This window comes from Bradyrhizobium sp. MI1.4, from assembly GCF_055811315.1.
Genome location: NZ_JBVVPP010000032.1, coordinates 1 through 56,618, shown reverse-complemented (window position 1 = coordinate 56,618; position 56,618 = coordinate 1). Strand labels below are relative to the sequence as shown.

The following is a 56,618-nucleotide window of genomic DNA, read 5'->3' as shown; positions in this document are numbered from 1 at the left end:
TGGCGATGGTACCACCGGCGCCAGGCGCGTTCTCGACGACGACCTGTTGGCCAAGCGATTTCGCCATGCCGGCCGCGGTCAGGCGAGCAATCGTGTCCGTAGGTCCGCCGGCGGCGAACGGCACCAGCATGGTGACGGGCCTGATCGGATAGTCCTGGGCGAGCGCCGCGCCAAACGGCAGGACCAGAGCCGATACGAGGGCAATGAGCCGCATGCTTTCCTCCAAATTTTTTGCTTGCTCCTATGTACGCATTCCGGGCTGCGGGGCCACACCAAAATGACTTCATCAGGAGTGGCGCGCCCGCGGCATGGTGTAGCTGCCGAAAAGCCCGATTGGTTCTCAGCGCGTCTCGCGAAGCTTCGTCGGCATCATGCGGGAACTAGCGCTCGCGCATGATCTCGTGCCGGTAGCGCTGCAGCGGCGATAGCAGGTAGCTCAGGATGGTGCGCGAACCGGTCCTGATCTCGACGGTCACCGCCATTCCCGGCGACAGGCTGACGAGGCGGTCGTCCACCTGCATCTGGGTGCGATCGAGCGAGATGCGGGCGCTGTAGCTCAACTCCTGCCCGCTGGGCTCGCTGCTGTCGCGTTGTGTCGCGAGCGGACGGTCGCTCCCGCGCTCCTGCGGCCAGTCGCGGATGATGGCGTCCTGCGAGACGCTCACGACCTGGCCTGCGAGAAGCCCGTAGCGGGTGAAATTGAAAGTGTCGATTTTGATGGCAGCACCCTGCCCGGCCTCGACAAATCCGATATCGCGATTGGAGATCATCGCCTCGATCTCGAGCCGCGTATCGGTCGGCACGATTACCAGCAGCGACTGCGCGGGCGTGACCACGCCGCCCACGGTGTGGACCGCAAGCTGCTGCACGACGCCGTCGACCGGCGACGTCAGTTGCTGAAGCCTCGTCCTCTGCTGCGCCTTGATCAGATCGCGTGCGACGCCATTGGCTTTCTGTTCGCTCTTAGCCAGCTCGTCGGAGAGACTCTTCCTGTACTCGGCCAGGGCTTGGATGCGGGTCTCCCGGATCGCGGCGACGGCCGCCTCGGCCTCCTTCAAGCGGCTGCTCTGGACGCGAAGCTCCTCCTGCTGCTCGATCTGGAGCTGGAGGGTCTCATAGTAGGTCAGCTTCGAGCCGATCTCCTTCTCCATCAGCGTCTTGCGGATCTCGACACGCTGCTGGGTGATCGGCAGCAACGCATCAAGCTTGTGAATCGTCGCCGCAATCGTCTGATGTTCGGCCTCCTTCTGCGCTTCCTGACGTGCCAGCGCCGCGAGCTTGGCCCTGTTCTCGCTGACCTGATTGGCGAGGAGCTGCCGTTGCGTCGCAACCAGCATGGGATCGGCATCCTCTGGTACGACGAGATCAGCGGATACCCCTTCGCCGCCCGCCAATGCGGCGCGGAGGCGCGCGACGTTGAGCCGCTCGGCCATGAGATCGTCATGCAGACGATCGCGCTCTGCGGCGTTCACCGTCGGATCGAGCTCGATCAGCAGGTCGCCCGCCTTGACCGATTGCCCGTCCTGCACGTGAATGGCGCGCACCACGCCGGTCTCGAACGGCTGGATCACCTTGCTTCGCCCGCTCGACACGACCTTGCCGGTTGCGGAGGTCACGATGTCGATCGTGCCCCAAGCCGACCAGGCCAGCGCCGCGCAGACAAGCAGCATGAGGGCCAGGGCGATGGCGCGGCCGATCGGCGATGGCGGTGTTTCCGTGATTTCCAGCGCCGCCGGCAGGAAGGCGACTTCCTCGGCGCGCCGGCCCTTTCCATTCCGGAACGGGATCACGGTCTGCTCCGGACGAGCGGCCGGCACAGTGTTAGCCGACCTCATAAATGCCTCCCTGGAGACGATGCAGGGCGGCATAGCGGCCGCCGGTCTTGATCAGCGCATCATGCGTGCCGTCCTCGACCAGACGGCCGCGTTCCAGGGTGAAGATGCGATCGGCGCCGCGGACGGTGGACAGACGGTGCGCGATGATCAGGACGGTGCGGCCTTTCGCGATCTCCTTCATGTTGTCATGGATGATCCGCTCGCTTTCATAGTCGAGCGCGCTGGTGGCTTCGTCGAAGATCAGGATCCGGGGATTGCCCACCAGTGCGCGGGCAATCGCGATGCGCTGGCGCTGCCCGCCCGAGAGCGTCGAGCCGCGCTCGCCGACCACCGTATCGTAGCCCTCGGGGAGCTCCAGAATGAAATCATGCGCGCCCGCCAGCTTCGCCGCATCGATGATGCGATCCATCGGCAGGCTTGGATCGGCCAGCGCGATGTTGTCGCGCACCGACCGGTTGAACAGCATGTTGTCCTGGAGCACGATTCCGATCTGCCGACGGAGTCCGGCCGGGTCGGTCGTCATCAGATCCATTCCGTCGACCAGCACGCGGCCGCCTTGCGGTACATAGAGCCGCTGCACCAGCTTGGCGAAGGTGCTTTTGCCCGAACCGGACGATCCGACGATGCCGACGGTTTGTCCGGCTGGAATGTCGAATGAGACATCGTGCAGGATCTCCGGCCCATCGGGCCGGTAGCGGAAAGAGACGTGCTCGAAGCGGATGTTGCCCCGGATCGGCGGCAGCCCCGCGCGGGCCGCGGAGTAAGCAGGCTCCGCCGCGCTGTTGAGGATGTCGCCGAGCCGGGCGATCGACAGTCGCGCCTGATGAAAATCCTGCCAGACCTGCGCGAGCCGCAGCACCGGGGCCGACACCCGCCCTGCGAAGATGTTGAAGGCAACGAGCTCGCCGACGGTCAATGCGTCACCGATCACCAGTCTGGCGCCGACATAGAGAATGGCGGCGGTGACGACCTTGCTGACGAGCTGCACCAGCTGGCTAGCCGTGTTGCCGAGGCTGGTGACACCGAAGCTCGCGGAGACATAGCCTGCGAGCTGCTCTTCCCAGCGGCGCTGCATCTGCGGCTCGACCGCCATCGCCTTCAGCGTTTCGATGCCGCTGACGCTCTCGACCAGGAAGGCCTGGTTCTCGGCGCCGCGGCGGAATTTCTCGTCCAGCCTGCGGCGAAACAGCGGCGTCGCCACGGCCGAGATCGCGATGTAGAACGGGAACGATGCCAGCACGATGAAGCTCATCTGCGCCGAATAGGCGAACATCACCGCCAGGAACACCGAGGTGAAGACCAGGTCGATGAGAAGCGTCAGCGACGAGCTGGTGATGAAATTGCGGATGTTCTCGAGCTCACGGACCCGGGCCACGGAATCTCCGACGCGCCTGGCCTGAAACCACGCCATCGGCAGCGCCAGCAGGTGGTGGAACAGGCGTGCCCCGAGCTCGACGTCAATGCGGTTGGTGGTGTGCGCAAACAGGTAATTGCGCAGGATCCCGAGCACGGTGTCGAACAGGGAGACGACGACGAGGCCAATGACGAGGACGTCGAGCGTGGACCGCGAGCGGTGCACCAGCACCTTGTCGATCACGACCTGGAAGAACAACGGCGAGACCAGCGCAAAAAGCTGGAGGAAGAACGAAGCCGCCAGCACCTCGCCCAGCAGCCGCCGGTATTTGCCGATCGCGCCGATGAACCAGGTGATATCGAAGTGCCGCCCGAGGTCGGACAGGCCGGCGCGCCGAACCATCAGGATCAAACCGCCGTCCCAGATCGCGCACAGCTCGTCGCGATCCATCAGTACCGGACGCTGCGCCTCCGGGGACTGCACCAGCACCTTATCGGCGGAGGCCTTTGCGATGACCATGAAGCCGCCGTCCCGCAGCATTGCGATCGCAGGCAGCGGGGTGTCCGACAGACGGCTCCACTGCGTTCGATAGGTTCGCGCTTTAAGTCCGAGAGACCTGGCGCAGCGGACGATATCCGCTGCGCCGAAGCTTGCCGCGCCCAGCCGGTGCCTGAGCTGCTCGCGATCGGCCGCAACACCTTGCAGATGCAGCAGTGTCAGCAATGCATCGAGCCCCGTATCGGTGGAGACCGCGTTCGTCGTCATGAGCGTTCTCCGGGCCGATGCAGTTGGCTTCAGGCGTGCTGCGGCGGTGCGAGCACCTGGTTCTGCATCGCGTGCGGATCGGGCAGCGGCATCTCGCCGTTCCCCTCACCTGCCGGGACGAAGCTGGCCGCCATGGCCTGGTTGAGCAGCATCGCGGCCGCGAACGCACCGCCCTGGATGACGACGTTGTTGCCGGTGCCGCCGTCGAGGACGTCGAGGCCCCCGCCGCCGATCAGCACGTCATCACCGGCACCACCTGCCAGCGTGTCGTTGCCGGGGCTGCCGATCAGCACGTCGTCGCCGTTGCCGCCATTGGCAACGAGCTGGATGCCGCCGTGCAGACCGGAGGCCGTGATGACGTCGTCGCCATCGAGACCGTTGATGACGATCCTGTCGCCCGCGCCGGCGTCGGTAATGTTGATGTCCTGGCCAAGCCCCGACACCGTGATGATGCCGTCGTGCTCGGTCACCGTGATGACGTCGTTGCCGTCGGTTGCGTTGATGGTCACGGTATCCGCGGCGCCGTCATTGGCGCCGAGATCGAGGTCGACCTGGCTGACGCCGGTGCCGGAGAGGTCACCGACCGTAATGTTGTCGGCACCGCCGAGAGCGTTGAAGTCGACATGTTCGACCCCGTTCAGGTCCACCGCAATGGCGGCAACATCTCGCGTGAACAGCACCCGGCCGCCATTGGCCGAGATGTTGATGTTCTCGCTGATATTGGCGCCGTTGAATGCCAGAGTGTCGGTGCCCTTCCCGCCTTCGACGGTATCGCTGCCGTCGCCGGGGTTCCAGACGAAGGTGTCGTCGCCCGCACCGAGATTGGCGAAATCGTTGCCGCGTCCGCCGTTCACAATGTCATTGCCGGCACTGCCTGTGATGGTGTCGTTGCCGTCGCCGCCATTGATGTTGAGGCTGAACAACTGTCCCGCCTTGATGGAAGACGCATCGATGACATCATTGCCTTGGCCGCCGTTGATGCCGAGCACATCACCGGCGTCCGCATGCGCAATCGTCACCTGCGCAGCGAGGCCGTTGACCACGATCGATCCGCCGGCGGTCACGACCGATATGTTGTCGTCACCGGTCGTGCCGTTCGCGGTCACGCGGTCCGCCGCGGCATCGCCGCTCTGGCTGCCGGGGCCGGCACTGAGGTCGATGGCAACCTGCGTGATTCCTGTCCCGGTCAGATCGTTGACGGTGATGTTGTCGGCGCCGCCTGCCGCCGCGATCTGCACGTGCTCGACGCCGGCGAGGTCCATGACGATAGCACCGACGTCACGGGTGAGTAGCGCACGGCTTCCGTTCGCCGAGATCGACATGGTCTCGGCCACATTGGCGCCGTTGAACACCAGCGTATCGGTTCCCGTGCCGCCTTCGACAGTGTCGCTGCCGTCACCGGGATTCCACGTGAAGATGTCGTCGCCTGCGCCGAGAAGCGCGACGTCATTGCCGCGGCCGCCGATGACCTTGTCGTTGCCGTCGCCGCCGATCAGGGTGTCGGCTCCCTGGCTGCCGGTGATGGTGTCGTTGCCCGCACCGCCGTCGATGGTCAGCCCGATCGCCGCGCCGAGCGTGGATGCATCGATCACGTCGTTACCGCCGAGCGCCTGCACGACCAGCCGGTCGTTGCCGGCCTCTGCATTTGCGATCGTCACGACCTCCGGCAGCCCCGTGACCGTGACCGTTGTGCCCGCGGCTGTGACCTCGATGTGCTGATTGCCGTTGCTGCCGTTGACGGTCACCGTATCAGCAGCGCCGTCGCCTTGCGTCCCTCCCGGAACGGCTCCGAGATCAACCAGCACCTGCTTGACGCCGGTCCGGGTGAGGTCGCCGACGGTGATGTTGTCGGCGCCGCCACGCGCATCGAATTCGATCTGCTCGACGCTGTTGAGATCCATCGTGATGTTGGCGACATCGCGGGTGAAGCGCACCCGGCCGCCATTGGCCGAGATGTTGATGGTCTCGTTGATGTTAGCGCCATTGAAAAGCAGCTTGTCGCTGCCCGAGCCGCCCTCGACCGTGTCGCTGCCGTCACCGGGATTCCAGATGAAAGTGTCGTCGCCACTCCCGAGCTGGGCGACGTCGTTGCCGCGTCCGCCATTGACGATGTCGTCGCCGCTGCCGCCGATGATGAGGTCGTTGCCGTCGCCGCCGATGATCCGGTCGTTGCCGGCGCCGCAATCGAGCGTCAGCGAGATCAGGCTGCCGAGCCCATTGCCCGCGGTGATGACATCGTCGCCGCCGCCGCTGTGCAAGACGAGATTTTCAGTCGTGCCGATGTCGAGCGAAAACGGCGCCGCGCCCGTCCCGTCGAGCCGCACGCGGGTGCCGTTCGCCGTGATTGTGAACGTCTCGGCGGCGTTGTTTCCGTTGACCTGAGCCGTATCGTTGCCCTCACCACCTTCGAACAGGTTGGTGCCGCCGCCGGGATTCCAGGTCATGACGTCGTCGCCGGCCTCGCCGAACAGCTGGTTGTCGCCGCTGCCGCCGTCCAGGACGTCGTTACCCGCTCCGCCGAACAGCAGATCGTTGCCGCCGCCGCCCTTGATCAAATCGTTGCCGGCCTGACCAAACAGGAGGTCGGCTCCCGAGCCGCCCGTGATCCTGTCATTGCCGTCGCCGCCGAAGATGTGCACCGCCGGCATCGGTCCGTGGCATTCGTCGACGGTGATCGTGTCGTCACCGCCTTGACCGAAGATGTCGATCGCGGTGGTGTTGTCGACCGTGGGTTCGCCACCAACCGTTTTCACGTGCCCGTTATCAACCAGGATGCGGCCGGACTTGTCGCGACTTATCACGAGGCCGTTATTCGCGCTGTCGCCGAAAATGATGAGTTGCCCCGTAACCGGGGAAAACACAGAGGTAATGGACATCCAAATGATCCTTCCGACCTAGCCCCTCCCTTCGACGCGTAGCATTCGCGCACATGACATTCTTGAACCGTTGCTTGAGACGCGCGTGATTATTCTGGAGATTTCCTCCAGTTTTGCTTCGGGGCAGTTTCCGACAGCGGATGCGAAGGCTTGCTCATCACGAACCGCCTGATCACGGATCACGCGTAACGCCCCCGTGATTTTCAACGCGCGCGGAAGAACGCAGCTCGAGGCAATGAAGGCACTTTGGGCGAAGGTCGGCATCCGCGATGTCGAAACTCGCGAACAAGATCGCCGGCGAGCGCGAACGGGAGAGATCACGGTTCACGCCTCGGCCACCGCGATCAAGGAATGCAAAGCCGCTTGATGATGGGGATAGGAGTGCGCGGCTGATCGCATCGACAGCCGCAACCAGCTTCAGGCCAAAAGGTCGACCCGTGTTACGCCGACTTCTTCTTCGGCTTCGGCTTGGTCGCCTTCGGCATGACCGGCGCCTCCGGCGTGCCCTCGATCGAGGACAGGCGACCGGCCGTGAAGGTATAGATGCCAGCGCGCGGACCGGTCGTCCAGGTCACGACCGCAACGCGCCTGCCGGCGGCATCACCGGAGAGGTTGACGCTCGAGGGCGCGCCGATGCCGCGCACCACATCGCATTCGGTGTGGCCGAGCGCGACGGTGCCGCCCATGGGAGCCGGCGCGGTCGTCGACGCATTCGCATCAGCCGGCCCGGGCGGCGGCGCCATGCCGGCACAAGCCCCGTCGGCGCTGACCAGATCCTCGGCCCCAACCGGCTTGTCGGGGGTCAGCGGCGGCGACTCAATCGAGATGCTTTTGATGAACAGGCGGCTGGGCGTGTTGAACCACTGGGCATCCCTGGACAACAGATCGGTCCCGCCCGAACAGCCCGCAACCAGCGGGGCTACGGCCGCCAACGCAATTATGAGCGAGCTGGGAAGCTTTTGATGTCGCACGATAAACTAAAATCCCCGAGTGAAGGATCGGCCCTAAGCAATTGTAGCAACATCACTTTGCGGCACGAAGGTGACAAAAGCCATCATCACCCGAAAAGTGCAAATTATCATTAATTTGCGAGCGACCGCTAATTCCGCTTCTGCCACCGGCCCCGCTCGTCAGCCTGCCAATAAGTGACATCAAATCCCCGCGCCTTGCAATCCGTCCAGGCGCTGCGGGCGAACGCAAGCGCGTCCGGATCGTCGCCGTCGAACAGCAGCACCATGCGCTCATAGGCCTGCGCGTCCTGCGGCACCGCGGCGTTGTCGACGAGGAAGCGGACATTGGCACCGTTCGGATTGTCCTCCTCGACCGCCAGCACGATCGGCTGATCGGCGGCGTCGCTCACCCGCCATGTCGCGTGCGGCAGGAAGGAATCGTCGCGATAGGTCCACAAATGAGCGTCGAGCGCATCGGCGCGCTCCGGCGAATTCGACTGCACCACGACGCGCCAGCCGCGCTCGAGCGATTTCTCGAGAAGCGGCGGCAACACGTTCTCCACCGTCATGTTTTGCAGATGGTAGAAAAGGACTTCAGTCATCTCGGGTCATTTGCGCTCGTAATGGTCGGCGACCAGACGGTCGAGCAAGCGAACTCCGTAACCGCTTCCCCAGCTCTGATTGATGTCGGTCTTCGGCGCGCCCATGGCGGTCCCAGCGATGTCTAGATGCGCCCAGGGCGTGCCGTCCACGAAGCGCTGGAGGAACTGTGCCGCGGTGATCGAGCCGCCATGGCGGCCGCCGGTGTTCTTCATGTCGGCGAACTGGGAATCGATCAGCTTGTCGTATTCGGGGCCAAGCGGCAGGCGCCAGACCTTCTCGCCGCTCTCGATGCCGGCCGCCAGCAGCCGCTCGGCAAGCTCGTCATTGTTGGAGAACATGCCGGCATGCTCGGTGCCGAGCGCGACCACGATGGCGCCGGTCAACGTCGCCAGATCCACCATGAATTTCGGCTTGGTTTTCTTGGCGACGTACCAGAGCACATCGGCAAGCACCAGGCGGCCTTCCGCGTCGGTGTTGATGATCTCGATGGTCTGGCCCGACATCGAGGTGACGATGTCGCCTGGGCGCTGCGCGTTGCCGTCCGGCATGTTCTCGACGAGGCCGATGGCGCCGACGACGTTGACCTTGGCCTTGCGTGCCGCGAGCGCATGCATCAGGCCGACGACGCAGGCAGCCCCTCCCATGTCGCCCTTCATGTCCTCCATGCTGCCGGCCGGCTTGATCGAAATGCCGCCGGTGTCGAAGCAGACGCCCTTGCCGACGAAGGCAACCGGCGCCTCACCTTTCTTGCCGCCGTCCCAACGCATGATCACGGTGCGGCTCGGCCGCGCCGAGCCCTGGCCGACGCCGAGCAGAGCGCCCATGCCGAGCTTGTCCATGGCCTTGACGTCGAGGACCTCGATCTTGACGCCGAGCTTGCGGAGCAGGCCTGCGCGGCGCGCGAACTCCTCGGGAAAAAGCACGTTCGGCGGCTCGTTGACGAGGTCGCGCGCAATGATCACGCCGTCCACGATCGCAGCCGCCGATGTAAACGCCTTCTTCGCGGCGACCACGTCGCCGACCGCAAACGAGACGTCGGCGCGCGTGCCGCCCTCCTCGCCATCCTTCTTCCTGGTCTTGTAACGGTCGAACTTGTAGGTGCGCAGCCGCAGGCCCGAGGCGATCGCGACCGCCTGCTCGCTGGTCATGGCGCCGTTTGGAAGTTCCGCCATGATAGTCATGGCCGCCGCCCCGGCCGGAAGCTTGCTCGCCGCCACGCCGCCGAATTTGAGGAAGTCGTTCGCCTTCAGACCGGTCGCCTTGCCGGCGCCGATCACGATCAGGCGGGTGGCCTTCACGCCTTCGGGCGCAAGGATGTCGAGCGCCGCGCCGCTTTTGCCCTTGAAGGCGGCGGCGGTGGCCGCCCGCTTCACGAGTTCGGTGGCCCCGCCGAGCGCCTTGGCGGTCGCCGGGCCGAGCTTCAGGCTGTCGTCGCAGAACACGACCATGATGCCACGGGCGGCGGCAGACAATGGAACGAAGCCGACCTTAATGGCATCGGACATGAGTAACTCCTCAAAAACATTGCGCTTTTTAACGATCGGCGGTCCCGGCCACGGGCCGGAGCTGAACGGCGATTCACTGAGCGTCCCGCACTATGGGCCACCGGCCCGGCAGATGCCAAGCACCCCCCGTGGCCGAGGGGCCACAACGAGGGAAATATTAACCATATATTGAGGGTGCCACGGGGCAGCCATTTTGTTGACGGATCAAAGGGATGGTACTGAGAGAGTAAGCCGGCGGATGAGATGGTTGGCCGACCTTGGGGATGCCCTTGCGGGGATTGGTTGGACAGCCGGAATTCCGGCCGGCATTGGGGACTTGGTGGGATTCGTGCGGTAGCGCATGGGGTCAATCGATAGGTATATCTTCCGCACGACGCTCGCGTCGTTTGCGCTGGTCCTGGTCAGCCTCACGGGCGTGATCTGGATTACGCAAGCGTTGCGCGGCATCGACCTGATGACGAGCCAGGGTCAGACCATCCTGACCTTCCTCGGGATCACCAGCCTCGTCGTGCCCGCGCTGGTCCTGATCATCTCGCCGATCGCGCTGATGATCGCGATCTCGCATACGCTGAACAAGCTCGCGACCGATTCCGAGATCATCGTGATGAATGCCGCCGGCTTCTCGCCATTCCGGCTGTTCTATCCGTTCTTCTACGCCACCTGCGTGGTGGCGCTGCTGGTCGCCTTCATCGCGGCCTATCTCGCTCCCGACGGCATGCGGCGGATCAAGCAGTGGGACGCCGAGATCACCGCCGACGTGCTCACCAACATCCTGCAGCCCGGCCGCTTCGCCCAGCTCGACAAGAACCTGACGATCCGGATTCGCGAACGCCAGCCCGGCGGCATCCTCGCCGGCATCTTCATCGACGACCGCCGCGATCCGAACGAGCGGGTCTCGATCGTCGCCGAGCACGGCGAAGTCGTGAAGAACGAGACCGGATCGTTCCTGGTGCTGGAGACTGGCAATCTCCAGCGTTTCGAGGCCGGCAAGCGCGATCCCGCGCTGGTGGCGTTCGGCCGCTACGGCTTCGACATGTCCAAGTTCTCGGGCCAGGGCCGCGACGTCACCCTCGGCATCCGCGAGCGTTATCTCTGGGAGTTGCTCTCGCCGTCCGAGGACGATCCCGTCTACAAGCAGATTCCCGGCCAGTTCCGCTCGGCCCTGCATGACAGCCTGCTGGCGCCGATCTATCCCTTCGCCTTTGCCGTGCTGACCTTTGCGTTTCTGGGTGCGCCTCGCACCACGCGCCAGAGCCGCAATTTCTCGATCGGCTCCTCGATCCTTGCCGTGTTCGGCCTGCGCATGGCCGGCTTCGCCTGCTCGGTGATGGCGGTGAAATCGCCGGGCGCGGTGCTGGTCCAATATGCCATGGTCATTGGTGCCATCGGCGTCGGGCTGGCGATCATCATTGGCGGCCTTGTGGTCGAACCGCCGCCGCGCCTCATGGAGGCCATCAACAGGTCGAACGCGCGCATCGCGCGGCTGTTCGGACGGCCGGCCACCGCATGAGCATGCTCACCAACACACTCGGGCGCTATTTCGCCGGCCGTTTCGTGGTCGCGGCGCTCGGCGTGTTCGCCGGCATTTTCCTGCTGCTGGTGCTGGTCGATTACATCGAGATGGTGCGCAAGACCTCAGGGCTCGCATCCGCCTCCGCAGTCATGGTGGCCGAGACCTCGCTGTTCCGCGTGCCGCAGCTTTTGGAGAAGCTGACGCCGTTCTGCATGCTGATCGGCGCCATGACCTGCTATCTCGCCCTCTCCCGCCGGCTCGAGCTCGTCGTCGCGCGCGCCGCCGGCGTCTCCGCATGGCAATTCATCTCGCCGGCGCTCGGCAGCGCGCTCCTGATCGGCGTGATCGCCACCGTCGCCTACAATCCGATGTCGGCCAATCTGCGCGAGCTGTCCAAGCGCATGGAAGCCGAGCTGTTCGGCTCGGCGCCCGGCGGCGGCATTCAGGACGCCTCCGGCTTCTGGCTCAACCAGAAGACCAGCGACGGCGAGACGATCATCAATGCGGCGCGCAGCGAGCAGCAGGGTATCCGGCTCACCGGACTCACGCTGTTCCGGTTTGACACAGAGCAGCACTTCAAGGAACGGGTCGAGGCGCGCGAGGCGACGCTCGAGGCCGGCCGTTGGCTGTTCAAGGGCGTCCGCCGCTTCTCGCTGGATTCGCCGCCGGTCGATCAGGCCAGCCTGGAGATTCCGACCACGCTGACCGAGGCCCAGGTCCGCAACAGCTTTTCCACACCCGAGACTGTGTCCTTTTGGCAACTACCGAGCTACATCCGCTCATCCGAAAGCTCGGGCTTCGCGACAGCCGGATACCGACTCCAGTATCAGAAGCTTCTGGCACAGCCGTTTTTGCTTGCAGCCATGGTGATGCTCGCGGCCTCCGTGTCGTTGCGCTTCTTCCGGATGGGCGGCGTGCAGAAGATGGTTTTGAGTGGCGTGGGCGCAGGCTTTCTGCTCTACGTTCTGTCGAAAGTGACTGAAGATTTGAGCAAGGCTGAGTTGATGCATCCGATCGCTGCGGCGTGGTTGCCCGTGGTGGTGGGCGGCCTCACCGGCTTTTTGGCCTTGCTGTATCAGGAGGACGGATAGTGACGGCCGTCCACCGAGGGCCCGTGTCTCGTTTGACGCGGCGCACATTGGTGCGCGCGAACGGGTGTGGCTTGTCCATTCGCAGATTCCTGCTTGCTGTCGCCGCCGTGGCATCGCTCGGTGGCGTGATGGACGTTGCCGCCGTGACGCCGGCATCCGCCCAGAGCTTCACCTACAATCCGCTGCCGCCGCGTGCGAAGCCGCCGAAGGCCGTCAACGACAACCAGATGCTGGTTCAGGCGACCGAGGTCGATTACGACTACAACAATTCGCGCGTCTCCGCGGTCGGTAACGTCCAGCTGTTCTACAACGGCACCAGCGTCGAGGCCGACAAGGTCATCTACGACCAGAAGACCAAGCGGCTCCATGCCGAAGGCAACATCCGTATGACGGATGCCGACGGCAAGATCACCTATGCCGAGATCCTGGACCTGTCCGACGACTACCGTGACGGCTTCGTCGATTCGCTGCGCGTTGATACGGCCGACCAGACCCGCATGGCGGCGAGCCGCTCCGATCGCTCCAGCGGCAACTACACGGTGTTCGAGAACGGCGTCTACACGGCTTGCGCGCCGTGCAAGGACGATCCGAAGAAGCCGCCGCTCTGGCAGGTCAAGGGTGCGCGCATCATCCACGACCAGCAGGAGAAGATGCTGTATTTCGAGACGGCGCAGCTCGAATTCTTCGGCGTGCCGATCGCCTATATGCCCTATTTCTCGACGCCCGACCCGACCGTGAAGCGCAAGACCGGCTTCCTGATGCCGGGCTTCACGTCGAATACGCCGTTCGGCTACGGCGTCGAGGTTCCGTTCTACTGGGCGATCGCGCCCGACATGGACGCCACCTTCAACCCGCGCATCACGTCCAGGCAGGGCGTGCTGTTCCAGGCCGAATTTCGCCAGCGCCTGATGGACGGCGCCTATCAGATCCGCGTCTACGGCATCGACCAGCTCGATCGGAGCGCGCTCGCTGGCCAGCCCGGCGACAAGCAGTTCCGCGGCGCCGTCGACACCAAGGGTCAGTTCGCGCTGAACGACAAATGGGTCTGGGGTTGGGACGGTGTCCTGATGTCCGACTATTATTTCTTCTCGGACTATCGGTTGTCGCAATATCGCGATCCGCTGGGCTCGTTCCTGTATCTGCCGACGGATGCACTCTCGCAGCTTTACCTGACCGGTGTCGGCAATCGCAGCTTCTTCGACGCGCGCACGATGTACTGGCTGAGTTACTCGGGCAACCAGAACCAGGTGCCGGTCGTCTACCCCGTGATCGACTACTCGAACGTGCTGAACTATCCAGTCTTCGGCGGCGAGTTCAGCTACAAGACCAATTTCGTGAACCTGTCGCGTGACACCGCGGTGTTCGATCCGATCACGACGCTCGCCAACACCAACAGCCTGTGCACGACGGTGTCGGCCGATCCGCTCGCGCGTACGCCGTCGCAGTGCCTGCTGCGCGGCTTCCCGGGTACCTACACCCGCCTGACGGCGGAAGCGCAGTGGCGCAAGTCCTTCACCGATCCGTTCGGTGAAATCTGGACGCCGTTCGCCATTCTCCGCGCCGACGCGATCAACTCCTCGGTCTCCAACCAGCCGGGCGTGTCGAACTATTTGCCCGTCGGCGATACCCAGGCGCTCCGCCTGATGCCGACCGTGGGCCTCGAATACCGCTACCCCTTCATCAATGTTCAGCCCTGGGGTTCGACCACCATCGAGCCGATCGCGCAGATCATCATCCGGCCGAACGAGACCTATGCCGGCAAGCTCCCCAACGAGGACGCGCAGAGCATGGTGTTCGACGCCTCGAACCTGTTCAGCGTCGACAAGTTCTCCGGCTACGACCGTGTCGAGGGCGGCGGCCGCGCCAATGTCGGCGTGCAGTCCACCACGCAGTTCGACAGGGGCGGAGCCATCAAGACGCTGTTCGGCCAGTCCTACCAGCTGTTCGGCATGAACTCCTTCGCGGTCCAGGACTCCATCAATACCGGCGTGGATTCCGGCCTGCAAAGGCCGCGCTCCGACTATGTGGCGAGCGCCGCCTATTCGCCCAACAGCACCTATACGTTCAGCGTTCGCTCGCGCATGGACGAGCAGACCTGGAACGTGCAGCGCTTCGAGGCGGAAGGCCGCGCCAACTTCAACCGCTGGTCAGTCAGCATGCTGTACGGCAATTACGCGGCGCAGCCGGAACTCGGCTATCTAACCCGCCGCGAGGGCATCCTGACGTCAGGCTCGATCAAGCTCGCGGCCAATTGGGTGGTCACGGGCTCGGCGCGCTGGGACCTTGAGGCCAACAAGATCAACCAGTATGTGCTCGGTGCCGGCTACGTCGACGATTGTTTTGTGCTCGGCTTGAACTATGTAACTGCGTATAGCTATTCCGCAGGCTCGACCCCGCCCGTGCTGAACCACGCGATCATGTTCCAGATCGGCCTGCGCACGCTGGCGAACACAGCGACCACCAGCAGTTCCGGCGGCGGACTCCAGTGAACGGTTTGAAGGTGCCGGCCGCGTGTTCCCGATCGCAGGTTCACCTCGGCTGACATGCGAGCGACAAATATGACGATCCCATTGCCTGTCTTCCGCCTCTTCCTCATCCTCGCCGCCCTGCTGCTGGCCGGCGCGCCGTTGCGTGCGCAGAACATCGTCTTGATGGTCAACGGCGATCCCATCACCGACTTCGACATCGAGCAGCGCTCCAAGCTCGACCAGCTGACGACGCAGAAGACACCGGCCCGCCAGGACGTCATCAACGAGCTGATCGACGACCGGGTGAAGATGAAGGAAGGCAAGAAATATGGTGTCGACCCCGGCGTCTCCGACATCAACCAGTCCTACGAGGGCATGGCGCAGCGCATGCGCATCTCGCCGGACCAGCTCACCAAGTCGCTCGAGGTCAAGGGCGTCCGCCCCGAAACCCTGAAGAGCCGCATGAAGGCCGAGATGGTCTGGACCAGCCTCGTGCGCGGCCGCTTCAAGGAGAAGCTGCTGGTCGGCGAGAAGGACGTCGCGCAGGCCGTGCAGGCCCAGACCGGCGACAAGCTGCAGATCGAGGGCACCGAATACAAGATGCAGCCGATCGTGCTGATCGTGCCACGGGGCTCGTCGCCGGCGTTCCTGGAGACACGGCATAAGGAAGCCGAGCAGTATCGCTCGCGCGTCGGAAGCTGCGAAGAAGCCAATTCGCTGTTCCGCTCCACGCCGAACGCCACCATCCGCGACGTCGTCACCAAGACCACCGCTGAATTACCCGAGGCGCTGCGTAAGGTGCTCGACGACACGCCGATCGGCCACCTGACCGCGCCCGAGACGACCAAGGCAGGCATCGAGATGGTGGTGCTGTGCTCGCGCAAGCCGACCATGATCGACACGCCGAAGAAGCGCGAGGTCCGCGAGAAGATGTATCAGGAGAAGTACGAGAAGACCCAGAAGACCTATCTCGAGGAGCTCCGCAAGGCGGCGATGATCGAGTATCGCAACCGCTGATGGCCAAGCAGCCTGCCAAGCCCCTCGCCCTGACGCTGGGAGAGCCTGCCGGCATCGGCCCCGACATCACCATCGCAGCCTGGCTCAAGCGCCGCGAACTGGACCTGCCCGCCTTCTATCTGCTCGGCGACGAGGCGCTGATCGCCCGCCGCGCCAAGGCGCTCGGCGCTGCCGTCAGGATCGCTTCGGTGACCACCGGCGAGGCCGAGGCCGCCTTCCCCGAGGCCCTGCCCGTGGTTGCGTCCGGCGAGCCCGCGAGCGCCGCGCCCGGCAAGCCCGACGCATCGAGCGCGCCGGCCGCGCTCGCCTCGATCCGCCAGGCGGTCACGGATGTCCGCGAGGGCCGCGCCGGCGCCGTTGTCACCAATCCGATTGCCAAGAGCGTGCTCTATCGTGCCGGCTTCCGCCATCCCGGCCATACCGAATTCCTCGCAGAGCTCGCCGCGGAAGACGGCCCCACGCCGCAGCCGGTGATGATGCTGTGGTCGCCGCGGCTCGCCGTAGTGCCCGTGACCATCCACGTCTCCTTGCGCGATGCACTGGCCCAGCTCACCAGCGAGCTGATCGTCTCGACCGTGCGCATCGTCGCGACCGAACTCAAATCCCGCTTCGGCATCGCGAATCCGCGCATCGCGATTTCCGGCCTCAATCCGCACGCGGGCGAGGACGGCTCGCTCGGCCACGAGGAGCAGACCGTGATCGCGCCGGCGATCAAGACGTTGCGGGGCGACGGTATCGAGGCGAAGGGACCGCTCCCCGCCGACACCATGTTCCACGAAGCCGCGCGAAACAGCTATGACTGCGCCGTCTGCATGTACCACGACCAGGCGCTGATCCCGATCAAGACTGTGGCCTTCGATGACGCGGTCAACGTCACGCTCGGACTGCCCTTCATCCGCACCTCGCCCGACCACGGCACCGCCTTCGACATCGCCGGCACCGGCAAGGCCAATCCGGCAAGCCTGATCGCTGCGTTGAGGCTTGCGAGCCGGATGGCGGCTGCGAAAACCCGATGAGCACGATCGATGACCTCCCGCCGCTTCGCGAGGTCATTCGCCAGCACGCCTTGTCGGCGCGCAAATCGCTCGGCCAGAACTTCCTCCTCGACCTCAATCTCACCGCGCGCATCGCGCGTGCGGCGGCTCCACTCGAGGATTCCACCATCATCGAGATCGGCCCCGGCCCGGGCGGGCTGACGCGCGCCCTGCTCGCGCTCGGCGCCAGACGCGTCATCGCCATCGAGCATGACGAGCGCGCGATCCCTGCCTTGCAGGATATTGCTGCGCGCTATCCCGGCCGTCTCGAGATCGTCCATGGCGACGCCATGACCTTCGACCCGCGCCCGCTGCTATCAGGCGAAAGAGCAAAAATCGTCGCCAACCTGCCCTACAACATCGCGACCCACCTCCTCGTCGGCTGGCTCACCACCGAACCCTGGCCGCCCTGGTACGAAATGATGGTCCTGATGTTCCAGCGCGAGGTCGGCGAGCGCATCGTGGCGCGCGAGGACGAAGAGGCCTTCGGCCGACTCGGCGTGCTCGCCAATTGGCGCTGCGAGACCAAGATCCTGTTCGACATCGCGCCGTCCGCCTTCGTGCCGCCGCCGAAGGTTACGTCTTCCGTTGTGCGACTGATCCCGCGCGAAACGCCTCTCGCCTGCGATCGCAAGCTGCTCGAACAGGTCGCGGCCGCCGCCTTCGGCCAGCGCCGCAAGATGCTGCGGCAAAGCCTGAAGGCGCTCGGCGCCGATCCCGCGCGGCTCGCCGCAGCTGCCGGCGTCGATGCGACGCGGCGCGCGGAGACCGTTCCGATTTCCGGCTTTGTTGCCATGGCCCGTGAATTGGCCAATATACGCAGCGAAACAGAGAGATAATTTCGGAGGAAGAAATATGGCGTTGATGCGTCGGCAGTCCCTCGTCAAGTTCGATGCGCCGCTGTGCGAGACCATCGTCGAGACGCCGAAGCCGCAAGGTCGAGAGGTGCTGGTGCGGATCGAGCGTTGCGGCCTCTGCCACTCCGATCTGCACATCCAGGACGGCTACGCCGATCTCGGCGGCGGCAAGAAGCTCGACACCACGCGCGGCATGACGCTGCCCTTCACGCTCGGCCACGAGATCGCGGGCGTGGTCGACGAAGTCGGCCCCGAGGTATTCGCCGGTCTCGTCGGCAGCAAGAAGGCGGTGTTTCCGTGGATCGGTTGCGGCCAGTGTCGCGACTGCGCCAATGGCGACGAGAATCTCTGCGCCAGACAGCGCTTTCTCGGCGTCTCCATCGACGGCGGCTTCGCTACCCACGTGCTGGTGCCCGACGCGAAATATCTGCTCGACTACGATCCCCTGCCCGTCAACCAGGCCGCGACGCTGATGTGCTCCGGCGTCACCGCCTACGGCGCGCTCAAGCGCCTGGTCGACCGGCCGCGCCAGCGCAACCTCCTGCTGATCGGCCTCGGCGGTGTCGGCATGATGGGCCTTTCCTTCGCGGCGGCCATGTTCAAGCAGCCGATCACGGTCGCCGACCTCAGCGGTGCCGCGCGCGAAACCGCGCTGAAGAACGGCGCGGCGGTGGCCTACGATCCGGCCGAGCCCGACGTGGTCAAGCGCATCCTCAAGGAAACCGATGGCGGCTTCGACGAGATCGTCGACTTCGCGGGCAACGAGAAGTCCATGGCTTTCGCGGTCGCCGTCGCCGCGCGCGGCGGCAAGATCGTGGTCTCCGGCCTGATGGGGGGGCAGTTCACGTTGCCGATGGTGCAATGGGTCTACAAGCGCATGACCATCGAGGGCTTCATGGTCGGCACACTCACCGAGGCTCACGAGCTGATGGCGCTCGCCCGCGCCGGCAAGATCAAGCCGACGCCGATGCGCGAGGAGCCGATGGCCGACGTCCAAACATGGATCGACGAGCTTCGCGCCGGCAAGGTCGTCGGCCGCATCGTGCTCAAGAACTAGAAACTGACGCAGACCCGTGTTCCAAATTGGGGAACCCGCTCTCTGCAGAATACGGTCCTCGCCAGCTCTCTTTTTGGATTTCTGGCAACCATGCAGACGATCCGCCGCTTCCTCGCCGACGAGTCCGGCGCCACAGCGATCGAGTACGGCCTGATCGCCGCCGGCATTGCGCTTGCGATCATCGCCGTCGTCAACAATCTCGGCGCGACGCTGAACAAGAAGTTCACCTCGATCGGCAGCTCGCTGAAGTAGCGGGCACGCGCGCCAATTCAAAGCATTCGTCTGTCCCGCGGAACGGCAACGGCCGCGCCGCGTTGGCAGCCATGTCCATTCGCTGCACCGTCGAGAACGCATTCTTCATCGCCTGGAGTTTCCTGGAGCAGAGCGGAGAGCTCGGCTCCCCGGACGAGACGGCGAACGTCCTGCTCGACGCCATTGAGGCCCAGCTCAGGACCGGCGAGCGCCGGCAACTGATGCTCGCCAACAGGGCGATCGATGCCTATCGCGCCCACGCGGAAAAAGGCCGGCCCGCGCACGATTGCGAAGCACGCTTCGGGTGACGAACTTCGGGTGATGAACATCCCGGCCGCCCTCGGGCCCGCCGGCCCGGCGGCGTTGAGGTATAGGCCGGCGGTCCGTCGGGCAGAGCGCACGGGCTGCGGCGCTCCGCGACGAGCGCGCTACGCTGGAGCCGCGCCCTGCTGTGTGCACTCCTGCACAGAGCTCGCAATGTTGAAGGCCGCTGGGTTCGGCTGCGCCATTGCCTCGTCCCATGCCTCGCCAAAACTTTCTGGAATTCCGCAAGCCGGAGGCCATTTTTCAACGGCTGAAAACGCCTTGTGTGCACTTTGGAACCGTCGGCTCCGTCACGGAAACGTAGGGTTCTGGCCGGTGCCGATTCCCGGCCAGAGCAAGACATGTGACCGGTCGGCCCCAGAACGATCTTCTCCAGCAGCTCAGCCGCCCGGATTTCGAACTGCTCGCGCCGCACCTCCAGCCGGTCGAACTCGAGGCGAGCCACATCCTTTATCATGCCGGCGACGAGGTGGCGGCGGTCCATTTTCCCTGCCGTTCCACGCTCGTGTCGTTCGCCGTGCCGGTCGAGGACGATCGCGAGGTCGAAAGCCTGCTGGTCGGGCGCGAGGGCGCGGTGGGCATTGCCGCCGGCCGCAGCGCCTCGCTGGCCTATTCGCGCATCGTCGTGAAGCTGGGCGGCACCCTGCTGCGGCTGCCGCCGCGCGTGCTCGAGCAGGCCCAACAGAGGTCGGCTACGCTTCTGCAAATCTTCTCTCGCTACGCCGACTGCCAGTTCGCGCAGCTACTCCAGACCGCGGCCTGCAATGCCGCGCATTCGATCGAGCAGCGCGCCGCCAAGTGGATCATCTCCGCGCAGGAGCACGTCGGCGGCCCCGAGATCCCCCTCACCCATGAGCAGCTGGCCGGCATGCTCGGCGTGTCCCGCAGCTATGCCAGCCGCGTCATCCAGATGTTCAAGGCCAGGCGGATCCTCGCGACACGCCGCGGCGCCATCCTGATCCTAGATGCGCCGGCGCTCGAAGCCAGAGCCTGCTCCTGCAACGACTGGGTGAAGAAGCACTTTGACGAGGTGATGGGACGCACGGCCGCGGACGGTTAGCTTTAGGTCTCACGCATGCGGCGGCGATTGGCGCTTCAAGTGCAGATAGGTCGGACTGAAGCCTCCGAGCCGCTGCAATTCGCGCCATTTCATGACGATGAGCTCGCCGTCGTGCATGTCCATGGTCCCGCTCCGCCTGAGGTCGGCGAGCGTCCGGTTCACCGTCGCGATCGCCATACCCAAGGTCTCGCCGAGCTGCGCCAGGCTGAGCGGCAGGCGGCAGCGATTGCCGCGGACGAGCTGCGCTGCGCGGGCGCGGTAGAACAGCTCGCAGAACAGGTGTGCCATGCGCGCGTGCATCGGCCGGGCGCTGTTGTTGGTGATGGCCTCGCGAAAGATCGCGGCATCGAGCAGGGTCTCGCGCCAAACCGACAGCGCGAAGGTCGGTCGTCGCCGGAAGGCAATGAACAATTCGCGATGCGGGATGAAGGCCACCGAGGCAGGCCCGAGGGCGCAGAGGCCATGGTCCATCTGGTCGATGAACAAGCCCTGGGAGTCCGGCAGGTCGCCGGACAGATGGAACGCGAGGTATTGCCGCCGGCCGCTGTCGAGCAAATGGTAGCGCGCGATCATGCCGGAGACGACCAGCGCCGAATGCTCGGGTTCGTCGCCCTGACGGATGAAATCCTCGTTCGGCGCGAACTCGCGCTGCACAAAGGTCAGCCCGCGAATTTCGGCGACATCCTCCTGGGCGAGTGCGGTGTGCTCGCCCAAGTTCCGGATCAGCACGTCATGCGCTTTTTCCATAGGTCCCGCCAAAAATCCTGCCGGTTCGATCAAATGATACATCTGGCCCGTATCCAGCGGACTAGAACGCGGGTCGGAAGCACAGGTTGCTACCGGTCTGCGACATTACTTGGTCGCAGCCCACCGTCCCTCGATCGCTGACTGCGCCCGCCATTCGCATGAGCTCTACGACGATCCTGAAGCGCATTCGCCACCTGTTCGCATCGGAGTCGGGCGAGCACCTGGACAGTATCAGCGCTGCCTTCCAGCGAGGCACGCTGAAGGAGCCGGCGCGGCCGATGTCGGATCAGGAGCTTGCGCGCGCCATCCGCGAGTTCCAGGCGGTTCCCGTGTCCGATTGGACCATCGCGAAACTCTCACGATGCCTGCTCGAGCCGGCGATGCCGGGTGACGACTGAAACACCTCCTCCTCTCCATGCCGCACCCCAAGTTCATCGCACATCTCCAGGCGATTGAAGGCCTCTCCGACGACGAACGCCGCCAGATCGCGGCTCTGCCGTCCACGCTGCGCCAGGTCTCCGACGGCGAGACCCTGCTGCGCCAGGGTGAAGATACCTCTCGCTGCGTTTTCGTCGTCAGCGGCTTCCTCTATCAGGCGCGCATCGTCGGCGATCGCAGCCAGATCCTCGCCTTCCACGTTCCCGGCGACATGCCGTGCCTCCACACGCTGCTGGTCTCGCCGATGGATGCGGACCTCGTCGGTCTTGGCCCTTCCCTCGTCGGCTACGTCGCACACAGCCAACTCAAGCAGCTGCTCGACGGCTCCATTCACCTGACCCGCGCGTTCTGGCGCGAGACGCTGATCGATGCGGCGATCTCGCGACAATGGATCGCGCGCCTCGGCGCACAGGCGGCACTGCCCAAGGTGGCCCATCTGATCTGCGAGCTCGCCGCAAGGCTGGAGGTCGTGGGCCTCGTCAAGAACGGCCGCTTCCAGATGCCGATGACGCAGCGGCACGTCGCCGATGCCTGCGGACTGTCGATCGTCCACGTCAATCGCACCATCCAGGAGCTGAGAGGGCGCCGATTGATTGCCTGGGAGGGAAGCGAGATCGAGCTGTTGCAACCCGACGAGCTCCGCGCGCTCGCGGATTTCACGCCGGATTATCTGACCTGACAAAGACGGGCGGCGTTCCAACGAACGACATTCGAACCGGCACAGCAAAAGCGATCCCCCGCCTCACGATCGCGATGGCTTTATCCGCCATGATTTGAGCAACGGGCCGCCGGCACCCAGCACGGGATCGGTCTTCGGCTTGCGGACCTTGGCGACGCGTTTGCTGGCCTCAGGACGCTCTCGCGTGTCGGTGCACTCGTCATACGTCCCCTCCTGCGGATACGCTCCGACGACCAGGAAGTCCCGGCTGGACTCGATCAGCCGGTGTCCCGTGCCCGCGGGAAGGACCAGAACATCTCCGGCCTTCACGCTCAGGATTCGCCCCTTGATCCCGCCGCACTCGATCCTGGCCGTGCCGCGTGCCACGCCCATCACTTCGTGGATCTGCGAATGATAGTGGACAAAGTCATAAACCGTATCGCGCCAAGAGCGGCCCCAGCCGTGACGATCGAACAGCGTGTCGATGATGACCTCTGGAGCAAAACGCCGGGTCTTCAGGTTCACCGCACCGCGATAGAGCAAGACGGGAAAATGCGGGTTATTCGGCACGATGCCATCGTCGTCGAAACGGATGGCTGTCGGCTTCCGAGCCCGCACGAGCGCCCGCAGCGTTGCCGCGTCGGGGTGATCCTCAACGAACTTCTTGGCGAGATTTTTGATCTGGTCCTTGATCGGCATGGCGTCTCCTCAGCCGCAATTAAACGACGGCCGGAAGGATAAGTTTCCCGAGGTGATCCGGTTGGACCGCGCCATCTCCTCGGCGTCATTTCCGGCGAAGACAAGCATTCCAGAAATCGTTCCGCGGCAGCACTCCGGAATGCTCGCTGAGCTCGCCCGGCCACCGCCTTACCCCGGGGTAGCCGACGATGGCCGCGCAGGAGCGGAACGACGCGCGTTTCGCTTACCTGCGAGCGGCTTTGCGACCTCCCGGGCGCACTCGACGAGCAGCCGCTGAGCAGGGTTTGGCGTTCTGCCCTTCATCGCAATGATCCCGATCGGCCACATCTGAATAGGCATTTCCACCGGTAAAACCTTCATCGACAGCCGCTTCGCGCTGAAGTGCAACATCGATGCCGGAAGGAAACTCAGGAATCGTTCCGACGAGAGCAACGCCGACTGCATAAGGATCGAATACACGGTTACGCTGGCACGTGGCACCTCCAGCCCGGAGGCGTGAAATGCGTTGGCAATCCAGCCGCCCGGAAAGCTTTCGCGCGGCGGCAGGCACCAACGCTCGTTGACCAGCTCGTCGAGGCGGATCTTGCGCCGCCGCACCCACGGACTGTGCAAGCCTGCGACAACGACACCGCTTTCGTGCAACAGCACTTCGACATCGGTATCGGCAGCCGGTGTCGGGCTCGGCAGGCGCCCTATCATGAGGTCGATGTCGTGATTGCGCAGATGACGATCCTGAAGCTCCGGCGGTTCGCCCTCGATGATGTGAAGCGCGAGCCTCGGATATTGCCGGGATAGCCGGTCAATGATGGCGGGCAGTAGTCCGGCCATCACGGGCTCGGTGCTGCCAATGCGCAATTCACCCACCGCGGGATCAGCGAGCGATTGCAGCTCGTCGACGCCACTCCGCAAATCGTTGCACAAAGCAATGCTGCGCTTGAGCAAGGCCTTGCCGTAAAGCGTGGGCTCAACGCCGAGCCGGCTGCGCTCCAGAAGCGGAAGGCCGATCGTTTGCTCCAGGCTTGCGATCATCTTGGATATGACAGGCTGAGAAATTGCTAGGTGCTCGGCCGCCTTCGCCATGCTCCCGTATTCCACGACGGCGATAAACACGTTCAGTTGCCGCAGCTTGATCCGACGGCTGATCTGGGATGCATCGAGCATGCGACCCTTTCCGAAATGGAATAGAACTATCGAGAAATAGAACTTTTCTTATATAGGTCCGCGGGACAAGCTGCAATTCGCGTTACCCTCCACCGCCAAGGATTGGAGCAGCCATGTCGAACATTCACGTACCCCGTCGCACCTTCCTGCTCGGAAGCCTCGCGGGATTGGTGCTGCCCGGCAAGGTCGCCGCGCAGCCTTATCCGTCCAATCTCATACGTGTTGTCGTCCCTGCCGGCGCGGGGACACCGCCCGACATCATCAGCCGCATGATCGCCGACGAGCTCGCGGCCAATGAAGGCTGGCGACTTGTGGTGGAAGATCGCCCCGGTGCGCTGCAGACCATTGCCATGAACGACGTGAGCGGTCGTCCGGCGGACGGCTATACACTGCTGACCATGAGCCTTCCGATGACGGTCACCCCGGCCCTGCTTCCGAAGGCGGAGACACGGGCGGATGTGGATTTCGATCCGGTGATCAAGATATCGAAATCCTACACCGTGCTCGTTACAACGCCTTCCTTGCCGGTCGACTCGTTAGCCGGTCTGGTGGCGTTGCTCAAGAGCAAGCCGGGGAAGCTCAACTTCTCTTCCGCGGGCTTCGGCACCCCCTCGCACCTGATCGGCGAAATGTTTGCATTGCAGGCGGGCGTGCGCGCCACCCACGTGCCCTACCAGCAGTTTTCCCAAGCAATCACCGATCTGATCAGCGGCAACGTCCAATATATGTTTGTCACCACGCTTCCGGTTATTGACCTCATTGCGACCGGCAAGTTGCGAGCGCTTGCCGTCACCGCCCCCACCAGGATTGCTGCCCTGGGAGACATTCCCACTGTGATCGAGGCAGGCTTTCCCGATCTGGTGACAGCCGATTGGATCGGCTTTGCAGCGAAGCGTGGAACGGCTGCGGAAGTAACGTCGCAGCTCAACAAGGCAATTAACAAGGTACTTCTCGAGCCGAAGATCCGCGCTTCGCTCGACAAGATAGGAGCCGTAGCCGTGGGTGGCACCGCCGCAGAATTTGGTGAGGGAATCCGGAGTGACATCGCCCACTGGGGCAAGGTCGTCAAGGATGCGGATATCAAGCTGCCTTGATGAGCCAGACCCCATCCAAAGCCCAGACGAGTGGCCGCGATGCAGCAGCATTGGCGATCACGCCGCCGCAGATTGTCGGCCCGTTCTACCCGGTCTCGGAGCACCCCGATCTGGCAACCGATCTGGCGCGTCCAAGCGGCAGCACCGCTGAGGCGCTGGGCCAGCTCATCCATCTCAGCGGACGCGTGCTCACGCGTTCGGGAGCGCCGGTGCCGCATGCACGCATTGACATCTGGCAAGCCAACGCGGCGGGGAAATATCGTCATCCGAGTGATATCAATCCGGCGCCGCTCGATCCCAATTTCAAAGGCTTCGCGCGTCTCACAACGGATGCGGCCGGGCACTACAGCTTTCGTACCGTCAAACCGGGCCGCTATCCGACAGCAGAGGGCGAGGTCAGGCCGCCGCACATTCATCTCACCGTTGAGGGGCGGTTCGATTGCCTGGTGACCCAGTTGTATTTCGCTGGCGAAGAAGAAAACGTGACCGACCGCTGGCTCAATGCGGCCCCGCATCCGGAAAGGTTAATCGTTACTCTGAAAAATTCGCCATCACGCCTTGAGAGGCATGCGTTGATCGCGCATTTCGACATTGTTCTTGCCAGCGGATGACAAGCGTTTCAGGTGGCTCCAAGCCCGATTTGGGTCGTTCGCCACCGGCGCTGACGCGTCGGGCAAAACACCCCCGTCAAGGCCTCCGCGCAAAAATATTTCGCTTTTCCGAATTTCGGATTTGTGGCATACGCCCGTCATCCTGGCCCTGCCAAAGGGGCGTTCGCGACCGTCACGACATGGGGGCCGGGTGGCGGTGGACGCGGCAGCGACGGCGCGGGCGGCGTGACGACAGGGCGGGCAACCGTGAGTCCTCGCGCGACGCGTACGACACGGCGCTGGAGAGCGGGCTTGTCGGTCATCGGGGGTGAGCACACGCAAGCCCTCGATGATTTCGGCCGGACCGTCCGCGGATGGAGAAGTCGTGTGGTCCTGACGCCCGGGGTCTGTGCGTCAAGCCTCGCGGTGATGTGGCGGCCCGACCGGGCGCGCGCATCATCGATCGGCCAGGCGACGGGGGCAATAGTGCATCGCTCCCCGGGGAGAGCACGAAGGACACCGTTAAAACCATCCGCGCAGGGAAGGCCGGGCGATCGGCCACCCTATCGGTCCACCCCGTGTGCATTCCTGTAGCGCACGGACCAACGGGTGCCGCCGGCGCCCGACCTTCCCTGCGCCCTTTGGCCTCCAGTTGGGCGATGAACGGCAGCAAGGTTCGGGCAGAATCTGCCGCGGGAACGCGCAAGCGTGCGCCCTCCCCGGCGCGACCGGCCAACGCTGTACACACTGTCGCACCGCTTTTCGCCCGCGCCTCGAGCTGGTAGAATGGCGATATTGTTTGGGGAATTTTGATGCGCGCGAGGATTTTCAATCGCGTCCCGGGGCTGGCGATGCTGGTCGCAGCCCTGCTCGTCGTCGCAACGCACCCGGCATCGGCCGAGAAGCGCATCGCGCTCGTGGTCGGCAACTCCGCCTACAAGAACATCACGCCGCTCGACAATCCATCCAAGGACGCGAGCCTGATGGCGGACACGCTTGGCCTGCTCGGCTTTTCGCTGGTCGGAGGCCGCGCCCAGCTCGATCTTGACAAGGGCGCGATGGATCTGGCGGTGCAGAGCTTTGGCCGGCAGGTGCAGGGCGCCGACGTCGCGCTGTTCTATTATGCCGGCCACGGCGTGCAGGTCTCGGGCGCCAACTATCTCGTGCCGGTCGGCGCCAATCCGACCCGCGAGGCCGACGTCGACTTCCAGATGACCGATGTCAACCTCGTGCTGCGCCAGATGCAGGGATCGGGCACGCGCCTCAACCTCGTGATCCTGGACGCCTGCCGCAACAACCCCTTCGGCTCACGCGGCCTGCGCGCCTCCGATGGCGGCCTCGCGCAGATGCGCGCGCCCGAGGGCACGCTGATCTCCTACGCAACCCAACCCGGCAACGTCGCCCAGGACGGCAGCGACGGCCACAGCCCCTACACCAAGGCCTTGGCCGCGACGGTCCGGACCGCGGGCCTCGACGTGTTCCAGACCTTCAACCAGGTCGGCCTCGCGGTGAAGCGCGCCACGTCCGGCGCGCAGCAGCCCTGGGTGTCGTCCTCGCCGATCGACGGCACCTTCTATTTCGTCGCCCCCACGCAAACCGCGCCGCCGCAGGTCGCAGCGATGCAGCCCGATCCGCCGCCGGCGGATCGGCTGCGCGCCGATCCGGACCGCGTCCCCTTGCGCGATGCCGCCCTGCTGAGCGAACTCAGCGAGCGGCTCTACGAGCTCAATTTCGATCCTGACAGCCCTGATGGACTGACCCGCGCGATCACGAAACTCCAGCAGCGGATTTCCATGGCGCCGACGGGCGAAGCCACCGAAGGCCTGCTGTTGCGGATGCGCAAGATGGAGGACCTGAAGCCATGGGGCTCGATCGTCTACGGCCCCGACGGCAGCAAATGGGGCATCTCCTGGAACCACGCCTCGCGGCGCGCGGCGGTGGCGGATGCGCGCGGCAATTGCGCCGGCGCCAAATGTCCGATCGAGCTGTCTTTCTATGGCAACCGCTGCGGCGCGTTCGCGATCTCCGACAAATCCTGGTCGCTGGTCCAGCGCGACAGCGTGCAGCGCGCGAAAGATGCCGCGCTTGACGAATGCGGCAAGGCTGGCAAAGCTTGCCGCATTATCGGTTCCGTCTGTGCCGACGGCTCCGGCCGCTGATACGATTTTTCATTCTGGATTTTTACTCATGCGCGCCATCATCCCTGCGATTGCCCTGACCGTCTTCCTGTCCGCCGTCGGCGCTCCACCGTCCGCCGTTGCGCAGTCCGGCAGCGCCGGCGGCTCGATCGGCAATGACGAGAAATCGCTGTCCGGCTCGCGGTCGGATCGTTCCGCCGAGCCGGCGCCCTCGGCGCGCCGCAGCAAGCCCGCCGAGGAGCCGCGCAGCTCCTCGCGACGCGGTGGTGGAGGCGGTGGCGTGAGTTTCGACGGCGCCTGGATGGTCGTCAGCGTCGGCTGCGGCGGCACCACGTCCGGCGCGGTCGTGGTCTCCTCGGGCAAGGTCATAGGCCAAGGCGTCACGGGTACCGTCAGCGCGAGCGGCGCGGTCAGCACGTTCGGTCAAGGTGATGGCGTGACCTTTACCGGCTCGGGCCGCCTCGCTGCCCGCAGCGGCTCCGGTTCCTTCCGCCGCTCGGACGGCTGCGGCGGAACCTGGACTTCGACCAAGCAATAGCAGCGAAAAAGTCTGGTTTCGCGGGGGGAACGAACGCCGCGCAAGCCCGATTCAGGCCACATCCTCTCCGGATTTGCGGCTCATTGCCACCCAAGTCTTTGACGACAAAGGGAAGGTAACGAGTTGCGTCATGCGTAATCGGGAGACCAGGATGGGCAACCGCACCGCAAAATTCTTATCTGCCCTCGTAGGCAGCATCATTGCCGGCGCGCCACTTGCCGCCGTGTCGCAGAATGCATCGACGCCACCGAGCACGGCAAATGCCGCGAGCGACTGCCTTGGCTCGCCAAAGGGCGCCGCGCCGCAGGGCCAGCATTGGCATTATCGCCTCGAGCGCGCGACCAAGCGGCAGTGCTGGTATCTGCGCGCCGAAGGCGGCAAGGCCACCCAAACCGCACAGACTGCGCCCGATACGCCTGCAGCGGATTCAGCCGTGCCGCAGCAGCACTCGGTCGAGGACGCGCGCGCCGAATATCTGACGCCGCAGAGCATCGCCGCCGTGAAGACGCCTGCACAGGCGGGACCGGCGCCGACGCAGCAAGCTGCGAACCCCTCCGCTGACGCCAACGCACAGCAGCCCGCCGTCGCCGGGCGCTGGCCCGACGCCTCCACGGCGTCCGCCGCGCCCACAGAGCAGCCGTCGCCTGCACCTGTCGCGGCCGCCGCGCAGCCGACCGCGAAGCCGGCGAAGTCCCCTGCTCCGATGGCTCTGGCCGCGGCAGACAGCACCGCCGACAAGCAGACCGGCTCGCTCCAGATGCTGCTGCTCGTGATCGGCGGCGCGCTGGCGCTTGCCGGCATCCTCGCCAGCGTCATCTACCGCTTCGCCGGTGGACGCATGCGCGTCCAGGCCGCCGACCAGCGCCGCGTCAACTGGGACAATTTTGAGCCGCACGATCACGACGATGGCCGTGCACCCTGGCTCAACGCTGCGCCCGCCGGCGCGCCGCACGCTCGGCAGCCCCGCCCGGTGGATTTCGATGCCCTGCGTCCGCAGTCAACCCAGCTCAAGACCGCGCAGCTCGCCGCGATCGATCGCGAGATCGATGTGATCGACGAGCTCGCCCCGCAAGCGCAAGACCAAGTCCACGTCGAGGCCGCAGAGCTCGACGAGGCCGATATCTTCAACGGAGAATTCCAGATCGAGGCCGCACCGCAGCTCGCGGCCAACGACGTGAATGACGAAGAGCCGGCCGGCCATGACGACGCGGGAGTCGAGAACGCCATCGACATCGACGTGATCACGACGATGCTGGAACGGTTGGCGAAGGACGGGCCGCGGCTGACGCAGCCTACTAGCCTTGAAGTTGACCTTGCAGACCTCGCACGAAGCCCACGAGGCCGGTCTGCCGCTCGCGCTTGAGGCGTTCGGCCTTCAGGATCGACTGCACCTCGGCGAAGGCCTCGTCAACGTCGTGGTTGATGACGATGTAGTCGTACTCGGCCCAGTGGCTCATCTCGTGGCTGGCGCGGCTCATGCGCTTGCGGATCACCTCGTCGGAATCCTGCGCGCGCGAATGCAGCCGCTTCTCGAGATCGGCAGCCGAGGGCGGCAGGATGAACACGCTGACGACGTCGGCGCGCGCCTTCTCTCGGAGCTGCTGCGTGCCCTGCCAGTCGATGTCGAACAGCACGTCCTGCCCGGCTGACAGCGCCGCCTCGACCGGCGCACGCGGCGTGCCGTAACTGTTGTCGAACACGGTCGCCCATTCCAGCAGCTGGTCGGCTCTCACCATCGCGCCGAAGGTAGCCTTGTCGACGAACGAATAATCCCTGCCGTCGACCTCGCCCGGCCGCATCGCCCGCGTGGTCGCCGACACCGACATTCGAAGGCCGGGCATACGGTCGATCAACATGCGCGACAGCGTCGTCTTGCCCGCGCCCGACGGCGAGGACAGCACGAACATCAATCCGCGCCGCTCGACACCATCAGTTCCGTGACCGCCAATCGTCATCGATCACTCCAGATTCTGGACCTGCTCGCGGAACTGCTCGACCACGTTCTTCATGGCGAGCCCCGTATTGGTCAGCTCGATGTCGTTCGACTTCGAGCAGCAGGTGTTGACTTCGCGGTGAAACTCCTGCGCCAGGAAGTCGAGCTTGCGCCCGACCGGGCCGCCCTTGCCGATCAGCTCGCGCGCCTGCGCGATGTGCGAGGCGATCCGATCGAGCTCCTCGCGGATGTCGGCCCTGGTCGCAATCAGGATCGCTTCCTGCATCAGGCGGTCGGAATCAAAACGGTCGGAGGTGTCGAGGAGGCTCGCGATCTGCTCGGCGAGCCTGGCCTTGACCGCCTCGGGCTTGCGACCGGGCGCGGCCTCCGCCTTCTTCGCCAGCTGCTCGACCTCGTCGACGCGCTGGATCAGGATCTGCCCGAGCGAGGTCCCCTCACGCTTGCGCATCTCGACGAGTTCGGCGAGCGCCTTGTCGAAGGCATCCGCGGCGGCGGCGCGCGCGGCCTTGTCCTCCTCCTCGTCGCCCTCGGGCTCGGCGACCTCAATGACCCCCTTGATGGCCAAAAGCCCGTCGACGCTCGGCGCGACCGCATCGACCTTGCCGGCGATCACGGCGGCGGCCTTGAGGACGGCGTTGAGCACGTCCTCGTTGACGCGGACGCTGGTGGCTGCATTGGCCCGCTTGACGGTCAGATTGGCGTAGACGGTGCCTCGTGAGAGCAGCTCGGCGGCGCGCTTCTTGGCATGAGCCTCAAGCTCGTCGAACCCCTGCGGCAGCCGCACCCGCAAGTCAAAGCCCTTGGCATTGACCGACTTCAATTCCCATTCGAACGTATACGGCCCACTCGCGCCGTGGCTTCGGGCAAAGCCGGTCATGGACGACAACGCCATCAGGTCAATTTCTCCAGAAGCACGGGATTCGCGCGGCCATCAAGCCACGCGAATCTTAAGACTATTTTGCAGGAAAATGTAATCCGCAAAGTCCCGCGGGGCAGGTCTACGCGCAGGCCTAGCGCTGCACCACCGGGGGCGAGGCCTGCACCGCGCCTTGTCGGGCCGGCGGCGGACCCGCGGGGCGAGCGGCCGGCGGCTTCTTCTGCTGGCTGGGGCGTGCCGGCGTCGTCGCCGTCGGCGTATCGGCGGCGCCGGGCGCGGCGCCGGCCGGCGGCTGCGCGTCCTCGGCCGGCTCGACCGTGTCGTTCTGGATCTGCTTTTCCATGGCGCGCAGCTTGGCGACGTTCTTCTGGTGCGCGTCGTAGGTCTCGGTAAAGGAATGCCCGCCGGTACCATCCGCGACGAAATAGAGGTCGCGGGTACGGGCCGGGTTGGCGGCAGCCTCGAGCGAGGCGCGGCCGGGGTTGGAGATCGGGCCCGGCGGCAGGCCCTCGATGACATAGGTGTTGTAGGGCGAAGGCTGCGTGATCTCGCTGCGCTTGATCGGACGGCCGAGCGTGCCCTTGCCGCCGACGAGGCCATAGATGATCGTGGGATCGGACTGCAGCTTGATCCTCTGCTTCAGGCGATTGACGAACACCGCGGCGACACGGCTGCGCTCGTCAGGCTTGCCGGTCTCTTTCTCGACGATCGAGGCCAGCGTCACCAGTTGCTCCGGACTCTTGACCGGAATGTCCTGATTGCGGCGCTCCCAGATCTCGGTCAGCACGCGCTTGTGCGCCTGCTGCATGCGCTGGATCACCTGATCGCGCGGGGTGCCGCGCGGGAACTTGTAGGTCTCGGGCAGCAGCGTGCCTTCGCGCGGCAGCTCACGCACGCTGCCGGTGAAGATGTCGTTGTCGGACAGGCGCGCCACGATCTGCTCGGAGGTGAGGCCCTCCGGAATCGTCACGGCATGCTGCACCACCTTGCCCTCGACGATTGTGGCAATGACGTCGCGCAAGGACGCGTTCTTCTGGAACGAGTATTCACCGGGCTTGAGGTCCGAGCTCGCCTTCAACGCAGCGACGCTGGCAATGAACGCCCACGGATTGACGTCGGTCACGCCTTCCCGGTTCAGCGTCTCGGCGATGTCGCGCTTGCCGGCGCGCTGCGGGATATTGACGATCTTGTCTTCCTTCAGCGGTCCCGGCGCCTCGAGCACCTGCCGGCCGTAATAGTACACGCCGCCCGCACCGATCATTGCAATCAGCAGCAGGGTGATGATGGCGTTGCCGACGATCACGAACGGATTGCGCGCGCGGTCCGATCGCTTCGGCGGCGGCGGGACCTGCTCGGGCTCGAGCGCTGCCCGCGGGCTCCGGGGCGAAATGGGCGGCCTTTCACTCATCGAAGCAACCTGAATCCTGCCGGTTCAAATGCGACCCGACAATCGCTTGTCTGGCCAAGTACACGCGCCCACTTGTATGACTATCGCCGAATACGGCAAAACGGTGGATTCGTCGCAAACACAAACTATTGGACCGGACGCCGGAAGATCACCGACGCGTTGGTACCGCCAAAACCGAAAGAATTCGACAACGCGACGTTGACCTCGCGCTTCTTCGCCTTGTGCGGCACGAGATCGATCGCAGTCTCGACCGATGGATTGTCCAAGTTGATGGTCGGTGGCACGACATTATCGCGAATCGCGAGAATGGCGAAGATCGCCTCGATCGCGCCAGCCGCACCCAGAAGGTGACCGGTCGACGATTTGGTCGAGGACATCGCGACCTTGGAAGCGGCATTGCCGAGCAGACGTTCGACCGCACCGAGCTCGATCTCGTCACCGAGCGGTGTCGAGGTGCCGTGCGCATTGATGTAGTCGAGATCGGACGCGGTGAGGCCGGCGCGCTTGAGCGCTGCCGTCATGCTGCGGAAGCCACCGTCGCCGTCGGGTGACGGCGAGGTGATGTGGTAGGCATCGCCCGAGAGACCGTAGCCGATCACCTCGGCATAGATCTTCGCGCCGCGGCGCTCGGCGTGTTCGAGCTCTTCCAGGACCAGAACGCCGGCGCCCTCGCCCATCACGAAGCCGTCCCGGTCCTTGTCGTAAGGACGCGAGGCCTTCTCAGGCGTTTCGTTGAAGGCTGTCGAGAGCGCACGCGCGGCGTTGAAGCCGGCAATGCCGATGCGGCCGATCGGCGATTCCGCGCCGCCCGCAACCATGACGTCGGCATCGCCGAGCGCGATCAGGCGGGCGGCATCGCCGACCGCGTGAGCGCCGGTCGAGCAGGCCGTGACCACCGAATGGTTCGGCCCCTTCAGCCCATGCTTGATCGAGACATAACCGGAGGCGAGATTGATCAGGCGGCCCGGAATGAAGAACGGCGAGACCCGGCGCGGCCCGCGTTCCTTCAGCAGGACCGCAGTCTCGGCGATACCGTTGAGGCCGCCGATGCCGGATCCAATCATGGTGCCGGTGGCGCATTTATCCTCTTCGGTCTCGGGATGCCAGTTGGCATCGTCGAGCGCCTGGCCGGCTGCGGCCATGCCGAAGATGATGAAGTCGTCGACCTTGCGCTGGTCCTTCGGCTCCATCCAGATGTCGGGATTGAAAGTGTCGTTGGTGCCGTCGCCGCGCAAGACCGTGCAGCCGATCTTGGTCTGAAGATCGGAGACATCGAAGCTCTCGATTTTGCGTGCGCCGCTTTCGCCGTCGAGGATGCGCTTCCAGGTCGGCTCGACTCCGCAGCCGAGTGGCGAAACCATGCCAAGACCCGTAACGACAACCCGCCTCATGTCCGAAAACTCCGCATCGAAAGATTCACGGCCAATAACAAGAAACCGGCTGACCGCTGTTGGGCGGTCCGTCCGGTTTCAATGTTGTCCCCGCGAAAATGAAGAGCGTTAGCTCTTCGCGTTCTTCTCGAGAAACTTGGTGGCGTCGCCGACGGTGAGAATCGTTTCCGCGGCATCGTCCGGAATCTCGCAACCGAATTCCTCTTCGAACGCCATCACCAGCTCGACGGTGTCCAGACTGTCGGCGCCGAGGTCGTCGATGAAGCTCGCAGCGTCGACAACCTTCTCGGGTTCAACACCAAGGTGTTCGACCACGATCTTCTTAACCCGCTCGCCAATCTCACTCATTGCATAACCTCGTGTTGTTCCCTGTAGACCCGACCCCCCGGGACGATACGAGCCGTCGTGGTCGTTGACTGCCTTCGCTTACGAACTTTGATCTGGCCCCATCCTAACCGATGCAGGCCCGGCGAATGACGGCCAAGGCTCCGCATCGCCAATATACAGGGTTTCAAAAACCTGCAATGGCGTTCTTTGCCCATCCGTTGAAGGTCCGGTTATCATACTTCAATTGCGTTGACTACAAGCCTCATTTCGCTCCGGAAACGGCCGTTTGCCGCATTCGGCTGCCCAAGGGGCGGTGCGGCATGAGGCGTCAGATCATGGCCATGCCGCCGTTGACGTGGATGGTTTGGCCGGTGACATAGGCCGCTTCGTTCGAACTCAGGTAGACGGCGGCCGCCGCGATGTCCTCTGGCGTCCCCAGGCGATTGGCCGGAACCTTGGTCAGAATCGTTTCGCGCTGCTTGTCGTTGAGCGCATCGGTCATCGGGGTCTTGATGAAGCCGGGAGCGATGCAGTTCGCGGTGACGCCGCGCTTGGCGTATTCGGCACCCAGCGTCTTGATCATCCCGATCAGGCCTGCCTTCGACGCAGTATAATTGCCCTGCCCCGGGTTGCCGGTGACGCCGACCACCGAAGTGATGGCGATGATGCGGCCGAAGCGCTTGCGCATCATCAATTTGGTTGCGGCGCGGGCAAGCCGGAAGGTCGAGGTCAAATTGATGTTGATGACCTCCTCCCAGTCTTCGTCACGGAGCTGCACGAAGAGATTGTCGCGCGTGATGCCGGCATTGGCGACGAGGATGTCGACCTGTCCCATCGCCGCCTCCGCACCGGGCACCAGCGCTTCGACCTCCTCGACTTTGGAGAGATTGCAGGGCAGCACATGGGTGCGCTCGCCGAGCTTGCCTGCAAGCTCATCCAGCACTTCCTTGCGCGTCCCCGATATCGCGACGGTGGCGCCCTGCGCGTGCAGCGCCTGCGCGATCGCGCCGCCGATGCCGCCGGTTGCGCCGGTGACGAGCGCCTTTTTGCCAGTCAGATCGAACATCGATAACTCCTCCAAGGCATGATCCGGAAACGCGCGCAGCGGTTTTCCGAAAGGGTCGTGCGTCAACTGTAGAACTCGCGCGCGACGACGAATTATCGCGCTTCAGGCCTGCTTGGCAGCAGCCAATGCATCTTTGGCAGCAGCAATGTCGTTGGGACCGCCGACCGCAACGCCGACGGCACCGTCTGCGATACGCTTGACCAGGCCCGTCAGCACCTTGCCGGCACCGATCTCAAAGAAACGGGTGACGCCCTGCCCCGCCATATAGGCAACCGACTCGCGCCACCGCACAGTGCCGGTGACCTGCTCGACCAGGCGCCGGCGGATCTCGTCGGGATCGGTGATCGCGCTCGCCAGCACATTCGACACCAGCGGGGCGGCCGGCGCCTTGATCGTGACCCCGGCCAGCGCCTCCGCCATTGCGTCGGCAGCCGGCTGCATCAGTTTGCAATGGAACGGTGCGGACACCGGCAGCAGCATTGCTCGCTTAGCGCCCTTGGTTTTGGCGATCTCGACGGCGCGATCGACCGCAGCCTTGTCGCCGGAGACGACCACTTGCCCGCCGCCATTGTCGTTGGCGGCTTGGCAGACCTCTCCCTGAGCGGCCTCCTCCGCCACCGCCACGGCGGCCTCGTAGTCGAGGCCGAGCAGAGCGGCCATCGCACCGACGCCGACCGGCACAGCTTTTTGCATTGCGAGACCGCGGATGCGAAGCAGCCGCGCCGTGTCGGAAATCGTCAGGCTGTCGGCCGCGGCCAGCGCCGAATATTCGCCGAGCGAGTGGCCGGCGACGAAGGCCGCATCCCGCCGCACGGAAAACCCGGCTTCGGCCTCCAGCACCCGCAGGGTGGCGATAGACACCGCCATCAGGGCCGGCTGGGCGTTTTGGGTGAGCTGGAGGGTTTCAGCCGGACCATCCCAGATGGTCGCCGTCAGCTTCTCCCCCAGCGCGGCATCGACCTCGTCGAACACGGCGCGCGCCACCGGAAAGGCATCGGCCAGGGCCTTGCCCATGCCGACCGCCTGGGAACCCTGCCCCGGAAATGTGAATGCTGCCGTCATCGGCGCTCCCTGCTTGTCGGGCGTGATCCCTGCGAGAACCGGCAGCCGATGGCGCGGCCTTAGGCCATGGTTCCGGATCAAGCTCCAAAGGGGGCCGTAGACACTGTCCGGGGCCGGAATGTCAAGCCAAGATGGGAACTTCGATCAGCCTTCGACTGGCAGCCTTCAACCGGAGTGACGGGTTCCTAGAATCCGCCAGCCGTCTGGTTGGCATCGACCTCGGACCCCGCCTGCGCACGGCGCGCGCTGTTGACCAATTGCCCCGGCCGGTCATCGCGGTTCGGCTTCGCGGTCGCAAGCCGCAGCACGGCGGCGTAACTCGGTTGCACCTCCATCCGGCCCGCATGCCGGCTCTCACTCAGCAAGCGGTGCACCTTCGGCAGATTGTAGCAGGGCACGTAGAACAAGAGATGATGTTCGAGGTGGTAGTTCACGTAGTACGGCGCGATGAACAAGCGCTCGAGGAAATTGGCATAGGTGGTGCGGGTATTGCGCAGGGGATCGCTGCTGTCAGGTACGACCGCGTGCTCTGCGATGTTGCGGATGCGGGTGATGACCATCATCCAGGTCAGGAGCGGCACCAGCCATAGCAGCGGATAGGCCCACCACACGCCGGCCGCCGTGAGCGCTGCGAACATCGCGCCATTGACCAGACATTGCGGGCCAAGCTTCTCCCACAAATGCGCCGCGCGCTGCCGCGATGGCCAGTCCTTCGGCCCGAGCGCGTTGAGCAATTGCGCCTTGCGCTGCTGGTAGCCGGTCTGCCCGGTGAGGTCGCGAATGAACTTGCGGCGATAGCTCAGCTTCGTGATCGGAAACGGCGCCGATAGCACGAGATCGGGATCGTCCTCCTGCTGGGTGCGCGCATGGTGCTGAAGGTGATAGCGCCGATAGCTGCGCGTCTCCGCAAACAGAGGATAGGCGCAGAACCACTGGCTTAGGGTCAGATTGGTCTTCTCGTCGGGGGACAGGCAGCCATGCGCGCCGTCATGCATGAGGATCGCGAGCCCGAGCTGGCGCGAGCCGATGATGGCAACGGCGAGCACATAAGTGATCGGATTGGGCCACCACGCGACCAAGGCGATTGCCGCGATGATGAGCGCCCAGGCGTGCGCGATCAGCGCGACGCCTTTCCAGGTCACGCGCCGGCGCACGTCGGCAAGTTGCTCGTCGGTCAGGAAATCGCGGGCACGCATGCGAAGCGCAGTCATGGCCTAATCCTCCTCATTCGAATTGCTCGATGCGTCGCGCGCGTCGACGAGGCGCAGCCGCGCAGTGTCATCAGAGGATTTCGCCTGTTCGCCCAGCACGCGCAGCATCTCGGCGCACAGCGCCTCGGGCGAACGGCCCATGGCGTAGCCCTCAAGGATGACGCCGATGGCGACGGCCCAGAACCGCCGCGAACTCTCGTCGGGCGCGCGCAGGGAGCGCCAGCCGTGCCGCGCGACCTGGCGCGCATAGGCCCGCGCACCTTCACTGTGCAGGCGCTCGATGGTGCGCTCGACCAGCGGCGCGAGATCCTGGCGCCGCCGCGTCAGCGTCAGCGCCTCGGCGAAGAAGGCCACCGAATCGCTCGTCGTCACGGTCTCGGCCAGCGCGTGGGTATAATCCCGCGGCGCGCGCGCCTTCAGCGCCGCCTGCTCGGTCGCCCGCGCCAGATACAGCAGCTCGCGACAGGCGCATTCGACGAACAGCGCCTCCTTGGTACGGAAATAATAGGTGATCTGGCTCGGGAACGCGTTCGCAGCGGCCGCGATGTCGGTGATCGCCGTACCCGACAGCCCCCGCTCCCGAAACAGCGGGCTCGCGGCATCAAGCAGCAGCGAGCGCATTTTGCGGCCGGCCGACCGCGTGGCGCGGGCAGCGTGTTTGGGATCGCCTGCCTCCTTGAGGGGCTCGTGGGCCGGCTTTTCTGCCATTGGAGTTCGCTCCGGTTGATTTATTTGTATGATATACAAACAAATAAATCAAGCCGGTATGATGGTCGGCGGCGGATCCGGCCGCCCGCATTGCGATCCCCGCGCCGAAACGGCGCCTGCAACCTTGCCAAGTCAGCCGAAATCCGTATAAGGCGCCCATCCGCAGACCCCGGCCGGGAGCTGAACGGACGGTCTCAGCAAATCATTCGTGATTTTGGTGTGGCAGGGCCAGTCGGCCCGTCGTCCCGTGTTTCCGCCTTCTGAGCTTAATCCCAGAGTCCTTTCCGAAGGCCTCTTAAGGGCTTGACGCCGGGCGATGCGCCAACATGAGGAAAGGACTTCCATGGCTCTCTATGAGCATGTTTTTCTCGCGCGCCAAGACGCGAGCACGCAGCAGGTCGAAGAGCTGACTGCGCAGATGACCGGCATCGTCGAAGGTCTCGGCGGCAAGGTCACCAAGACCGAGAATTGGGGCGTACGCTCCCTCACCTACCGCATGAACAAGAACCGCAAGGCGCATTTCGTGCTGCTCAACATCGACGCGCCGTCCGCGGCGATCGCCGAGATCGAGCGCCAGGAGCGCATCAGCGAAGACGTGATCCGCTATCTCAGCGTCCGCGTCGAGGAGCTCGAGGAAGGCCCGTCCGCGATGATGCGCAAGGCCGACCGTGACCGCGAGCGTGACGACCGTGGCGGCGGCTTCCGTGGCGATCGCGAAGGCGGTGGCTTCCGTGGCGACCGCGAGGGTGGTTTCCGTGGCGGCGATCGTGAAGGCGGCGGCTTCCGCGGTGACCGCGGTCCGCGCCGTCCGCGTGAAGACGCTGAAACCACCACCACCACCACGACGGATGGGGAGTAAGAACAATGGCTGAAGCTGGTGCACGCCGCCCGTTTTTCCGTCGCCGCAAGAGCTGCCCGTTCACGGGCGCGAATGCTCCGAAGATCGACTACAAGGACTCCAAGCTGCTGATGCGTTACGTCTCCGAGCGCGGCAAGATCGTGCCGAGCCGCATCACCGCGGTGTCCGCGAAGAAGCAGCGTGAGCTTGCCCGCGCCATCAAGCGCGCGCGGTTCCTGGGCCTGTTGCCCTACGTCATTCGCTAAGACGAATTCGGCCGGCGGCGACATCGCCCCCGGCCGTACGACCTAGTTTATCAAAAGGCTTCCGGGGCGTCCGGTCGCCGATGGTTGGGGCGAGATGCCTCTAACCGCTCGAAGGGAGCGGGACAGCTGATGATGGCCTTTGGACTGATAGCTCTGATCGCCGGCGCTGCGTCGGCCCTGATGTTCGCCTCGATCATTTCGGGCGCGCTGATCTCGCTCGTCCTGTTCTATCTCGCACCGCTGCCGCTGATGGTCGCTTCGATCGGCTGGGGACCGCTTTGCGCGAGCCTCGGCGGCATCGCCGCCGCGCTTGGCCTCGGCGCCCTGTTCGGCCTGCCCTATTGCATCGCCTTCGCCCTCACCGTCGCATTGCCGGCCTGGTGGCTCGGCCATCTCGTCCTGCTCAGCCGGCCGGTCGGAGCCGCCGCGCCGGAGCCCGCCGCCGAGCCGCCCACCGAGCCTGCGCTGGAGTGGTATCCGGTCGGCCGTATCCTGCTGTGGATCGCGGGCTTCGCCACACTGACCACGATCGCCGCGCTGCTCACGATCGGCACCGACGCGGAGACCATCACCGGCACGCTGCGCCGTGGCTTGATGCGCCTCCTCCGCGCCGCCGACCCGCAGAGCTCCGGCGAGACCGACCAATTCGTCGGCGCACTGGTGCGTATCTTGCCGGCGGGTGCCACCATCGTTGCGATGATGACGCTGACCCTCAACCTCTGGCTCAGCACCAAGGTGACGGCGACGTCGGGCCGGTTGCGGCGCCCCTGGCCGGACCTGATGACCGCGGAGCTGCCGCCGATGACGCTCGTGGCGCTCTGCGTCGCGCTCGCCTTATGCTTCACCGGCGGACTGCTTGCGATCGCGGCGCAAATCGCGACGGCTGCGCTGATGATGGGGTACGCGCTGACCGGCTTTGCCGTGCTGCATACGCTGACGCTCGCGCTGAAGAGCCGCACCTTCTGGCTCGGCTCGACCTACGCCGTCGTCGTCGTGTTCGGATGGCCCGTCATCGCGATGGTGATCCTCGGCCTCGCCGATGCCGTGTTCGGCCTCCGCGAACGCTTCCTTCGCACGCGCCAGCCACCGCCGCTGCCGACCTCTTGAGTTCAAGTCCGAAAGTTCAAGTTCGAAATTCCACCTCACTCAACACATCAAAGGAGAACGAATATGGAAGTCATTTTGCTGGAACGCGTCAACAAGCTCGGTCACATGGGCGAAGTCGTGAAGGTTCGCGACGGCTATGCCCGCAATTTCCTGCTCAAGCGCGGCAAGGCGTTGCGCGCCACCACCGACAACCGTGCCAAGTACGACGGCATGAAGGCCGAGCTCGAGGCTCGCAACCTTGAGTCCAAGGGCGAGGCGTCCAAGGTCGCCGAGAAGATCCAGGGCAAGAACATCATCGTGATCCGTCAAGCTTCGGAAGCCGGTCAACTGTTCGGCTCGGTCAACGTGCGCGACATCGTCGTGGCGTTCGAAGCCGACGGCGTTTCGCTGTCCCGCCCGCAGGTTCAGCTCGATGCGCCGATCAAGACCATCGGCAAGCACACCATCACGGTCGCCATCCACCCCGAGGTCGAGGTCGAGATCAGTGTCACCGTGGCGCGCAGCCAGGACGAGGCCGAGCGCATCAACCGCGGCGAGGACATCTCGAGCCGGAACGAAGACCGGGATGCTGCGGCCGAAGCGATCGCAGCCGCCGGCGAGTTCTTCGACCCGGAAGCCCTGCAGGACGACGCCGAGCCGGCGCCGGCCGCGGAAGAGACCGAGAAGTAAGCCTCGCGTTCGCGCAGGCTTTCGAAGCCCGGTCGCCTCAGGCGGCCGGGTTTTTCGTTGTGGCGGCACAATCCTCGCTCAGCATCGCGATCGACGCGAGCGCCGTCGCCGTATGGTCTCGACCCCGGCGCTGACGCAGAAAACGCCGGCTGCGGCGACGGAGACCTGACGGCCCGACTTGATCACCCTCGCCCGGCAGATCCGCTTCTCGCCGACCGCGGGCGACAGCAGATTGAGCTTGTAGCCAAAACGACGAAGGCCGCGCGAGAGCGCGGCCTTCGCATGTCTAAAAATGTGGTCGCCTATCGCGAAATCGGCGGCGTCGGCGGACCGGACGATTCGGCTGGCGCCGGTGGAGTCGCAGCGGTCGCGGGCGGCGCCGGTTCCTGCGACTTCGCTGGCGATTCGGCGCTCGCGGCGGGCTTGGGAGCAGCCTCTTCCGCCGCCTTGGGCGCAGCTGGCTCGGGGGGCTTCGCGGCGGACGGTGCGGCCGGCGTCACCTGCGGCACCGGATCGGGCCGCAACGCCGGAGCTTCGCTGCCGCGCGGCTCCACCTTGGCGCTTTCCGGCTTGGCCTCGGCGGGCTTGTCGGACGGCTTGCTGCCTTCGGGTTTGCTGCCTTCGGATTTAGCTTCGCCGGAATCCACCTTCGCAGTCTCGGGCTTTGTCTCAGGCTTGGACTCGACCTTCGGCTCGCTCTTCTTGTCGTCTGCCGTCGGCGCCGCGGCATCGACCTTCGGCGCCTCATCACTTCCCGGCTTGCCGCGCTTGCCGAGACGCTTGGCCTTGCGCCCTTCGGGGACAGCCTGGCCCTCGGGCTTCGCACCTTCCTTCGTTCCTTCTTCGGCCGGCCGCGCGGCGCGCTTCTGACGCGCGCCCTCGGCCGCGGGAGCGGCACCCTCGCCTTCCGGCTTGGCGGACTCCTGGGAACGTTGCCGGCGGCCCTGATGTTCAGGAGACTGCGCGGGATTGGTATTGGCTTCCTTGTCCTTATCCTTGGCGCCGTCCTTCTTGTCCTTGCCGTCCTTATGGCCGTCCTTCGCCTGGAAGCGGGTGTCGGTGGCCCCGTTGGAGACGAGGTAGGAGGCAAGCACGCCGGCCATGTCGGGGCTGGTCGTGTAATGCTGGCGCAGGAAGCCCGGCAAGGAGCCCGGCGCCACTGTTTTCAAAAGGCCGCGCGGGCTCTTGTGACATGCATTACAGGTCTGCGCGAAAAGCTGGGATGGGGCCTTGCCGGCCTCGAGGTTCGTCGCCTGCGCGAAAACGGTATCGGTCGCGCCGAAGCCGATCAGAAGCAAGATCGTCGCGAGGCTGAGCGCTCGGCTCGACATTCCCATCATCTCCATTGAATTCCGAGAGGTGCAGCCGGCAGGCGGCGCCGCGGCGGGTCACCTTTTATCCGATTGAGCCGCGAATGGAAGCAGGCACCGCGCGCAAGGATGTGATTAAGCGGTTTTGGAATATCCGCTTTGAGCACAGCGCAATAGCGGGCCCGGGACACCTCCCTAGATCTAGATGCAAGCGCATAGGAACCGCTGAGATGCCCGGGCGTAGGGTGTGAAAGGCCGGGTTAGTCGCATCTCTTCGGGTTCGCTCGAGAGGATGGGTGCCGATGGACCGATTGTTGCGTCAATTCCTGTCTCAATTCATCCGCCGCGGGTCGATGACGGTGACCACGGCGAAGGGCTCGAAGTTCACCGTCGGCGACGGCTCGGGCGAACCGGTCGCAGTCCGCTTCGTCACCGCGGACGCAGAGCGGAAGATCCTCGTCAATCCCGAGCTCGGGCTTGGCGAGGCCTATATGGACGGCGAGTTCATTGTCGAGCATGGCACCATAGCTGATGCTCTCGCGATCCTGCTCGGTCAACCCGACCTGTTGCCGCACTGGGCAAAACCCTGGTGGCACCTGCGCTATCTGGTGCGGCACCTGAAGCAGTTCAATCCGCGCCCGCGATCCCGCCGCAACGTCGCACATCATTACGATCTCGATGCGAGGCTCTATTCGCTCTTCCTCGACGCCGACAAGCAATATAGCTGCGCCTATTTCGAGACGCCGGAGAGCACGCTCGACGATGCACAGCTTGCCAAGAAACGGCACGTCGCCGCAAAGCTGCTCGTCAAGAGCGGCCAGCGCGTCCTCGACATCGGTTCGGGCTGGGGCGGACTTGGGCTCTATCTCGCCGAGATCGCAGGTGCTGACGTCACCGGCATAACGTTGTCGACCGAGCAGTTGCAGATCGCCAATGCGCGCGCAGCCGAAAAGGGCCTGACCGGATCGGCCAAATTCCTGCTTCAGGACTATCGCGACATCGCCGGTCCGTTCGACCGCATCGTCTCAGTCGGCATGCTGGAGCATGTCGGCGCCCGCTTCTACGACACCTACTTCCGGCGCTGCGCCGAGCTGCTGGATAAGGACGGCGTCATGTTGCTGCACTCGATCGGCCGTTCGCAGGGCCCGGACTCCACCAATCCCTGGATCGCCAAATACATCTTTCCCGGCGGCTACATCCCCGCCCTCTCGGAGGTGCTGCCGGCGATCGAGCGGGCGGGCTTGCTGGTCTGCGACATCGAGATTTTGCGCCTTCATTACGCCGAAACCCTGAAGGCATGGCGCGAGCGCTTCATGGCGCGACGCGAAGAAGCCGTGCAGCTGTATGACGAGCGCTTCGCGCTGATGTGGGAATTTTATCTAGCAGCCAGCGAGATGACGTTCCGCAAGCAGCATATGATGAACTTCCAGATTCAACTCACCCGCCGTCAGGGCGTCGTGCCGATGACGCGCAACTACATCGCGCGTGAAGAAGCCCGACTGCGGGCCGTCGAAGCCGGCGCCACGCCGAGGCTGAAGCTGGCTGGTGAATGAGTCCTAGTGGCGCAGGGTCGAAACCGGAGCGGACGGGGAAGAGGCCGTTAAGGCCAATTGCATCCGCAGCGCTTTCAGGATTTCAGGGGCGACCGGTTCCCGACGCACTTCCGGCCGCTCAGCGTGCTCCATGGCCGCGATCAGCCCCGACAGCCAAAGTCGGCTGCCTGCTTCGCTTCGCCAATTCCGGGGCTGCCGTTCTGGCCGCATCGCTTGCCTCGTTCCCTGGTGGCAGATCAGGAGACAACCCCCCGCCCGCTAACCTGTTCCGGCTGTACCCCCCGAAAGAATCCGGGGAGATGTGATCTGCTTCACAAAAGTCTCGTCAGCCCTGGCTTAGACCGTCGCCATGAGCAACGAGACCAAAACCTCATTCGACGTGCAGGACGACCTCCGCACCGATTACGCCCTGATCGCTACCGGCGTCGGGGCGGCCCTGGTTGCACTGGTCTACCTCCTGCTGGTCTGAACCGAGCCAAAAGCGCCTGGCCGTGGGTCATTCCCGCGCGTCTCGATGTGTCTGCCCGGCACCCCATCAGGTTCACTTCATCCGGCGTTTTCCGGGGTGCGTAACGACCGCATCTAGGCCGCGACCTGGTTCCACGAAATCCGTCAAGCGCGGCGCGTGCTGCGGCGGTCAATCATCCACCATTTTAATGATCGGTTGATAGCGGCGAGCTTTTGCTTCCGCTTTGGGCTGAGGCGGCGCTTTATCCCGGCCCCGCATCCGCCCCAGAAAATTGCTATCGCTCGACCATGGCCCTGACTGATTCGAACGTTCTCAAACTCGCGCCCGAAGCCGGAACCCCGGCCTATCGGAGCGCGCCGCATAACATCGAGGCGGAACAGAGCCTTCTGGGCGCGATCCTGGTCAACAACGACGCGTTTTACCGCGTCTCCGATTTTCTGGAGCCGAAGCATTATTTCGAGCCGCTGCACCAGACCATCTTCGAGACCGCCAGCAGCCTGATCCGGATGGGCAAGATCGCGACGCCCGTCACCCTGAAGACCTTCCTGCCCGCCGACACCGACATCGGCGGCATGACCATCGGGCAATATCTGGCGCGCCTCGCCGCCGAAGCGACGACCATCATCAATGCGCAGGATTATGGGCGCACCATCTACGATCTGGCATTGCGACGCGACCTGATCGGCATCGGCGAGGACATGGTCAATGTCGCCTATGACGCCCCGGTCGACTTCGCGCCGCGGGCGCAGATCGAGGACGCCGAGCGCCGCCTCTACGAACTCGCCGAATCCGGCCGCTATGACGGAGGCTTCCAGAAATTCTCGCAGGCGCTGACGCTTGCGGTCGATCTGGCCGCGAAAGCGTTCCAGCGCGACGGAAAGCTGTCGGGCATCTCGACGGGCCTGCGCGACCTCGACACCAAAATGGGCGGGTTGCAGCACTCCGACCTCATCATCGTCGCCGGCCGCCCCGGCATGGGCAAGACGTCGCTAGCGACCAACATCGCCTACAACGTCGCCCGGGCCTATGTTCCAGAACTCCAGGCCGACGGCACCATGAAGGCCGCCCATGGCGGCGTCATCGGCTTCTTCTCCTGCGAAATGTCGGCCGACCAGCTCGCCACGCGTATTGTGGCCGAGCGCACCGGCATCCCTTCCTCCTCGATCCGCCGCGGCGGCATCTCGGAGGCCGATTTCGAGAAGATCCGCGAGGTCTCGATCGAGCTGCAGTCGCTGCCCTTCTATGTCGACGAGACCGGCGGTCTCTCGATTGCGCAGCTCATGGCGCGCGCCCGCCGGCTGAAGCGGCAGAAGGGCCTCGACCTCATCGTCATCGACTACATCCAGCTCTTGTCGGGTTCGGGCAAGCGCAGCGAAAACCGCGTGCAGGAAATCACCGAGATCACGACCAGTCTGAAGGCGCTCGCCAAGGAACTCAGCGTGCCCGTGATTGCGCTTTCGCAGCTCTCGCGCCAGGTCGAATCGCGCGACGACAAGCGGCCACAGCTCTCGGATTTGCGCGAATCCGGCTCGATCGAGCAGGACGCCGACGTCGTGCTGTTCGTCTATCGCGAGGAATATTACCTCGGAAACAAGGAGCCGCGCCCGGGCACACCCGAGCACGAAAAATGGCGCCTGGACATGGATCTTGCGCACGGCAAGGCCGAAGTCATCATCGGCAAGCAGCGCCACGGCCCGACCGGCACCGTCGATCTGGCCTTCGAAGCGTCGGTCACCCGGTTCGGCGACCTTGCGCCGGACAGCCAGGTGCCGGACCGCGGCGGCGGCGACTACTGAGTTCCCTGGGTTGAACCTGACCGGCCTCTTGCGTAAAACGGCGCCATGACAATGGCGTCCGACCCGAAAATGATCCCGCAATCCGGCCTTCTCTCCGCGGAGGCCAATCAGGCTGCCGCGCTCGCGACCTTCGGCGGCGTGCTCACCGTCGATCTCGATGCCATCATCGCCAATTGGCGCAAGCTCGAGAAGACGGCGGTGCCGGCCGAATGCTCGGCGGTGATCAAGGCAGACGCCTATGGCTGCGGCGCCGAGCAAGTCGCGCGTGCCCTGAACAAGGCCGGCTGCAAGACCTTCTTCGTCGCCACCATCGGGGAAGCGCGCAAGGTGCGCGCGGCGGTGCCGGAGCCTGCGATCTACGTGCTCGGCGGCTATTTCCAGAACACCGGCGAGCACTACGCCCAGATCAACTGCCGCCCCGTGATCGGCGATCTCAACGAGCTCGCCGAATGGGACGTGTTCTGCCGCCGCACCGGCTGGACCGGTGGCGCCGCCATCCACATCGACACCGGCATGAATCGGCTCGGCCTGACGCTCGCGGAAGCGCATGCCATTATCCCCCGCATCAACGCCGGCGATCACGGCATTACGCTGGTGATGAGCCATCTGGTTTCGGCCGAGCAGCTCAACAACCCGGTGAATGCCAAGCAACTCGCGGCCTTCCGCGGCATCGCCAGCGAATTCTCCGGCGTGCCGGCGGCGCTCGCCAATTCGTCCGGCGTCTTCCTCGGCGCGCCCTTCCAGTTCGACATGGTGCGGCCGGGCGCCGCGCTTTACGGCGTCAACCCGACGCCGGAGGCTGACAATCCGATGCAGCCGGTGGTCGATCTCAAGGCCCGCATTGTGCAGATCCGCAATGTCGAGCGCGGCGAGAGCGTCGGCTATGGCGGCACCTGGACGGCACGGCGACCGACGAAACTCGCGATCATCGCGGTCGGTTATGCCGACGGCTATTTCCGCGCCGCAAGCTCCAATGACGGCACCCGCGGCGCCGAGGTCATCGTCGCCGGCAAGCGCTGTCCGGTCGCCGGTCGCGTTTCGATGGACCTGATCGCGATCGATATCACCGATCTGCCGCCGAATGCGGCGCGGCGCGGCCACATGGTGACGCTGCTCGGCGAGGGCATCACCGTCGACGAGCTCGCGCATCATTTCGGAACGATCGGCTACGAGGTGCTGACCAGCCTCGGCCGCCGCTACGCCCGCATCTACAAGGGCGGAAATGTGGTGGAGCCGCTGGCCAAGCCTGCTTCCGCGCAGGCGGTCGAGCAGCAGACGCCCGCTCCGCCATCGATCGAACAGCCCGCAAGCGCGCCGCCGCTGCCGGGCTGAGCGACTTGCCGCCTACTTCTTTTTCCTGCTGTCCAGCGCCGTCTTGCAGGTTGCGCTGAGCTTTTCGCGCTTGGCGTTGAGGCAGGCGACGATGCCGCCGCCCGGCGCAATGCCGGCGCAGAATTTGTCGTAGTCGGCCTTGCACGCGCCGCGCGGATCGGATGATTGTGCCGAGGCAACCCCGGAGAACGCAACGGCGACGGCGATGACGGCAAAGCTCAACTTGGACATTGTTTCTCCGGTAACGGAAGGCAGGAGCCGGTAGCTCTACATGAAGATCGCGACATTCAACATCAACAACATCAATCGCCGCCTGCCCAATCTGTTGGCATGGATGCGAACGGCGAAGCCAGATGTCGTCGCACTTCAGGAGTTGAAGGCAAGTGATGGCGAATTTCCGGCGACCGCGATCGAAAAGGCCGGTTACGGCGCAGTGTGGTGTGGACAGAAGACCTGGAACGGCGTCGCCATCCTGGCCCGCAATGCCGAGCCCATTCTCACCCGCGATCGCTTGCCGGGAAAACCTGCCGATCACGAAGCCCGCTACATCGAGGCCGCGGTACGCGGTGTCATCGTCACCAGCATCTACCTGCCGAACGGCAATCCGCAGCCGGGACCGAAATTCGACTACAAGCTCGACTGGTTCGCGCGGCTCAAGCGCCATGCCAGAACCTTGCTCAAGCAGGAGCTGCCCGTGGTGCTCGCCGGCGACTACAACGTTGCACCTGATGAGCTCGACATCTATCCGACGCGCTCGTGGGACAAGGATGCCTTGATCCAACCGAAGAGCCGTGCGGCCTTTGCCTCGCTGCTGGCACAAGGCTGGTGTGACGCGATCCGCGAACTGCACCCCGAGCAGCGCATCTACACCTTCTGGGATTACAAGCGAAACCGCTGGCCGCGAGATGCGGGCCTGCGGCTCGACCATGTCCTGCTCAGCCCTGCCCTCGTCTCACGCCTGGCAAAAGCCGGCGTGGACAAGAAGGTTCGCGGCGAAGAAGGCGCGAGCGACCACGCACCGGCGTGGGTCGTGCTGCGCTAGGTCAACGCCCGTAATACTCCTGCACCGTGTCCCACGCTGCTTTCTGCAGCAGCTCCACCGTCGGGCCGTCCAGTCCCATCGTGTAGGAATTGCCGACCGGCGAGCGGCCGGTCAGCGCGGCGAACGTCACGCAGGTCGCCAGATATGTGCCTGCGGGGCTCGGGTGCCGCTTGTCCGGCGCATACAGATTGAGCTCGGGCTGCAGCTTGCGCACGCGCGCGAAGGCAAAACCTGCGGGGATCACCAGCGCATCATTGGCATTGCCTGCGATTGTGTAGGCCTCGGCCAACGCTTCCGTCATCTCAGGCTTGTCGGCGTAAGCCCAGGACATGAACAAGACCGGCCGCATGCCGTTGGCGCGGACGATCTCGCTGTCCTTCTTTACGAAGGTCGTGAACGCGTCCTTCAATTGCGGATGGATGGGGCACTGGCTGCAATCCATCATCACGACGGCGTCGTACTGCCTGCCCGGCTTGTTGAAGACGACGTTGTTCTGCTCGTCGAACGAATAGGCGCCGAGGCCACCCGGCCGCAGCAGGTTGTCCATGTCATGCCAATCGAGGCCGGAACCGCCGATCGTCGCCATGGTGTTGCGATAGGCCGTCTTGTTTTCAGGGTCCGCAGCCCGCTCCATGAAGGAGAGATGCCCGGGCATGCCGTTGTTGTAATAGAAGAAGCTGTTGCCGACGAACAGCGCGGCCTTGGGGAAATCCGGTCCTGATGTCGTGACCTTGGGCCTGGTCTGCGCCTGCGCATTGAAGCCGGCTACAACGGCCAGACACATCGCGAGCATCACTCGCGCGAAAAGACGCATCATCGGCTTCCTCCCCTTTTTCTGTCGGGCCGGAAACAGATCAGCTTTTCAAGAGGGCCTCAAGAGCACGGACGAGCAGCAGACATGCGCGAGAGCGCATGCTCACCATAAATTCTTGCCATCGATCATGGTCACCGGCACGGTCTCGAGATCGAACTCGTCGAACAGGCGCGCGTTGACGGCGACCCTCGGATTGTCGAAATCGGGCTTGCCGGTCGACCAGTCCGGCGACTCCGAATAGGTACCGCAGCCGCAGCTTGCGCAGAAATGGTGTTTGACGGTGCGGCTGCCCCAGAGATAGGTCGCGACGTTCTCCGCGGGCGACAGCAGCCGAAACTGCGCCGGCGTGTAATAGGCCCACAACGCGCCGCGCTTGGCGCAGAGCGAACAGGTGCAACGGGTGACGCTCGCGGGCGCCTCCGTCACCTCGAACACCGTCTCACCGCAATGACAGCTTCCCTCGACCCGCATGACCCACTCTTTGTTTTGTCAGGAGATGGTCGTAGCCGGACCCTGCTGCCAACATGCTGTCAGCAGCGCGTAGCCGGACTTGCCCCATGTGCTGCGAGCACCGACTTGCCGCGCCAACTCAACAAAAACATGAAAAACAACCCCATGCACAGTAGCCGATGGCTGGCAAATCAATGGGTTACGCATGCTCCGAAACACTGATTTGACGCGTCGGGCAAACACTGGCGGGATGTTTTCAGAAGTGGTCGTCGACACGGTTGAGCGTGGACTTCATCGCAGCAGCGCGTCATGCGATGCGAAGGGCCTACGGGAGACAGCTCGGGCTTCGATATGAAGGGGCAGCGCGTCGACGCCCCTCTTCGGGAAGTCGAAGGCATGAAATTGCGATGGCAAATTGCAATCCTTGGTGCTGCTCTAACCGGCGCAGCTCTGAGCTACGCTTATACTCATACCGCAATCCGGGTGACTGAGCCGTGCCGGAGAAGTTCTCCGGGCGAGGTGGTGGTCTGTCCTCCGCCCTACAAGCCATAAATTGTTGTGCCTGTCACAAGCTTCGGGCCGGATGACCTCGTAGGCGACTTGAATTGCCTCCTTGTCCTCCGTTTCAGGATGAGGACGGAGGACGAATTACTGCGCCTCGGCGATCTTCGCTCCAGATGACGGCATCTGCGCGTGAGTTGCCGAGGGCCGGTTCGGCGGTGATGCCGGGTCCGGTAACCGGAACGCGGCGTCGGCTGGCGCTCCTTGGGGTGCTCGGCGGGCAACGGTCGTCGGAAGCACGATCACTTTCGCGCCGACTTTCACGCGATCATAGAGGTCAACGACGTCCTCATTGGTCAGTCGGATACAGCCGGACGAGACCCGCTTCCCGATCGTATCGGGCTTGTTGGTGCCGTGAATTCGATATTCGGTGTCGCCCAGATACATCGCCCGAGCGCCGAGCGGGTTGCCAGGACCTCCTGCCATGAACCGCGGCAGATAAGGCTGACGCGAGACCATCTCCGCAGGCGGATGCCAATCCGGCCATTCTGCCTTACGAGCCACAGTCTGCTCACCGGACCATGTGAAACCTTCGCGGCCAACACCGATGCCGTAGCGCAGTGCCTGCGCGTCGTTCAGAACGAGATAGAGGAATGTGTTCTTGGTATCGATGATCACGGTGCCCGGCGTCTGGCGGCTGGCGTAGTCAACCACCTGCCGCACGAATGCTCCGGGAACGTCAGCCGCTTTGGGCGGTTCGACCAGAGGCGCCGGGGCCGTAAGCGGAGCCGAAGCCGGCGTCGGAGCTGATGCATGAACAGGCGTTGAGACGTAAACCGGAGTTGATGACGCTTGGGCTTCGTGCGCGGACGGCTTTCGTGCCGGTTGCACGTTCGCCGGTCGGGACAGCAAGCCGTACCCCAACGCTGCGACGGCGACGGCGCCAACTGCAACTCTCGCGGCCATCGGGATTGCGAACGTCTGCGCCTTTCCGCGTTTGGCTCGCTTACCCATACTCTTCTTCCCCCAGGTCACTATGCCCAAGAGAGGTACCCAGTAAGATTTAAGAAACTTCGAAGCGATTTCGCTCAGACTGGAACCGTCGGCGATGGTTAACGCCGGGCTCTCGGCAAGATAAGGTTCTCTCGCCTCGCGGATCGCCCGCGCCGCTGGCCGCGGCTAAACTCTCCCGATTCGTGGAGACTGGTTTGGCTTTCTTGTTCGTCCTGATCGTCGGCCTCGTCGCAGGCACCATTTCCGGCATCGTCGGCACGGGCTCGTCGATCATGCTGATGCCGGTGCTGGTCTATGCCTATGGGCCAAAGGAGGCGGTGCCGATCATGGCATTGGCCGCCGTCATGGCCAACTTGTCACGAATCCTGGCCTGGTGGCGCGAGGTCGACTGGCGGGCCTGCACGGCTTATTCGGTGACAGGCATTCCAGCCGCCGTGCTCGGCGCGCGGACGCTGCTGGCCCTGCCCTCGCACGCCGTCGATCTCGCCATCGGCGTCTTCCTGATCGCGATGGTGCCGGTTCGGCACTGGTTGGCGCGGCACGATCTCAAGGCCAATCTCTGGCATCTGGCGATCGGCGGGGCCGTCATCGGCTATCTCACCGGCATCGTCGTCTCCACCGGCCCGCTCAGCGTGCCGCTATTCCTGTTCTACGGCTTGTCCCGCGGCGCTTTCCTCGCCACCGAAGCGGCATCTTCGCTCGGGCTCTATGTTGCGAAATCCGTGACTTTCGAACGTTTCGGCGCGCTGACTGGCGATGTGTTCGTCAAAGGCCTGGTCGCAGGATCGTCGTTGATGGCGGGCGCCTTCATCGCCAAACGCTTCGTGCTGCGCTTGAAGCCGGAGATGTTCCGCTTGGTGATGGACGCAATCATGATCGCGGCCGGCCTCTCCATGCTCTGGAACGCGGCGCAGCCGTAGCCGGGCTTCGGGGGGGCGCCGGGGCTCACTCTCTCGACCCGTCATTCCGTGCTATCAGCAAACCTGAAACCCCCGACTCGCTGTCCCCGGACTCGCTGTCCCCATGGCCAAGAACACACTTTCCTTCGTCTGCCAGAACTGCGGCGCGGCCTATAACCGCTGGCAGGGCAAATGCGAGTCCTGTGGCGAGTGGAATACGCTCGCGGAGGAGGACACGACCGGCAGCGTGCCGGTGTCGATCCGCTCCAAGCGCAAGGGGCGGACCTTCGCGCTCGAGAGCCTGTCCGGAAAAACCCAGGACGCCCCGCGCCTGTCCTCCGGCATGACGGAGCTCGATCGCGTGACCGGCGGCGGCTTTGTCCGCGGCTCGGTGCTGCTGGTCGGCGGCGATCCCGGCATCGGCAAGTCGACGCTGCTGACGCAGGCCACAAGCCTGCTCGCGCGCGCCGGACACCGCGTCGTCTACATCTCCGGCGAAGAGGCGGTCGCGCAGGTGCGGTTGCGCGCCGAACGGCTCGGGCTGTCGGATGCGCCGGTGCAGCTCGCCGCCGAAACGTCGGTCGAGGACATTGTCTCGACGCTGTCTGAGGGCGCGGTGCCGCGGCTGATCGTGATCGATTCGATTCAGACCATGTGGACCGACACGGTGGAATCGGCACCCGGCACGGTGACGCAGGTGCGCGCCTCGGCGCAGGCCCTGATCCGTTTTGCCAAAAGGACCGGCGCGGCCATCATCCTGGTCGGCCATGTAACCAAGGACGGACAGATCGCCGGCCCTCGCGTGGTCGAGCACATGGTCGATGCGGTGCTGTCGTTCGAGGGCGAAGGCTCGCAGCAATTCCGCATCCTGCGCGCCGTGAAGAATCGTTTCGGGCCGACCGACGAGATCGGCGTGTTCGAGATGACCGGGCTTGGCCTGCGCGAAGTCACCAATCCTTCCGAGCTGTTTTTGTCGGAGCGCGATCTCGGCACGCCCGGCACCGCAGTCTTCGCGGGTATCGAGGGTACAAGACCCGTTCTGGTCGAATTGCAGGCACTGGTGGCGCCGACCTCGCTCGGCACCCCGCGCCGGGCCGTGGTGGGCTGGGATCCGAGCCGGCTATCGATGGTGCTGGCGGTGCTGGAAGCCCATTGCGGGGTGAAGCTGTCCGGCCACGACGTCTATCTGAACGTCGCGGGCGGCCTGCGCATCCACGAGCCCGCGGCTGATCTGGCCGCCGCGGCGGCGCTGGTGTCCTCGCTGGTTAATGCGCAGTTGCCCTCCGATGCGGTCTATTTCGGCGAGATCTCGCTGTCCGGCGTGGTGCGCCCGGTAGCGCAGACCCCGGCCCGGCTGAAAGAAGCGGCAAAACTCGGCTTCCAGCGTGCCGTTCTGCCCGAATCGGCCCGGGGCGAAGCCGGCGGCGATGCCGGCTTGTCGCTGAACGCGATCAACAGCCTGACGACATTGGTCGCCGAGATCGCCGCACGCGGCTCCCGGCGGGGCGACTCGAGCGCACCGGCAGAGAAAAATGCCACACCAGCAAGATTCCGCCGTGGAGAGGGTTAGCCGGTGGTGACGTCCCCCGCCCTCGCCGCTATACAGCCGTCACAAAAGCAGCATGGGATTGTGTGGTTGCGGCCTTGCCGGGAACGTCGTCTGGCCCTCACTTAGGGCGGCGGCCAAGCACCGATTCGCTGAGCACCTTGAAGTACGAGCGGACCAGACCAGCCGATGCCAGTAACCATCCTCGACCTGATCCTGCTCGGTGTGATGCTGATTTCGGGCCTGCTCGCCATGGTTCGCGGCTTCATGCGCGAGATCCTGTCGATCGCGGCTTGGGGCACGGCGGCGATTGTCACGCTTTATTCATTCTCGAAGCTGCTGCCGACCGCAAAGACCTATTTCAACAACGATACCGTCGCGAGCGTGGTCGTGGTTGCCGGCGTGTTCGTGGGCACTTTGGTCGTGGTCTCCGTGATCACGGTCCGGATCTCCGACATGATCCTGGATTCGCGCATCGGCGCACTGGACCGCACCCTCGGCTTTCTGTTCGGGCTGGCGCGCGGACTTTTGATCGTCGTGGTCGCCTTCCTGTTCTTCACCTGGCTCGTGCCGGACAAGCAGCGCCCGGATTGGGTCACGGGGGCCAAATCCCGCGTGGTGCTGCAGGGAACCGGGGATTGGCTGATGGCCCTCTTGCCTGACGACCCCGAGAACACCATCTTGAAGAGATTCAAGAAAAACAAACCAGATGAAGAGCAAACTGATTCCGAGCAGCAGCCTTCGGGCAGTGGCGACGGATACAGCAAACCGGCTCGTGACAGCCTTAAAAAGCTGATCGAGAAACCCGCGGCGCGTTGATTAAGCCCTAACGAGAGGCTCGGACGAGATGCGAAATCCTGACCAGGACGCCCTACTTGATCTCGGCCCGGCCGCGCTGGAACTTCAAGACGATCTGGAGGGGGATACGCTGCGCGAGGAATGCGGCGTCTTCGGCATCTACGGCCACCCCGATGCCGCCGCCATCACGGCGCTCGGCCTCCATGCCCTTCAGCACCGCGGCCAGGAAGCAGCCGGCATCGTCTCCTATGACGGCGGCCGCTTTCATTCCGAACGCCGCCTCGGCCTCGTCGGCGACACCTTCTCCCGCCGCGAGGTGATCGATCGCCTGCCCGGCACAATGGCAGTCGGCCATGTCCGCTATTCCACCACCGGCGCGACGATCCTGCGCAACGTGCAGCCCCTGTTCGCCGAACTGAATGCCGGCGGCCTTGCGGTCGCCCACAACGGCAACCTCACCAACGGCCTGACGCTGCGCCGCGAGCTCGTGAAGAACGGCGCGATGATGCAGTCGACCACCGACACCGAGGTGATCCTGCACCTCGTCGCGCGCTCGAGGCGCAGCCGCTTCATCGAACGCTATATCGACGCGTTGCGCGAGATCGAGGGCGCCTATGCGCTGGTCTCCCTGACCAACAAGAAGCTGGTCGGTGCGCGCGATCCGCGCGGCATCCGTCCGCTGGTGCTCGGCGAGCTCGATGGTTGCCCGATCCTGACCTCCGAGACCTGCGCACTCGACATCATCGGCGCGCGCTTCGTCCGCGACATCGAGCCCGGCGAGGTCATCGTGTTCGACGAGAGCGGCCAGGACATCCACAAGCCGTTCCCGCCGATCGCGCCGCGCCCCTGCATCTTCGAATACATCTACTTCTCCCGTCCGGATTCCATCGTCCACGGCCGCTCGGTCTACGAGGTACGCAAGGCCTTCGGCGCGCAGCTCGCGCGCGAGAGCCACGTGCCGGTCGACGTCGTGGTGCCGGTGCCGGATTCCGGCGTGCCCGCCGCGGTCGGCTATAGCCAGCATTCCGGCATCCCGTTCGAACTCGGCATCATCCGCAACCACTATGTCGGCCGCACCTTCATCCAGCCGACGCAGGCGATCCGCGAATCCGGCGTGCGCATGAAGCATTCGGCCAACCGCGCCGCGATCGAAGGCAAGCGCATCATCCTGATCGACGATTCGCTGGTCCGCGGCACCACCTCGAAGAAGATCGTGCGCATGATGCGCGATGCCGGCGCCAAGGAAGTGCACTTCCGCCTCGCCTCGCCGCCGATCCTCTATCCCGACTATTACGGCATCGACCTGCCGGACCGTGGTGGTCTTCTTGCGGCGACGCATTCGCTGGAAGAGATGCGCGAGATCATCGGCGCCGACTCGCTCGCCTTCCTGTCGATCGACGGCATGTACCGCGCCATGGGCGAGCCCGGCCGCGACCCCGCCAATCCGAAATTCTCGGATCATTGCTTCACCGGGGCGTATCCGACCCACCTCACCGACCAGACCCAGACCGAGCAGCAGCCGCGGCAATTGTCGCTGCTTGCGGAGGCGAGCTAGGCTCGTCGTCCTGGCGAAAGCCAGGACCCAT

Annotated in this window: 53 protein-coding genes and 1 pseudogene (1 of these 54 running past the window's edge); 29 read left to right on the top strand and 25 right to left on the bottom strand. The window is 64.6% G+C overall.

What is annotated here, in order from left to right; genetic code table 11:
* The 7 genes from AC0L23_RS27255 to AC0L23_RS27225 all read right to left on the bottom strand — a co-directional run.
* Nucleotides 1-214, bottom strand: partial view of a tripartite tricarboxylate transporter substrate-binding protein gene (locus AC0L23_RS27255; protein ID WP_085352933.1) — the beginning only. It extends 752 nt beyond the left edge of the window; only the first 214 of its 966 coding nucleotides appear in the window; the start codon lies at nt 212-214; its stop codon lies beyond the left edge, outside the window.
* A gap of 166 nt (nt 215-380) precedes the next feature.
* Nucleotides 381-1,835, bottom strand: coding sequence for an HlyD family type I secretion periplasmic adaptor subunit (locus tag AC0L23_RS27250; RefSeq protein ID WP_085352931.1), 1,455 nt, complete (start codon nt 1,833-1,835; stop codon nt 381-383).
* A complete protein-coding gene (locus AC0L23_RS27245; RefSeq protein WP_085384879.1) occupies nt 1,822-3,954 on the bottom strand; it encodes a type I secretion system permease/ATPase in 2,133 nt (710 codons plus the stop codon). Before AC0L23_RS27245 ends, AC0L23_RS27250 begins: the two co-directional genes overlap by 14 nt.
* A 29-nt stretch (nt 3,955-3,983) precedes the next feature.
* Nucleotides 3,984-6,830: a beta strand repeat-containing protein gene (locus tag AC0L23_RS27240; protein ID WP_085352928.1), complete on the bottom strand. Its 2,847-nt coding sequence runs from the start codon at nt 6,828-6,830 to the stop codon at nt 3,984-3,986.
* Between the two features lie 440 nt (nt 6,831-7,270).
* Entirely contained in the window at nt 7,271-7,762 is a 492-nt protein-coding gene (locus AC0L23_RS27235; RefSeq protein ID WP_018459090.1) for a hypothetical protein, read from the bottom strand.
* Nucleotides 7,763-7,929: 167 nt separating this feature from the next.
* On the bottom strand, nt 7,930-8,382 hold the full coding sequence (locus tag AC0L23_RS27230; protein ID WP_018459091.1) for a DNA polymerase III subunit chi: 453 nt from the start codon (nt 8,380-8,382) through the stop codon (nt 7,930-7,932).
* A gap of 6 nt (nt 8,383-8,388) precedes the next feature.
* Nucleotides 8,389-9,888 carry a leucyl aminopeptidase gene (locus AC0L23_RS27225; RefSeq protein ID WP_085352926.1) on the bottom strand — a complete coding sequence of 500 codons (1,500 nt, stop codon included), beginning with the start codon at nt 9,886-9,888 and terminating at the stop codon, nt 8,389-8,391.
* Nucleotides 9,889-10,228: 340 nt separating this feature from the next.
* On the opposite strand from AC0L23_RS27225, the gene lptF reads away from it, so the two are divergent.
* The 10 genes from lptF (at nt 10,229) to AC0L23_RS27175 (ending at nt 20,561) form a co-directional block, all read left to right on the top strand.
* Entirely contained in the window at nt 10,229-11,398 is a 1,170-nt protein-coding gene (lptF, locus tag AC0L23_RS27220) for an LPS export ABC transporter permease LptF (protein WP_018459093.1), read from the top strand.
* A complete protein-coding gene (lptG, locus tag AC0L23_RS27215; protein ID WP_018459094.1) occupies nt 11,395-12,492 on the top strand; it encodes an LPS export ABC transporter permease LptG in 1,098 nt (365 codons plus the stop codon). Before lptF ends, lptG begins: the two co-directional genes overlap by 4 nt.
* On the top strand, nt 12,492-14,981 hold the full coding sequence (locus AC0L23_RS27210) for an LPS-assembly protein LptD (protein ID WP_026233733.1): 2,490 nt from the start codon (nt 12,492-12,494) through the stop codon (nt 14,979-14,981). Before lptG ends, AC0L23_RS27210 begins: the two co-directional genes overlap by 1 nt.
* Before the next feature lie 69 nt (nt 14,982-15,050).
* Nucleotides 15,051-15,977, top strand: a complete 927-nt coding sequence (locus AC0L23_RS27205) for a peptidylprolyl isomerase family protein (RefSeq protein ID WP_026233734.1) — start codon at nt 15,051-15,053, stop codon at nt 15,975-15,977.
* Nucleotides 15,977-16,993, top strand: coding sequence for a 4-hydroxythreonine-4-phosphate dehydrogenase PdxA (gene pdxA / locus AC0L23_RS27200; RefSeq protein ID WP_085352922.1), 1,017 nt, complete (start codon nt 15,977-15,979; stop codon nt 16,991-16,993). The genes AC0L23_RS27205 and pdxA overlap by 1 nt, the downstream gene beginning before the upstream one ends.
* Nucleotides 16,990-17,850, top strand: coding sequence for a 16S rRNA (adenine(1518)-N(6)/adenine(1519)-N(6))-dimethyltransferase RsmA (rsmA, locus tag AC0L23_RS27195; protein WP_018459098.1), 861 nt, complete (start codon nt 16,990-16,992; stop codon nt 17,848-17,850). The genes pdxA and rsmA overlap by 4 nt, the downstream gene beginning before the upstream one ends.
* 16 nt (nt 17,851-17,866) lie before the next feature.
* On the top strand, nt 17,867-18,925 hold the full coding sequence (locus tag AC0L23_RS27190; protein WP_018459099.1) for an alcohol dehydrogenase: 1,059 nt from the start codon (nt 17,867-17,869) through the stop codon (nt 18,923-18,925).
* Nucleotides 18,926-19,015: 90 nt separating this feature from the next.
* Nucleotides 19,016-19,177, top strand: coding sequence for a Flp family type IVb pilin (locus AC0L23_RS27185; RefSeq protein WP_018459100.1), 162 nt, complete (start codon nt 19,016-19,018; stop codon nt 19,175-19,177).
* A gap of 71 nt (nt 19,178-19,248) precedes the next feature.
* Nucleotides 19,249-19,485, top strand: coding sequence for a hypothetical protein (locus AC0L23_RS27180; RefSeq protein ID WP_018459101.1), 237 nt, complete (start codon nt 19,249-19,251; stop codon nt 19,483-19,485).
* 359 nt (nt 19,486-19,844) lie between these two features.
* Nucleotides 19,845-20,561, top strand: coding sequence for a Crp/Fnr family transcriptional regulator (locus tag AC0L23_RS27175; RefSeq protein ID WP_085352920.1), 717 nt, complete (start codon nt 19,845-19,847; stop codon nt 20,559-20,561).
* A gap of 9 nt (nt 20,562-20,570) precedes the next feature.
* Here the strand turns inward: AC0L23_RS27175 and AC0L23_RS27170 are convergent, their stop codons facing one another.
* A complete protein-coding gene (locus tag AC0L23_RS27170) occupies nt 20,571-21,308 on the bottom strand; it encodes a Crp/Fnr family transcriptional regulator (protein WP_018459103.1) in 738 nt (245 codons plus the stop codon).
* 158 nt (nt 21,309-21,466) lie between these two features.
* Between AC0L23_RS27170 and AC0L23_RS27165 the strand changes: the two genes are divergently transcribed.
* Together AC0L23_RS27165 and AC0L23_RS27160 are read left to right on the top strand one after the other, a co-directional pair.
* Complete coding sequence (locus tag AC0L23_RS27165; RefSeq protein ID WP_018459104.1) at nt 21,467-21,706, top strand: hypothetical protein; 240 nt, start codon at nt 21,467-21,469, stop codon at nt 21,704-21,706.
* A gap of 17 nt (nt 21,707-21,723) precedes the next feature.
* On the top strand, nt 21,724-22,425 hold the full coding sequence (locus tag AC0L23_RS27160) for a Crp/Fnr family transcriptional regulator (RefSeq protein WP_018459105.1): 702 nt from the start codon (nt 21,724-21,726) through the stop codon (nt 22,423-22,425).
* Between the two features lie 63 nt (nt 22,426-22,488).
* Here the strand turns inward: AC0L23_RS27160 and AC0L23_RS27155 are convergent, their stop codons facing one another.
* Both AC0L23_RS27155 and AC0L23_RS27150 read right to left on the bottom strand, forming a co-directional pair.
* Nucleotides 22,489-23,103, bottom strand: a complete 615-nt coding sequence (locus AC0L23_RS27155) for a cupin (protein ID WP_085352918.1) — start codon at nt 23,101-23,103, stop codon at nt 22,489-22,491.
* A gap of 168 nt (nt 23,104-23,271) precedes the next feature.
* The gene (locus AC0L23_RS27150; RefSeq protein ID WP_085352917.1) at nt 23,272-24,264 is read right to left on the bottom strand and encodes a LysR family transcriptional regulator; all 993 of its coding nucleotides are present in this window, start codon (nt 24,262-24,264) and stop codon (nt 23,272-23,274) included.
* 113 nt (nt 24,265-24,377) lie between these two features.
* Here AC0L23_RS27150 and AC0L23_RS27145 point away from each other — a divergent pair, with 113 nt between their 5' ends.
* The 5 genes from AC0L23_RS27145 to AC0L23_RS27125 all read left to right on the top strand — a co-directional run bounded on the left by AC0L23_RS27145 (nt 24,378) and on the right by AC0L23_RS27125 (nt 29,987).
* Nucleotides 24,378-25,358 carry a Bug family tripartite tricarboxylate transporter substrate binding protein gene (locus AC0L23_RS27145; protein WP_085352916.1) on the top strand — a complete coding sequence of 327 codons (981 nt, stop codon included), beginning with the start codon at nt 24,378-24,380 and terminating at the stop codon, nt 25,356-25,358.
* Nucleotides 25,358-25,969 carry a dioxygenase family protein gene (locus AC0L23_RS27140; RefSeq protein WP_085352915.1) on the top strand — a complete coding sequence of 204 codons (612 nt, stop codon included), beginning with the start codon at nt 25,358-25,360 and terminating at the stop codon, nt 25,967-25,969. Before AC0L23_RS27145 ends, AC0L23_RS27140 begins: the two co-directional genes overlap by 1 nt.
* Before the next feature lie 791 nt (nt 25,970-26,760).
* Nucleotides 26,761-28,107 carry a caspase family protein gene (locus AC0L23_RS27135; protein ID WP_085352914.1) on the top strand — a complete coding sequence of 449 codons (1,347 nt, stop codon included), beginning with the start codon at nt 26,761-26,763 and terminating at the stop codon, nt 28,105-28,107.
* A 28-nt stretch (nt 28,108-28,135) separates the two neighbouring features.
* Nucleotides 28,136-28,624 carry a hypothetical protein gene (locus tag AC0L23_RS27130; protein ID WP_018459111.1) on the top strand — a complete coding sequence of 163 codons (489 nt, stop codon included), beginning with the start codon at nt 28,136-28,138 and terminating at the stop codon, nt 28,622-28,624.
* A gap of 151 nt (nt 28,625-28,775) precedes the next feature.
* Nucleotides 28,776-29,987, top strand: a complete 1,212-nt coding sequence (locus AC0L23_RS27125; protein ID WP_018459112.1) for a hypothetical protein — start codon at nt 28,776-28,778, stop codon at nt 29,985-29,987.
* Here AC0L23_RS27125 and gmk read toward each other — a convergent pair.
* The 9 genes from gmk to AC0L23_RS27080 form a co-directional block, all read right to left on the bottom strand.
* A complete protein-coding gene (gene gmk / locus AC0L23_RS27120) occupies nt 29,920-30,579 on the bottom strand; it encodes a guanylate kinase (RefSeq protein ID WP_085352913.1) in 660 nt (219 codons plus the stop codon). The two genes, AC0L23_RS27125 and gmk, sit on opposite strands and share 68 nt — an antisense overlap.
* Before the next feature lie 3 nt (nt 30,580-30,582).
* Nucleotides 30,583-31,470, bottom strand: a complete 888-nt coding sequence (locus AC0L23_RS27115; RefSeq protein WP_018459114.1) for a YicC/YloC family endoribonuclease — start codon at nt 31,468-31,470, stop codon at nt 30,583-30,585.
* A gap of 118 nt (nt 31,471-31,588) precedes the next feature.
* Nucleotides 31,589-32,863 (bottom strand): endolytic transglycosylase MltG, encoded by a 1,275-nt coding sequence (gene mltG / locus AC0L23_RS27110; RefSeq protein ID WP_085362176.1) that lies wholly within the window; start codon nt 32,861-32,863, stop codon nt 31,589-31,591.
* 125 nt (nt 32,864-32,988) lie between these two features.
* Nucleotides 32,989-34,254, bottom strand: coding sequence for a beta-ketoacyl-ACP synthase II (gene fabF / locus AC0L23_RS27105; protein WP_085352911.1), 1,266 nt, complete (start codon nt 34,252-34,254; stop codon nt 32,989-32,991).
* Nucleotides 34,255-34,362: 108 nt separating this feature from the next.
* Nucleotides 34,363-34,602 carry an acyl carrier protein gene (locus AC0L23_RS27100; RefSeq protein WP_006020277.1) on the bottom strand — a complete coding sequence of 80 codons (240 nt, stop codon included), beginning with the start codon at nt 34,600-34,602 and terminating at the stop codon, nt 34,363-34,365.
* 307 nt (nt 34,603-34,909) lie between these two features.
* Complete coding sequence (gene fabG / locus AC0L23_RS27095) at nt 34,910-35,647, bottom strand: 3-oxoacyl-[acyl-carrier-protein] reductase (protein WP_026233737.1); 738 nt, start codon at nt 35,645-35,647, stop codon at nt 34,910-34,912.
* Between the two features lie 102 nt (nt 35,648-35,749).
* Complete coding sequence (gene fabD / locus AC0L23_RS27090; protein WP_026233738.1) at nt 35,750-36,709, bottom strand: ACP S-malonyltransferase; 960 nt, start codon at nt 36,707-36,709, stop codon at nt 35,750-35,752.
* 185 nt (nt 36,710-36,894) lie between these two features.
* The gene (locus AC0L23_RS27085; protein ID WP_018459119.1) at nt 36,895-37,920 is read right to left on the bottom strand and encodes a fatty acid desaturase family protein; all 1,026 of its coding nucleotides are present in this window, start codon (nt 37,918-37,920) and stop codon (nt 36,895-36,897) included.
* A gap of 3 nt (nt 37,921-37,923) precedes the next feature.
* Entirely contained in the window at nt 37,924-38,628 is a 705-nt protein-coding gene (locus AC0L23_RS27080) for a TetR/AcrR family transcriptional regulator C-terminal domain-containing protein (protein ID WP_085352910.1), read from the bottom strand.
* Between the two features lie 343 nt (nt 38,629-38,971).
* Between AC0L23_RS27080 and rpsF the strand changes: the two genes are divergently transcribed.
* The 4 genes from rpsF to rplI all read left to right on the top strand — a co-directional run bounded on the left by rpsF (nt 38,972) and on the right by rplI (nt 41,508).
* On the top strand, nt 38,972-39,487 hold the full coding sequence (gene rpsF, locus AC0L23_RS27075) for a 30S ribosomal protein S6 (RefSeq protein WP_085352909.1): 516 nt from the start codon (nt 38,972-38,974) through the stop codon (nt 39,485-39,487).
* 5 nt (nt 39,488-39,492) lie between these two features.
* Nucleotides 39,493-39,732, top strand: coding sequence for a 30S ribosomal protein S18 (rpsR, locus tag AC0L23_RS27070; RefSeq protein ID WP_007592020.1), 240 nt, complete (start codon nt 39,493-39,495; stop codon nt 39,730-39,732).
* A gap of 129 nt (nt 39,733-39,861) precedes the next feature.
* Nucleotides 39,862-40,839 (top strand): hypothetical protein, encoded by a 978-nt coding sequence (locus AC0L23_RS27065; protein ID WP_085352908.1) that lies wholly within the window; start codon nt 39,862-39,864, stop codon nt 40,837-40,839.
* Between the two features lie 63 nt (nt 40,840-40,902).
* Nucleotides 40,903-41,508: a 50S ribosomal protein L9 gene (gene rplI, locus AC0L23_RS27060; protein ID WP_085352907.1), complete on the top strand. Its 606-nt coding sequence runs from the start codon at nt 40,903-40,905 to the stop codon at nt 41,506-41,508.
* A gap of 37 nt (nt 41,509-41,545) precedes the next feature.
* Here rplI and AC0L23_RS27055 read toward each other — a convergent pair.
* Both AC0L23_RS27055 and AC0L23_RS27050 read right to left on the bottom strand, forming a co-directional pair.
* A pseudogene (locus AC0L23_RS27055) lies at nt 41,546-41,784 on the bottom strand (PaaI family thioesterase); the annotation flags it as partial.
* A gap of 26 nt (nt 41,785-41,810) precedes the next feature.
* Nucleotides 41,811-42,839 (bottom strand): hypothetical protein, encoded by a 1,029-nt coding sequence (locus AC0L23_RS27050; protein ID WP_085384885.1) that lies wholly within the window; start codon nt 42,837-42,839, stop codon nt 41,811-41,813.
* 281 nt (nt 42,840-43,120) lie between these two features.
* Here AC0L23_RS27050 and AC0L23_RS27045 point away from each other — a divergent pair, with 281 nt between their 5' ends.
* The 3 genes from AC0L23_RS27045 (at nt 43,121) to alr (ending at nt 47,968) form a co-directional block, all read left to right on the top strand.
* On the top strand, nt 43,121-44,371 hold the full coding sequence (locus AC0L23_RS27045; protein WP_018459125.1) for an SAM-dependent methyltransferase: 1,251 nt from the start codon (nt 43,121-43,123) through the stop codon (nt 44,369-44,371).
* Nucleotides 44,372-45,127: 756 nt separating this feature from the next.
* Complete coding sequence (locus AC0L23_RS27040; RefSeq protein ID WP_018459126.1) at nt 45,128-46,636, top strand: replicative DNA helicase; 1,509 nt, start codon at nt 45,128-45,130, stop codon at nt 46,634-46,636.
* 51 nt (nt 46,637-46,687) lie between these two features.
* Nucleotides 46,688-47,968 (top strand): alanine racemase, encoded by a 1,281-nt coding sequence (gene alr / locus AC0L23_RS27035; RefSeq protein WP_085384878.1) that lies wholly within the window; start codon nt 46,688-46,690, stop codon nt 47,966-47,968.
* Between the two features lie 12 nt (nt 47,969-47,980).
* Here the strand turns inward: alr and AC0L23_RS27030 are convergent, their stop codons facing one another.
* Complete coding sequence (locus AC0L23_RS27030; RefSeq protein ID WP_085352903.1) at nt 47,981-48,199, bottom strand: hypothetical protein; 219 nt, start codon at nt 48,197-48,199, stop codon at nt 47,981-47,983.
* 40 nt (nt 48,200-48,239) lie between these two features.
* On the opposite strand from AC0L23_RS27030, the gene AC0L23_RS27025 reads away from it, so the two are divergent.
* Nucleotides 48,240-49,010, top strand: a complete 771-nt coding sequence (locus tag AC0L23_RS27025; RefSeq protein WP_018459129.1) for an exodeoxyribonuclease III — start codon at nt 48,240-48,242, stop codon at nt 49,008-49,010.
* A gap of 1 nt (nt 49,011) precedes the next feature.
* On the opposite strand, the gene AC0L23_RS27020 is transcribed toward AC0L23_RS27025, so the two are convergent.
* The 3 genes from AC0L23_RS27020 to AC0L23_RS27010 form a co-directional block, all read right to left on the bottom strand.
* Nucleotides 49,012-49,827, bottom strand: a complete 816-nt coding sequence (locus AC0L23_RS27020) for an SGNH/GDSL hydrolase family protein (RefSeq protein ID WP_018459130.1) — start codon at nt 49,825-49,827, stop codon at nt 49,012-49,014.
* 99 nt (nt 49,828-49,926) lie between these two features.
* On the bottom strand, nt 49,927-50,295 hold the full coding sequence (locus AC0L23_RS27015) for a GFA family protein (RefSeq protein ID WP_085352902.1): 369 nt from the start codon (nt 50,293-50,295) through the stop codon (nt 49,927-49,929).
* 627 nt (nt 50,296-50,922) lie between these two features.
* Complete coding sequence (locus AC0L23_RS27010; protein ID WP_085352901.1) at nt 50,923-51,789, bottom strand: L,D-transpeptidase; 867 nt, start codon at nt 51,787-51,789, stop codon at nt 50,923-50,925.
* A 194-nt stretch (nt 51,790-51,983) separates the two neighbouring features.
* On the opposite strand from AC0L23_RS27010, the gene AC0L23_RS27005 reads away from it, so the two are divergent.
* From AC0L23_RS27005 to purF, 4 genes are all read left to right on the top strand, one after another.
* Nucleotides 51,984-52,709 carry a sulfite exporter TauE/SafE family protein gene (locus tag AC0L23_RS27005; RefSeq protein WP_018459133.1) on the top strand — a complete coding sequence of 242 codons (726 nt, stop codon included), beginning with the start codon at nt 51,984-51,986 and terminating at the stop codon, nt 52,707-52,709.
* A 103-nt stretch (nt 52,710-52,812) separates the two neighbouring features.
* Complete coding sequence (radA, locus tag AC0L23_RS27000; RefSeq protein ID WP_018459134.1) at nt 52,813-54,258, top strand: DNA repair protein RadA; 1,446 nt, start codon at nt 52,813-52,815, stop codon at nt 54,256-54,258.
* Nucleotides 54,259-54,423: 165 nt separating this feature from the next.
* Nucleotides 54,424-55,053, top strand: a complete 630-nt coding sequence (locus AC0L23_RS26995) for a CvpA family protein (RefSeq protein WP_007592055.1) — start codon at nt 54,424-54,426, stop codon at nt 55,051-55,053.
* Nucleotides 55,054-55,081: 28 nt separating this feature from the next.
* Nucleotides 55,082-56,587 (top strand): amidophosphoribosyltransferase, encoded by a 1,506-nt coding sequence (gene purF, locus AC0L23_RS26990; RefSeq protein WP_085352900.1) that lies wholly within the window; start codon nt 55,082-55,084, stop codon nt 56,585-56,587.
* The last annotated feature ends 31 nt before the right edge of the window (nt 56,588-56,618 follow it).

Bases quoted from the DNA above. Each gene is read 5' to 3' on its own strand.
- AC0L23_RS27250 (WP_085352931.1), bottom strand. From the start codon at position 1,835: ATGAGGTCGGCTAACACTGTGCCGGCCGCTCGTCCGGAGCAGACCGTG.
- AC0L23_RS27245 (WP_085384879.1), bottom strand. From the start codon at position 3,954: ATGACGACGAACGCGGTCTCCACCGATACGGGGCTCGATGCATTGCTG.
- AC0L23_RS27240 (WP_085352928.1), bottom strand. From the start codon at position 6,830: ATGTCCATTACCTCTGTGTTTTCCCCGGTTACGGGGCAACTCATCATT.
- AC0L23_RS27230 (WP_018459091.1), bottom strand. From the start codon at position 8,382: ATGACTGAAGTCCTTTTCTACCATCTGCAAAACATGACGGTGGAGAAC.
- AC0L23_RS27225 (WP_085352926.1), bottom strand. From the start codon at position 9,888: ATGTCCGATGCCATTAAGGTCGGCTTCGTTCCATTGTCTGCCGCCGCC.
- lptF (WP_018459093.1), top strand. From the start codon at position 10,229: ATGGGGTCAATCGATAGGTATATCTTCCGCACGACGCTCGCGTCGTTT.
- lptG (WP_018459094.1), top strand. From the start codon at position 11,395: ATGAGCATGCTCACCAACACACTCGGGCGCTATTTCGCCGGCCGTTTC.
- AC0L23_RS27205 (WP_026233734.1), top strand. From the start codon at position 15,051: ATGACGATCCCATTGCCTGTCTTCCGCCTCTTCCTCATCCTCGCCGCC.
- pdxA (WP_085352922.1), top strand. From the start codon at position 15,977: ATGGCCAAGCAGCCTGCCAAGCCCCTCGCCCTGACGCTGGGAGAGCCT.
- rsmA (WP_018459098.1), top strand. From the start codon at position 16,990: ATGAGCACGATCGATGACCTCCCGCCGCTTCGCGAGGTCATTCGCCAG.
- AC0L23_RS27190 (WP_018459099.1), top strand. From the start codon at position 17,867: ATGGCGTTGATGCGTCGGCAGTCCCTCGTCAAGTTCGATGCGCCGCTG.
- AC0L23_RS27185 (WP_018459100.1), top strand. From the start codon at position 19,016: ATGCAGACGATCCGCCGCTTCCTCGCCGACGAGTCCGGCGCCACAGCG.
- AC0L23_RS27180 (WP_018459101.1), top strand. From the start codon at position 19,249: ATGTCCATTCGCTGCACCGTCGAGAACGCATTCTTCATCGCCTGGAGT.
- AC0L23_RS27170 (WP_018459103.1), bottom strand. From the start codon at position 21,308: ATGGAAAAAGCGCATGACGTGCTGATCCGGAACTTGGGCGAGCACACC.
- AC0L23_RS27165 (WP_018459104.1), top strand. From the start codon at position 21,467: ATGAGCTCTACGACGATCCTGAAGCGCATTCGCCACCTGTTCGCATCG.
- AC0L23_RS27160 (WP_018459105.1), top strand. From the start codon at position 21,724: ATGCCGCACCCCAAGTTCATCGCACATCTCCAGGCGATTGAAGGCCTC.
- AC0L23_RS27155 (WP_085352918.1), bottom strand. From the start codon at position 23,103: ATGCCGATCAAGGACCAGATCAAAAATCTCGCCAAGAAGTTCGTTGAG.
- AC0L23_RS27150 (WP_085352917.1), bottom strand. From the start codon at position 24,264: ATGCTCGATGCATCCCAGATCAGCCGTCGGATCAAGCTGCGGCAACTG.
- AC0L23_RS27145 (WP_085352916.1), top strand. From the start codon at position 24,378: ATGTCGAACATTCACGTACCCCGTCGCACCTTCCTGCTCGGAAGCCTC.
- AC0L23_RS27140 (WP_085352915.1), top strand. From the start codon at position 25,358: ATGAGCCAGACCCCATCCAAAGCCCAGACGAGTGGCCGCGATGCAGCA.
- AC0L23_RS27135 (WP_085352914.1), top strand. From the start codon at position 26,761: ATGCGCGCGAGGATTTTCAATCGCGTCCCGGGGCTGGCGATGCTGGTC.
- AC0L23_RS27130 (WP_018459111.1), top strand. From the start codon at position 28,136: ATGCGCGCCATCATCCCTGCGATTGCCCTGACCGTCTTCCTGTCCGCC.
- AC0L23_RS27125 (WP_018459112.1), top strand. From the start codon at position 28,776: ATGGGCAACCGCACCGCAAAATTCTTATCTGCCCTCGTAGGCAGCATC.
- gmk (WP_085352913.1), bottom strand. From the start codon at position 30,579: ATGACGATTGGCGGTCACGGAACTGATGGTGTCGAGCGGCGCGGATTG.
- AC0L23_RS27115 (WP_018459114.1), bottom strand. From the start codon at position 31,470: ATGGCGTTGTCGTCCATGACCGGCTTTGCCCGAAGCCACGGCGCGAGT.
- mltG (WP_085362176.1), bottom strand. From the start codon at position 32,863: ATGAGTGAAAGGCCGCCCATTTCGCCCCGGAGCCCGCGGGCAGCGCTC.
- fabF (WP_085352911.1), bottom strand. From the start codon at position 34,254: ATGAGGCGGGTTGTCGTTACGGGTCTTGGCATGGTTTCGCCACTCGGC.
- AC0L23_RS27100 (WP_006020277.1), bottom strand. From the start codon at position 34,602: ATGAGTGAGATTGGCGAGCGGGTTAAGAAGATCGTGGTCGAACACCTT.
- fabG (WP_026233737.1), bottom strand. From the start codon at position 35,647: ATGTTCGATCTGACTGGCAAAAAGGCGCTCGTCACCGGCGCAACCGGC.
- fabD (WP_026233738.1), bottom strand. From the start codon at position 36,709: ATGACGGCAGCATTCACATTTCCGGGGCAGGGTTCCCAGGCGGTCGGC.
- AC0L23_RS27085 (WP_018459119.1), bottom strand. From the start codon at position 37,920: ATGACTGCGCTTCGCATGCGTGCCCGCGATTTCCTGACCGACGAGCAA.
- AC0L23_RS27080 (WP_085352910.1), bottom strand. From the start codon at position 38,628: ATGGCAGAAAAGCCGGCCCACGAGCCCCTCAAGGAGGCAGGCGATCCC.
- rpsF (WP_085352909.1), top strand. From the start codon at position 38,972: ATGGCTCTCTATGAGCATGTTTTTCTCGCGCGCCAAGACGCGAGCACG.
- rpsR (WP_007592020.1), top strand. From the start codon at position 39,493: ATGGCTGAAGCTGGTGCACGCCGCCCGTTTTTCCGTCGCCGCAAGAGC.
- AC0L23_RS27065 (WP_085352908.1), top strand. From the start codon at position 39,862: ATGATGGCCTTTGGACTGATAGCTCTGATCGCCGGCGCTGCGTCGGCC.
- rplI (WP_085352907.1), top strand. From the start codon at position 40,903: ATGGAAGTCATTTTGCTGGAACGCGTCAACAAGCTCGGTCACATGGGC.
- AC0L23_RS27050 (WP_085384885.1), bottom strand. From the start codon at position 42,839: ATGTCGAGCCGAGCGCTCAGCCTCGCGACGATCTTGCTTCTGATCGGC.
- AC0L23_RS27045 (WP_018459125.1), top strand. From the start codon at position 43,121: ATGGACCGATTGTTGCGTCAATTCCTGTCTCAATTCATCCGCCGCGGG.
- AC0L23_RS27040 (WP_018459126.1), top strand. From the start codon at position 45,128: ATGGCCCTGACTGATTCGAACGTTCTCAAACTCGCGCCCGAAGCCGGA.
- alr (WP_085384878.1), top strand. From the start codon at position 46,688: ATGGCGTCCGACCCGAAAATGATCCCGCAATCCGGCCTTCTCTCCGCG.
- AC0L23_RS27030 (WP_085352903.1), bottom strand. From the start codon at position 48,199: ATGTCCAAGTTGAGCTTTGCCGTCATCGCCGTCGCCGTTGCGTTCTCC.
- AC0L23_RS27025 (WP_018459129.1), top strand. From the start codon at position 48,240: ATGAAGATCGCGACATTCAACATCAACAACATCAATCGCCGCCTGCCC.
- AC0L23_RS27020 (WP_018459130.1), bottom strand. From the start codon at position 49,827: ATGATGCGTCTTTTCGCGCGAGTGATGCTCGCGATGTGTCTGGCCGTT.
- AC0L23_RS27015 (WP_085352902.1), bottom strand. From the start codon at position 50,295: ATGCGGGTCGAGGGAAGCTGTCATTGCGGTGAGACGGTGTTCGAGGTG.
- AC0L23_RS27010 (WP_085352901.1), bottom strand. From the start codon at position 51,789: ATGGGTAAGCGAGCCAAACGCGGAAAGGCGCAGACGTTCGCAATCCCG.
- radA (WP_018459134.1), top strand. From the start codon at position 52,813: ATGGCCAAGAACACACTTTCCTTCGTCTGCCAGAACTGCGGCGCGGCC.
- AC0L23_RS26995 (WP_007592055.1), top strand. From the start codon at position 54,424: ATGCCAGTAACCATCCTCGACCTGATCCTGCTCGGTGTGATGCTGATT.
- purF (WP_085352900.1), top strand. From the start codon at position 55,082: ATGCGAAATCCTGACCAGGACGCCCTACTTGATCTCGGCCCGGCCGCG.